Here is a 57,671-nt window from a genome sequence, read left to right as displayed (position 1 = left end):
GCTCTCTTCAAAGGACGTGCCCCATAAGCCCGGTCGTACCCGGCCTTGAAGATCGCCTTCCTCGCGCCATCGGTCAGCTCGAGCGTAATCTTTCGATCCGCCAGCAGCTTCTCCAGATCCTTCAGCCGCAGGTCGACGATGTGAGTCAGTTGCTCATCGGCCAGTGGATGGAAGATCACAATGTCATCCACGCGATTCAGGAACTCCGGCTTGAAGTGCTTGCGCAGCTCATCCATCACGCGGACCTTCGCCTCTTCAAATCCCTCTTCGCCCTGCGCCCACGCGGTCGACAACTGCCCCGCGCCGACGTTCGAAGTCATGATCAGCACAGTGTTCTTGAAGTCCACCGTCCTGCCCTTCGAGTCCGTCAGCCGTCCATCATCGAGCACTTGGAGCAGCACATTGAACACATCCGGATGCGCCTTCTCAATCTCATCAAACAGAATCACCGAATACGGCCTGCGTCGCACCGCCTCGGTCAACTGTCCGCCCTCGTCGTACCCAACATACCCCGGAGGCGCTCCAATCAACCGCGCCACCGCGTGCCTCTCCATGTACTCGCTCATGTCGATCCGCACCATCGCGGCCTCGTCATCGAACAGGAACTCTGCCAGCGCCTTCGCCGTCTCCGTCTTCCCCACGCCCGTAGGCCCAAGAAAGATGAACGAACCAATTGGCCGCTTCGGATCGCTCAGTCCCGCACGCGAACGCCGAATCGCATTGGCCACGGCACTCAGCGCCTCATCCTGCCCAACCACACGCTCGCGCAGACGCTCCTCCATCTGCACCAGCTTCTGCGTCTCGCCCTCAAGCATCTTCGAGACCGGAATCCCGGTCCACTTCGACACCACCGCGGCGATATCCTCCTCGTCGACCTCTTCCTTCAACATCCGCGAAGGCCGCTTCGTCACGCCGGCAACAGCGCCCGACTTCGCCTCCTCCTCATCCTCGCGAACCGCGGCATCCTGCTCCGCCGTCAACTCGCGCAGCTCCGCCTCGAGCTTCGGAATCTCGCCATACTGCAGCTCCGCGGCCCTCTGCAGATTGCCCTTCCGTGTCTCTTCGCCCATCTGGAACCGCAGCGACTCCAACTGCTCCTTCAGCTCCGCCATCTTCCCGATCGCGCCGCGCTCCTTCTGCCAGCGCGCCCGCAGACCAGCCGACGCCTCCTTCACCTCGGCCAGCTCACGCTCCACAATCTCCAGCCGCTCCTGCGAGCCTGCGTCCTTCTCCCGCTTCAACGCCGCACGTTCAATCTCAAGCGAAGTAGCCCTCCGCTCCAGGTCATCAATCTCCACCGGCACCGAGCCGATCTGAATCGCCAACGCCGCCGCAGCTTCATCAACAAGGTCAATCGCCTTATCCGGCAGAAACCGATCCGAGATATACCGATGGCTCAACACCGCCGCCGCCACAATCGCCGAGTCCTTAATCCGAACCTTGTGGTGAGCCTCATACTTCTCTTTCAGCCCACGCAAAATCGCAACCGTATCCTCAACGTTCGGTTCGCCGACATACACGATCTGGAACCGCCGCTCCAGCGCAGCATCCTTCTCGATGTACTTCTTGTACTCACTCAGCGTCGTCGCGCCAATCGCCCGCAGGCCGCCGCGAGCCAGCGCAGGCTTCAGCATGTTGCTCGCATCCAGCGAACCCTCGCTCGCACCAGCACCTACCAGAGTATGTAACTCATCGATGAACAAAATGATCTCGCCGTTCGACTCTTCGATCTCCTTCAGCACTGCCTTCAGCCGATCTTCGAACTCCCCGCGAAACTTCGCCCCGGCGATCATCGCGCCAAGGTCCAGCGAGCACACGCGCTTGTTCTTCAGAATCTCCGGCACATCGCCCAGAAAGATCCTTCGCGCCAACCCTTCAACAATCGCAGTCTTGCCCACGCCCGGCTCACCGATCAGCACAGGATTATTCTTCGTCCTGCGACTCAGCACCTGCACCACACGGCGAATCTCCTCGTCCCGCCCAATCACCGGATCGAGCTTCCCACGCCGCGCCAGATCCGTCAGGTCCTTCGCGTATTTCTCCAGCGCCTGAAACTTCCCTTCAGGATTCTGATCCGTCACCCGCTGACTCCCCCGCACCGCACTCAGCGCCTTCAGGATCGCCTCATGCGTCCCCCCCAGTGCCGCCAACGCCAGCTGCACCGGATCATTCTTCGCCTTCGACAAGGCCAGCAGCAGATGCTCCGTCGACACATACTCGTCCTTGAAGTTCTCCGCCTCTTTGAACCCCTGCTCCAACACCTTCTGCAATGCGTTTGACAGCCCGGGCTGCCCTCCACCCTGCACCTTCGGCAGCTTCTCAATCGCCGAGTTCACCCCCGCCAACAGCTGCTCCACCGGCACCCCAATCTTCTCCAGCACCGGGATCACCACTCCCTCGCGGTCCTCCAGCAGCGCCGCCATCAGATGCAGCGGCATCACCTCCGGATTGCCATTCTCCGCGGCATGTCCACTAGCAGCCTGCACCGCCTCCTGCGACTTCAACGTCAATCGATCCCACTTGATCGCCATAACCCCTATCTCCTCAACAAATTTTAGCTTTTCGCTTAAATTAGACGCATCAGCGCACCTATAGGATGCGAAAATCTGATAACAAGTCACTCATATTCCACGCGCCACATCCGACCACCTTTATGCTCTCCGAGCATGGCTTCGGCCAGGAAACAACGGCAGATAAGACCGAAATCGCTCTACGCTTTGGCAACCGGCCCTCTCGCTTACAGAACCATCCTCCTCGTCATCCTCCGCTCTCTTCAAGCCCTCGCGAAACCAATCCCCTGATAGAGGGGAGCCTCGAGCCAAAAATGACATCAACAGGGTTAGCTGCTAACTCAAAATCCGTCTGTGCCTTGCGAAGTATTTGCTGCACACGGCGGTATAAAATCTGAGCAGTTTAAAGTCGCACCCGGACAAGATTTTCTGCACTAATCCTTGGGTCTCGTCTCTGTAGTTCACATCTCATAGCGTCCCGCCGATCAGGCAAGGCTGCCGGGGAACTGGATGACCCTCTCAGTTGTAATGCCTCTCTATAACGCTGAGGCCTTTCTCCACGATGCCATCGCCAGTGTGCTCCGTCAGACCTGGACCGACTTCGAACTTATCGTAGTGGACGATGGCTCAACCGACGGGTCGCTCGCCCTGGCAGAATCTCTTGCGCAGACCGATGGTCGAGTTAAAGTCTTCAGCCAGCGAAACGTGGGCACAGCCTCCACCCTCAATCGTGCGATTGAACTCGCGTCGTCGGAGTGGGTCTTCCTCATGCACTCCGACGACATCATGCATGCAAATCGTCTCGAGCGCCAGCTCGCCTTTCTCCACGATCACCCCGAACTGGCTGTCGCCAGTAGTCTCGTCCGCCATATCGACAAAAGCGGAAGAGTCATCGGCCACGACAACTCCTTTCTCTTTACCCATAAGGAGATCGAGACAAGGATCCGCCACAACAAGCTCATCGGCTTCAACCATCCCGCCGTCGCCCTTCGCAAAAGCATAGTGCAGAGCGCCGGAGGCTATCGCCAGGAGTTTTGGCCGGCAGAAGACATCGACCTCTGGAATCGCCTCGCCGAGCAGGGTCACAAGATTCTCGTCCAGCCCGAGATCCTCCTCGACTACCGCATCCACGACGGCTCAGCCTCAATCTCTCGCGCGCGCCTCACGCGAATCAAGATGCGCTGGCTCAAAGACTCCATGCTGCGCCGCCGAAGAGACGAACCTGAGCTCACCTGGGAGCAGTTTCTCGCCTTCAACCGCAAGTCTCCATTTCTGAAAAGGATCAATGAGGATCGAGTCGACTTCGCACAAATCTTCTACAAAGCAGCGGTGGGACACTTCGCCGGCAGAAGGTATCTCCTAACCGCCGGAAGTGCAACGCTGGCCATCCTCCTGCGCCCGACGTGCGTTCTCACAGAGATAATCACCAAGTCGAAGTGGCGAATAAATCGTAACGGGAACAGGTCACCCCTCTAACCCTCCACTCCTCAGCAGCAGCGCGCGGCACGAGTCTACTTCCCGTCTTCAGTCCCCCGGATGAACCCTGCCACATCCGCATGGAACTGCTTCAGCACGTCCTCGTTCACATACACCATGTGCCCGCTCTGGTAGTAGTGGTAGCTGATATTCGCCTGCAGCTTCTGCGGAATCTGCAGATGGTGCATCTCGAACTTGCCCTCAAAGTAAGGCGTCGCCAGGTCGAAGTACCCACCCGCCAGCATCACCTTCATCTTCGGGTTGGACTTCATCGTGTACGCCAGGTCCGGCATCACGTTCGTCCCACCCTCCTGCTGATTCGCCGGCGGTCCCCCCGGAGGCTGGTGCCGCAGATCCCACGAAAAGTCAGGATCCACATAAGCCCCCGGCTTGTACGTCTGGTTCTCGCCATACTTCAACTCCGTCCGCATGTACTGGTTCAGCGCCGCCGTATACGCCGACGAGATCGCATTGCTCTGCGGGTCATACTCCGCATCCGCGCTCAGCGGATCGATATCCGGCCCCTTGTACCGCGTATCCAGCCGCCCCGTCGTCGTCTCATCATCCAACTGCAACTGCTTGCTGAACGCAGCTCCGGACACCCGAAGATTCGCGCGCATCAAATAAGTCACCGGCAGCCCCGTATATTGATGCAGCTTCTCCGCCACCGCCTGCTTCCTGGTCTCCGGCAGCTCCGACCCCAGCAGCAACGCGCTCATATAGTCGCCCAGCGCATACTGCTCCACCTCAGTCAGAAACGGGTCCAGCGCCGCAGGCTGTGTCGGCAGCTTGTGATGATAGAACGCGCTCGCCGCAAACGTTGGCAGCCCCAGCGCATAAGCCTGATCCACACCAGGGTTCCACTTCGGCCCATCGATGCTGTTGTCGAAGCTCAAAATCTGCGACAGCAAAACAATCCCATTGAGATCCACATTCTGCAAAGCAGCCGAAAGCACCGCACTACGCGGCGTCCCATAGCTCTCGCCAAACAAATACTTCGGCGAGTTCCACCGGTTGTACTTGGTCAAAAATCTGCGAATGAACCGGTCGAACGCATGCGCATCCTGGTCCACGCCCCAGAACGCCTTCTCTTTGTCCTTGCCCATAATCCGGCTGAACCCGGTTCCTGGCGCGTCAATAAACACCACATCGCTCACGTCCAGCAGGCTGTACTCATTGTTGACGATCTTGTAAGGCGCGCCCTCATCATGCTGCGCATCGGTGGTCACAACGCGCTTCGGCCCAAACGAGCCCATATGCAGCCACATCGTCGCCGACCCCGGTCCGCCGTTGTACAGAAACGTCACCGGCCGTCCCACAGGCGCATCCTTCTTGAAGTACGCGACATAAAACATCCGCGCCGTCGCAGGAGCCTCCTCCGGCTTGTCCGGATCGGGCGTCTTCTCTCCCGTATCCGGCAGCAGCTTCCCGTCCAGCCCCAGCATCGCGTCCTGCGCGTCACTCGACCCCACCGTCAGCGTCCCCGCCACCGCACGGTAAGCGATCGCCTGCCCACCCACCGTCACCGAACCATCCGTAGTCGAGTCCGAGGGCGGCTCCGCAGGCTCGACCACCGGCGTCCCCGTCACCACCAGCTTCTTATCGCTCTTCTTCTCGCTGTCCTTCTTCTCCTGCGGCCCAGCCCCCATCGCCATCGCAGAGGCAAGCAACACACCACAAGACACACTGGTCCGAACCAGATTCCTCGACATCCTCGCACTCTCCCAAAGGCATATTTCCAGTGTCAGCAGTATATCCACAACGATTTCGCAAACACTAATGCAATCTCAATTGCGTTTCGATCGTGTGCCCCATCCGTTGCAAAACAACCCCCGGATCACTCCGCCCGCAAAGCCTCCATCGGATTGATCGAAGCCGCCCTTCGCGCCGGAATATAACTGGCCAGCAGAGCCGCGGCAGCAAGCAGCAGCGCCACTCCACCCAACGTTCCCACATCCCAGGTCTGCACGCCAAACAGCACACTGCGCAGCAGCAGAGTAGTCGCCAGCGAGCACACCAGCCCCAACGCGATCCCCACCACCGCCAGCCGTCCACCCTCCTTCAACACCATCCGCTGCACCATCTCCCTCTGTGCCCCCAGCGCCATCCGCACCCCAATCTCCCGCGTCCTCTGGCTCACCGAGTAAGCAATCACCCCATACAGCCCAATCATCCCCAACAGCAGAGCCATCCCCGCAAACCCACCCACCAGCCACGCCGACGAGCGGTGCAGATAAGCCGTCTCCGACTCATTGATGTAACGCAACATTGTCGATTCCTCCGAAGTGCCGATCCCTCTGTCAAACTGGTGAATCGTCGACACAAGCGTAGGCAGTAGCGTCCTCTCATCCTGAGTCGTACGAACAATCAGATTGAAGTCCGTATCAGGACTCTGATCCGCGGGATAGTAGACCGCAGGAAGAGTCTCCTCATCGAGCTTTGACTCGCGCAGATCATCCACCACCCCAACAATCTCCTTGATCGACTTAGGCGACAACGTGGTATCGCCAATCCTCGCGCCCACAGGGTCCTGACCGGGAAAATACCGCTTCACAAGAGCCTGGTTGACGATCACAACACGAGGCTTTGTACCATCCTCGTCCGGATTAAAGAAACGTCCACGAATCAGCTTCGTCTTCAAAGTCGAAAAGAAGGTCGCGGTCACGTCGCGCTCATTCACTTCATTATGTTCCCCGTTGTAATCACGCCCAACAAATCGTATCCAATCCGTGTTGCCGTTGTAGGTGACCGGAAGCACGCTCGTCGTCGCCACTGAAGTCACGCCCGGTAGAGCCGCGATGCCATTCAGAAGTTGCCTGCGCGCTGCCACTATCTGCTCATCCTTCGTATATGTTTTCTCCGGCAAAGCGACCGAAAGCGTCGCCAGGTGGTCGGGCTGAAAGTTCAACTCGACATGCAGCAGATGGTAGAAGCTTTTGCCCAGCAGCCCAGCGCCCACCAGCAGCACTGTCGCAATCGCAAGCTCCAGCACAGTTAAATTCGCGCCGATCTTCCGCCAAAGCACTCCCGCCGACCCCCGCGAACACTCCGTCAAACCCTCCCGCATCTCGCTGAATGAGAGTCGCACAATCGGCGTCAGCGAAAAGATCACCGTGGCCAGCGCCGCAATCGCTAGGGCAAAGCACACAGCGTGAAAGTTCAGTCCCAGCCCGCGAAGATATGGCATTTGCAGCAGCATGTCCTTCGGGATAAGTCGCAGCAAAGCCTGTGAGGCAAGGACCGCAAAGACCAGCCCCAGCAGCGTACTCCCGAAGACAAGCAGAACACCTTCGGTTACAAATTGCCGAGCCAGCCGAAGCGGCGAAGCCCCCAGCGCTCCCCGCACCGCAATCTCCCGCCTGCGGCTCTCCGACCGCACCAGCAGCAGACTCGCCACATTCACGCACGCGATCAGTAGAAGCAGCCCCGCACCCGCCAAGAGAAGAAGCAGAATCGGACGAATATCCCCAACGAACGCCTCAGTTAGCGTCTGCACCGTCGCCCCCTGCCCACGGTTTGAATCGGGATACTGTCGTTCCAGTTGCTGCGCAATGGCCTTCGTATCTGCAAGGGCCGCCGCAACTGAAACTCCATCGTTCAGCCGCGCAACGCCCACCAGCCCATGGCAACTGCGCCTTAGATCGCAACTGTTTGAACCACCCGCATGCATAGTTGTCCAGAACTCCGCATTATTACGAGGCGCAAACTCGAAGCTGTCGGGCATCACGCCCACAATCGTGTATGACGTGCCACTCAAAGAAACAACCTGCCCCACAATATCTTTCCGCCCGTCAAACCGCCTCTGCCACGCCGAGTAACTCAAGATCACCGTTCGCGGGGCGCTCAGCAAATCTTCCCCGGCATAAAAGTCGCGTCCAAGCAAAGGAGCGACGCCCAGCGTATGAAAGAAACCATCCGTCACGCGCAGGCCGGGAACAGGCTCAACCCCCGACGGCGTGGTCAGCAGATAGCCCGCCCCCTGGTAGGCATCCAGCGAACGAAAGCTGTGATTCATCTTCTTCCAGTCGAGATAGTCGGGATAAGAGAGATTTGCATGGGGAAACACCGCAATGCTCTCCGTCACATCGACCAGAGTTCGTGGATCCTGGTAAGGCAGCGGCTTCAACAACGCAGCATCCACAAACGCGAAGATCGCGACACTCGCAGCAATCCCGAGCGAAAGCATCAGCACCGCCGTAGTCGTGAACCCCGGATTCTTCCCCAACTGCCGCAGCGCAAAGCGAAGATCCTGCCACAGCGTCTCGAAGAAAGGAGCCGTGCCCCGCTCCCGATAAGCCTGCCGCGTCTGCTCCAAACCGCCAAGCTTCAGCAGCGCATCCCGCCGCGCCTCCTCCGCCGTCATCCCCGCGCGCACGTTGTCGTCGATATGCATCTGCAGATGCCCTTCGATCTCGCTGGCAAACTCCCGCTCCCGCCGCCCGGCAGAGAACATCCCCACCAATCGTCGCAACGCCGCACGCAACCTCTTCATGCCGGATCCTCCGTCCCTCCCAGAAACCGCGCCAGGATCGCCGTCGTCTGCTCCCAGTTGCTGGTCTCTCGCTCAAGCTGCTTCCGCCCCACCCGCGTCAGCTTGTAAAACTTCGCCTTGCGATTGTTCTCCGACACCCCCCACTCCGACACAATCGCCCCCTCCTGCTCCAGCTTCAGCAACGCCGGATACAGCGTCCCATAGTTCAGCGAAAGCACATCGCCGCTGGTCTGCTCAATCCGTCGCGCGATCCCGTACCCATGCAGCGCGCCCATGCTCTCCAGCGTCTTCAAAACCATCAACGCCAGCGTCCCCTGCCACACATCTGCCTTCTCACCCATTCCAAGCGCTCCTATTGCCTTCAAATAGGAGTATGCACTCGCCTCTATTGGAAAGCAATACAAGAGAAGCAAAGCATCCCCGAACCAAAGCTCCTCAACCAGCACCGCTGCTTCGATCCACCCCAGACCCCGCCCGAACCACTGTTCACTTGCGAACGAAGTAGTCCGTTTCCGGACAAATTCACCTCCACCACCACCGCAGCCCACCCGCATCCGCAGAAAATAAATAACTTACAGCGCGACCTGTTTGGTAGAAAACGTGCCACCATCTTTGCGTAAGCCCCTGTCCGTCCGGAGGATTCTTTTTATGCAGACCCTGCTCCAGAACCTGCGCTTCGCCATCCGCCAGCTACGCAAGTCGCCAGGCTTCGCCCTGACCGTCGTGCTCACCCTGGCCCTGGGCATCGGCGCCAACGCAGCCGTCTTCACCCTCTTCGACCAGGCCTTGCTCCGGATGCTGCCCGTCCAGCACCCTAAAGAGCTCGTCCGCTTCGAGTGGCATGGCGGCTTCTCCGGTTCGGCCAGCAGTTTCGGTGGCGATCTCAACAACTACTTCTCCTACCCCATGTACAAAGACCTCCGCGATCAGAATCAAGTCTTCTCCGGAATGATTGCGGCGATCAGAGCCAGCAGCGGCATCTCCTGGCACAATCAGGCCGAGGACGAAGATGTCGAACTCGTCAGCGGAAACTACTTTGACATGCTCGGTCTCAAGCCCGCCCTCGGACGGCTGATGAACGCTCAGGACGACACCGCGAAGAACGCCAATCCTGTCGTGGTTCTCAGCTACGACTACTGGAAGACTCGCTTCGCCGCATCCCCCGACGTCATCGGCCAGACCGTTCTCATCGAAGGCCATCCCTACACCATCCTGGGTGTCGCCCCAGCCAACTTCCAGTCCGCCATCGGAGGCTACAAGCCCGGCGCCTTCATGCCGATCAGCATGGTCGAGATCGTCCTGCCCGGAACCGCTCCCCGCGACAACCTGAACAATCACCAGTCCCTCTGGCTCACACTCGTCGCTCGCCTCAAGCCGGGAGTCTCTCCCACTCAAGCCCAGGCATCGCTCGCACCTCTATGGCACAATCTGCGAGCGTACGAGCTCACGCTCTACAAGAACAGAACAGAGCACTTCAAAAAACGTTACCTCGATGACTCTAATCTCAAGGTTCTCGACGACTCAACCGGCTTCGCCCCCGACCGCATGGATCTCAAGACACCCCTGATCATCCTGATGAGCATGGCCGGGCTGTTAGTGGCGATGTGCGCCATCAACGTCGCAACCCTCCTGCTCCTCAAAGCCTCCAGCCGGGCCCGCGAGATGTCCATGCGCTACGCCCTCGGCGCAAAGCAGAGCCGGATCGTCGCGCAGCTTCTGCTCGAAGGCGGACTCCTCGGACTAGTCGGCGCAGCAGCCGGCCTGCTCATGGCTCCGCTCGTTACCAACACCCTGGTACGTCTTCTCACCAGCGCCAATCCCGGCGAAGAGCCATACTCCAGCGCCATCGATGCCCGCGTGCTCCTGTTCACGCTGTCCGTAGCTCTGGTCGCAAGCCTGCTCTTCAGCATGGCGCCCGTGCTGCACTTCCTCCGTCCCGACCTCGCCAACGCGCTGCGCCAAAGCACCGGAACCGCCTCCAAAAGCTCGCAGAGATTCCGCAAGGTCGCAGTCGGCGTACAGATCGCGCTCAGCGTACTGTTGCTCGGCGGCGCAGGTCTCTTCGTCCGAACGCTCAACAATCTTCACCACCAGCAGGTAGGCTTCGACACCAGCCATCTGGCCACCTTCAGCTTCGATCCCTCAGACTCCGGCTATGGAGCGGACCGCATGATCCCCACCGTGACCAACGCCCTCGATGCCGTGCAGCGCATTCCCGGCGTCCTCTCCGTCGCGGCCACCAACGATGCAGAGCTTACCGGAGACTCCCACTTCAGCGGCTTTTCAGTAGAAGGCCATAAAACCACAGAGGACGAGAAGAAAGACTTCGAAGCTCCCTGGATCACAGCCGGTTACTTCGCCACGCTGAAGCAGCCGTTACTCGTCGGAAGAGAGTTCACCGTCGCGGACTCGCACGATGCTCCAAAGGTAGCCGTCGTTAACCTGACCTTCGCGAAGCGATTCTTCGGATCCGCGCAGAACGCCCTCGGCCGCATGATCTCCGAAGGTGGAGACACTCCAACTCCTCCCGACACAACCATCATCGGCGTCGTAGGCGATATCAAACATCAGAATCTGCGCACCGACATGGGCATGGCCGTCTATCGCCCCTATCCGCAGATGCCGCATCCCCTCGGAGTCAAGATCTACGCACGCACCACCCAGTCTCCCGAGATGGTCGAATCAGCGATCCGCCAGGCCATCCACGGAATGGATCCCACCCTCGTCGTCGACGGCATGCGAACCATGGACGAACAGGTCGATCGCGTCACCGCCGATGAACGCGCGCTGGCTCTCCTCGCAGTCGGCTTCTCCGCACTCGCAATCCTGCTCGCAGCTGTCGGACTCTACGGCGTACTCGCCTACTCCACCGAACAGCGCACCCGCGAGATCGGCGTCCGACTCGCCCTGGGATCGCAGCGAAGCGGAGTCGTCATGCTCGTACTCCGCGAGATGTCGATCATCGCCGCAATCGCCATCGTGGTCGCGTTACCCTCCATCGTCCTCGTCGCCCGACTCTTCCGCAGCCAACTCTACGGCGTCACCACCGCCGACCCCATCACTCTGGCCGGAGCAGTCCTTCTAGCCGCAGTCATGGTCACACTAGCCGCAGTCCTCCCCGCCCGCAGAGCCGCCTCCATCGAACCCATGCAAGCCCTCCGCACCGAGTAGCCCCGTAATCAGAGGGGTGAGTGTACCGGGACACGCGTTAGGTCGGGACCTGAGACATTCGTTACATGCCCCTTGCGGTGTTAGGAGTTACAACCAATCTTCTGTTCTGCAACTGGTTTGAAATATCGATCCCGCGTCACGTCCGGCCCAAGCGAGGAGTAACTGCCGCTAAGCGCGTTTCTCGTTACTTATCCAGTTGTGAATTCGTAAACCGAGATCGATGAGTGTATTGCCCAGTTATCGCCAGCTGAAATCAGCTCGGAGGATTGGCGAAAGTACGACTTTTAAGTTGCGACAAGCGAGAAAGCCCAGAGATGATGCGAAATCTTTCTTGCTATTGCAACTTCGCGTATTCCGCTTTGGCTTGTTGCAGGACAGGAATATCCGGGTCCGCGTCCTGCCAAAGCGTAAGGAAATCCAGATAGGCCGCTTTAGCCTTGGGGATGTCGCTCTGCAACACGTAAGCGCGACCCAGACCGAGATGGGCGAGCGCACCGATGGGTTGGTTCAGGACGAGGCCGCGATGATCGAGAATCTTCTGGAACTCGGCGGCAGCCTGGCTACCCTGACGCGCAGCCAGGTAGGCTTCGCCACGCACAAAGACTGGAAACATCGCGGTCCAATCCAAATCAGTGGTTCTCGTCGCCCCAAGCTCATAAGGTGCTGCGGCCCCAAGACTCTGAATCGCGCCAGAGACATCTCCTTTGTTGAGCGCAAGCTTTCCACGGACGGTCGGCAGATAGTTGAACTGCACAATTGTGTCTTCCGGAAACCTCTTGTCCAGATCATCGGCCAGCGCTTTCGCTCGCGCATCATCTCTGGCATAGGCAAACGTGAGCGCAACAAAATACTGCAGATCGCGGCCGCTCGAGAGCTTCAATGCCAAACTGCCGCGTCGCCGTGCTTCGCCGGTGTTGCCGAACCAGGCTTCCCTCAGTCCGGAGGTGCCAGAGTAGACGGCCGGCGCGTCCTTCTCTCCTGCGCGTTGGGCGTTATCCATCGCGCGGCGGCTAAGCTCGCGGGCGTCTATAAGGTGCCCGGAATAGGCGGCAGTATCGCCTTCCATATTTATTATTTGGTGTCCCAACCTCGGCAGCGCCTTCAGTTTTGCAGCGTGTTGGGCCATCCCCGCCGTATCGTTCTGCGCGAAGGCAAGGTCATACATCGCGACATCGATGAAAGGGTTAGACAGTCTGCGTTCAAGAGCCTTTGCGTAGAGGGCCTTCGCCTCATCGAAACGATTGAGAGCGGCATGCGCACGAATGTTGAAAGCGTAGGCGAGGGGAAAGTCAGGACGCAGACGAACTGCCTCGGAGGACTCTTCGACTGCTCTTTCATACTGTCCAACGACCGGCAAAACCGCCGCCCCCAGGTAAATGCGCGGCATCTCGGAGCGTGGATAAGCCTGGATCCAGAGATCGCAGGCCTCAATGGCCTTTGGGATGTTGCCGCTGACGCCTTTATGGTAGGTGGCTGTAATCCAATACTTCTCCGCCTCACTGACCCGGCCGCGCAGTTCATACGCCTTTGTGCGGTAGTCCACAGAGAGGCTGGGTTCAAGACTAGTGGTAGCCATGACGCCCAGGTAGGCGTATGCCACCGCAAAGTTGGGGTCGAGTTCGACGGCTCGTTTGAAAAACGGCGTCGCCGCGTCCGGACCTTTTGTCCTGACAGTCTGCATGGCGGAACTGTAAGCTTTCAGAGCCTCCAGCGAAGGTGTCGTCGCCTCCTCCAAAGGGGTATCAAACTTCCGTATCGTGCTGAGAGACTCGCCCAGCTTATTCCGTATCTGGACGGACACCTTTCCAAGCGCATTAAGCACATGGTTCTCGTCACTCGCCTGTGCCTCTGAGCTCGCCAGCGTCTCTCCGCTTTTGCAGTTGACCGCCTTGAGCGTCAGAAGATACTGGGTGCCAATCTTCGCAATCGAACCGTCGAGCACCACGGCGCTGGCCGTCCGCTGGCAGACCTCCCGCGCAACTGCCGGTACCAGCTTCACATCCACGGGCTGGCCCATCAGGCCGAGGGTCTGCTGGATCTTCTCGTCAGGGATAATACTGAGAAAGGGTGACTGTTCCAATTGCACGGAGAGCCCCTGTCGCAGCGTGCCGTCAAAGACCGGGTCGCCGGTGGCGTTGGCGAAGTCCGCAAGGACGATCGTGTCTTTGTCCGTTAACGCGTGTACCTTGTGCGGAAAAAACATCCGGCTGCCGACAGTCAGTCCGATTCCGATCATCAGTATCGCGGCACCAGCGACCAGCCACCATCGAGTGGCTTTCGCGCCCGTTTTCAAAGGCTCCAGATCGTCGCGCCGTGCATGGTCGCCAAATGTAGCGGCTTCCGGTTCCGCAGCTTCAGGAGCGGACTCAATCCGGCGAACTTCAGGAACGAGGAATCGATACCCTCGCTTTGGAATCGTCTCGATGTATCGGGGATCTTCGGCGTCATCGTCCAACGCCTCTCGAAGTTTACGAACCGCCACCCGAAGGCTACCGTCAAAATCAACGAAGGTATCGTCCAGCCAGAGACGGCTTCGAAGTTCCTCCCGACTGATAACTTTACCCGGGTTTTCCAAAAGGGCGACGAGGAGGCGGTAGGGTTGCTCCTGCAGCTTAATGCGTCTGCCGTTCTTCAGGAGCTCTCCCGAGGCGACGTTTACCTCAAACGGACCGAATTGATAGACAATTTCGGGATGTGTCTGCACACTTAGGCACCCCAAGCCGTAGAGGATCGATGAGGAGTCGAGTCTACCACCGCGCTATCACGGTTAACAGGTCATCGTTACCCACTTGAGAAACATGAACTTAGCAGTTAACGAAGTCTTCACGGCCAGTTCCTTTGACCTTGTGGGCCGTTTGAGTTTTGATGTGCGTGCTGAACCCGGTTGATCGCCCTTCATTACCGGTTATCTCGCATTATCGGAGTTCATTATGAATGTTCCTTCTGCTTTCAAGCTGAGCGCACTCGGCGCTACAGGCTTCCTGGTTCTACTCACCTTCTCTAACAGCGTCATTCCCAAAGTGCAGGCACATGAGATTGAAGGCTGCTCAGTAGCTTCCCTGAGCGGAGCTTATGGGCTGGTGCTCAAAGGAGAGGTCCTGGGTCTGGGACCTATCGTAGCTGTTGGGGCCGCAACGTTCGACGGAAGAGGTCACTTTGTCGCGGATCAGACGGCTAATGTCAACGGCAATGTTTTTCAAGAGCAACTCACCGGAAGCTATACGGTGAATCGCAACTGCACTGGCATCGCTGACGTTGTCGGGGCTGGTCCTCACTCGTTCGTAATTGTTGCCGGCGGCAAGGAAGTGGACCTGATGGCTAACAATTCCGCCGAGGTGCTCACGATTCACTTCACGAAGGTAGAGGCAGGAAAGAACGATCACCACGAAGACTGAGTGTCGCGGCCATCTTTGTCGAACTACAACAAGTAGACAAAGATGGCCCGAACTCTTGTACAGAATCGACGTGAAGGCCGGGTCGTCTGAGGCAAGGTTAGTCCTGCGAAGTCGGCTTCTGGCAAGTAATGCTTGCTGCCTTATCCCACTTCCTCGAAGTGAAGACTTCGCAGGCGTTGTTAAGTGATGCCAAGCGGACTCGCATCTATTGTCGGTCAGTTCTGTCAAGCCCCAAAACCACGAATCACCCCGTCAATCCAGCACATTCGCGTGGCGTATCAGTTACCCTCAAACCGCTATACTGGAAGCAGAGAGATATAAGGCCCCCTGACAAAGCGAGGGCCTCTCCCAATGATCCCGCAACTCATTCATTTAAAGTATTTTGCGCGCAACTAACTTAGAATCAATACCCTGCAGACACCACTCCTCGCCAAACAACTGAAACAAAACAACTTCCCTCCAAAATACCCTCAGGGGGGAGGGGGGAGGGGTCCCGTCGGCATAAACGCTATGCGACCATGGAAAGATGCTGAGAAAAGTAGAAGACCGGTCCCCGCGAGTGGTCGCGGCCCAGCCCCACGGCCCAGCCGCAGCCATCACCCGCCGCGCCGCAGACCGCCTCCGAGCCGGACACCTCTGGGTCTACCGCTCAGACATCGAGTCCCTCGTCCCCGCAATCGGGACCACCGAGATCCAGCCCGGAGCCCTCCTCACGGTCATGGACAGCCGGGGTATACCCCTCGGCACCGGCCTCTACAGCGCCGCCTCGCAGATCGCAGTCCGAATCGTCTCGAACGAAGCCGCACTTCCCCGGGCCGCCTACCTCGAGCAGCTCCGCGAACGCGTCCTCTCCGCCCTCGCCCTGCGCGACCAAGTAGCGCCAGAGTCGATGGAAGACGACGCCTGCCGCCTCCTCTTCTCCGAGGCCGACAACCTCCCCGGCATCGTCGCCGACCGCTACAACGACCTGGTCATCCTCCAACTCCTCACCCAGGGCACCGCCCAGGACGACGTCCGCAACCTCCTGACCGAAGTCCTCACCGACCGTCTGCGCCCCGACACCGGGGGCATCACCCTCTGGGAGCGCCCCGACCCCAAGATCCGCGAACTCGAGCAACTCGCCCATCCAGCACCAGGCCCACTCCACCCAAGCACCACCGAAACACCACAACTCACCACCATCTTCACCATCAACGGCCTTCGTTTTCACTTCGACGCAGGCTCCGGCCAGAAGACAGGAGCATTCCTCGACCAGCGCCTCAACTACGCCGCTGCCGCCCGATACGCAACCGGCTCCGCGCTCGACATCTGCACCTATCAAGGCGGCTTCGCCCTCCACATGGCCCAGAACTGCCGCCAGGTCACCGGAGTAGACGCCAGCCGCAGCGCCCTCGAGGTAGCCGACCGCAACCGCGAGCTCAACCCCGGCATTCCCGCCCAGGTCGAGTGGATCGAGGCCGACGCCTTCGAGCTCCTCCGCGAGTACGAATCCACCGGCCAGCAGTACGACACCATCGTCCTCGACCCGCCCGCCTTCGCCAAGTCCAAGCGCGCCGCCGAAGGCGCCATGCGCGGCTACAAGGAGCTCAACCTCCGCGCCATCAAGATGCTCCGCCCCGGCGGAACCCTCATCACCTGCTCCTGCTCCCACCACGTCCCCCTGCAGGAGTTCACCGAGGTCGTCTCCGCCGCCGCCGCCGACGCAGGCCGCCGCGTCCAGCTCCTCGAGACCCGAGGCGCCGCCCCCGACCACCCCGCCGTCCTCACCCTCCCCGAGACCAGCTACCTCAAGTGCCTCATCTGCCGGGTGGGGTAAGAAAAAATATCCCCAAACCCGTGACCAAACCCCCGAAGAAGCTCAACATCGGCCCGGACGGAGACGAATCTAAATCACACGAAGCCACAGAATCTCCGAAGCATCAGAATCTCCGATAGAGAATGACAACAAAACCGCACGTGCAGCAGGTTGATGTCGTAGTACTCGGCGCTGGCGCGGCGGGAATGATGTGCGCCATCGAAGCCGGCAAGCGCGGACGCCGGGTGGTCCTGCTCGATCACGCCGAGCGCGTCGGAAAAAAAATCCTGATCTCAGGCGGCGGCCGCTGCAACTTCACTAATATCCACTGCCGCCCAGAGAACTTTCTCTCGGAAAATCCACACTTCGCAAAGTCCGCCCTGGCCCGCTTCACCCCGACAGACATCATCGCCATGGTCGAAAGACACGGCATTCGCTACCACGAGAAGACGCTGGGACAACTCTTCTGCGACCGCTCCGCCCACGACATCGTCACGATGCTCGAGCGTGAATGCGCAGAGGCCGGCGTCCGCATCATCCTCGGCGCCAAAGCCATCTCCGTCGAGCGCAACGACCATCTCGAAGTTCATACATCGGAGGCAGTCTTTCAATCCGAGTCCGTAGTCGTCGCCACCGGAGGCCTCTCCATCCCGAAGATGGGCGCAACCGCACTCGGCTACACACTGGCCGAGCAGTTTGGCCTACGCATCGTACCGTGCAGGCCGGGCCTCGTCCCCCTAGTCTTCAGCGCCGAGGATCGCGAACAGTGGTGCGACCTGGCAGGTGTCTCAGCCGAGGTCGTGGCTCAAGCAGGAACCAACCCCCGCCAAGGAAGCTTCCGCGAAAAGATGTTGATCACGCATCGCGGACTGAGCGGCCCTGCGATCCTGCAGATGTCGTCATACTGGCAGCCAGGCGAGAGCGTGACTGTAGACCTCGCGCCTGATCTAAATGTCCTTGCCCCACTGCTGGCAAGAAACGCGCGAAGAGATGCCTCCGCAGCAGCGAACGCAATACGCGCTGTCTTGCCGGCCCGCATGGCAGAGCGATGGGTTGTGCTCCACGAGCTAGTCGACTGGACAAACGCATCCTTAGCGAAGATGGAACAGCATATCCATGAGTGGCACCTGACTCCCGCCGGCACCGAAGGCTATGCCAAGGCCGAGGTCACCGTGGGTGGCGTGGATACCGCAGAACTGGACGCAAAGACCATGCAGAGTCGCAAGGTGCCGGGCCTTTATTTTATTGGCGAGGTCGTCGATGTGACCGGATGGCTGGGAGGCTACAACTTCCAATGGGCATGGGCCTCTGGAGTAAGCGCTGGACAGTCAGCCTGAATATTCGCGGCATCGAAACCCCTACGATTCACTGAACGATCAGCGTCAGGTTGACACTTCGCGTCAAGCCAGCGCTCGTCGCCGTCGCAACGACAGTGTAAGTCCCCGCCGTCGTCACCGGGCCTGACGGCCCGCCTGGATTCGATCCACTCGTCAAAGGAATCTCCCGTCCCACACCACAGCCACTCGCAGCTAGAAGTAAACAAAGCAGAGCAAAACCAGTCACACTTGAGCGGCGCGCTGGACGCAGCACCAGCAAACCAAGCGGGAACAAAGTCGCAAATAAAATAACGCCCGAGCGACTGATGCAAGGACGGCTGGACAAAGCAGAGGCTACGCCCGTCAACACGGTTACAGAAATGGTAGTCGTACTACCTAGCGGAATGCTGGAAGGCGTGACAGTACAGGTCGAGTTAGCGGGCATTCCCGCACAGGTGAAAGTTACCGTGCCGGAGACATTGGACGCCGAACTGAGCAGCAATGGAAACACAGCATTCTGACCACTCGTGATACTGACGCTGGTAGTCCCATTGGTAGTGAGCGTAAAGTCCACACCCGGTCCCGTAAGCGAGAGTGTCTGAGGCGAGTTGCCCGCGCTATCTGTCACCGTAAGCGATCCAGTACGCGGCCCACCAACTGTCGGCGCAAAGGCGATCTGCAACACGCAAGCAGCATCAGGCGCAACGTTCGCGCCGCAGGTGCTGCTATTCGGCAAAATCACAAAGTCTCCCGTAAGCGAGATGCCTTGTATCGAGAGCGGAGTGCCAACGTTGTTGGTCAACGTAATGGCTTGCGAAGCAGACTGAAGGCCAACGCCTGTAGGAGGGAACACAACCGTTGAGAAGGGTGCCAGTGACACACCGGGCGGTGCGATGCCGATGCCGTTTAGCGCGACCGTCTGGGTTCGATACTGGTCCGACACCGAGAGCGAGCCGGTGAGAGGGCCAACGTTCTTCGGAGCGAAGGCGATGTTCACGGAGCAAGTGGAGTGCGGGTTCAGCGAGTTACCGCAGGCATTCACAACCGTGAAGTCTCCGCTTGTGATCTGTGCCGCGATGAGAGTCAACGGCAGATCGCCGGTATTGGACAGAGTAATCTGCTGTGGGACGCTAGCAGTATCTACCTGCTGTGCCCCAAACGTGAGTGTCAGCGGCGAGAGTGCGTCCGTTGCGGGAGATGTTCCGATTCCGCTCAGCGAAGCCGTCTGGGTCCCCACATCATCGGTCACGGTTAATGTTCCAGTTCGAGTTCCAGACGCGCTAGGCGTGAATGCAATCCCAACCGTGCATCCAACCCCTGGCCCGAGGCTCGGACCACAGGTATTGACCGTGATTCTGAAATCTCCCCCGTTTACGATCTCTCCTTGCAAGCCCACAGCGCTATTACTCGTATTGGAAATAGTAATGTTTTGAACCGGGCTGGTTGCGTTGAGAGTTGTAGAAGGAAAAGTAAGCACAATGGGATCGAGAACAATCGCGGCAGCAGCCAGTCCAGTACCCGTCAGTGTCGCGGTCGCCTGCCCGCCAGCAACATTACCGTAGATAGTAAGGATCCCGCTACGCCCCCCCGTCGCGGTAGGTAGAAAGCTGACCTGAATCGTGCACGTCACGTTGATAGCGATAGGTGCTGCCGTACAGTTATCAGTCTCGTTGAAATCCCCTGTAACTGCCACCAGGCTTACCGTGAGCGGAGCAAGTCCTGTATTTGTAACTGTAATAGTCTGCGTCGCACTCGCGGTACCGATCGACTGGCCGTTGAAGATAACCGAGGTGGGATTCAAGCTGATAATCGGTTGTGCTGCAATAGCCGCCGTCACCAGAGGAATCTGCCATAACCCGCGACCGTAGGTTCCAGCGCGCAACTCACCAGTGCGTCCGTCACCGGTAGGCATGGCTGGTGCGGCCGCAAGTTCCACGACAGGAGCATTCGGCAAGCCGGTGCCATAGATACTCCAGCAATTAGCAGTGGTGCACGTCGTAACCTCGGTCGTAACGTACACCCCCGTATCCATCGCAACGTAAAGCGTATTGGCATCGTTCGGATCAACGACGACACTGTTGGCCGGAGCGTCAGGCAGGTTGCTGCTGATGTTGCTCCAATGAGCACCAGCATCAATGGAGCGATAGAGATGCGCTGCGTTGATTCCGTTTCCCGCAAAGCCCATCACAGTAGCATAGACAGTCTTCCCGGTCGCATCATGAGGATCGGCTGCGACCGCCGAGAGGTCGAAGCCCCCGGAGTTGAAGCTGGTTCCTTGGCCATTTGTAACGGGAGACGTTGCAAGATCCGTCCAGGTCGTTGTGCTACTTGCGGTGCCAGCCGTAGTGATGGAGTAGAGATGTCCTCCAACGCTGCCGCCTCCATCAAGTTTCCCCGCCATACCGGCATAGAGAACCGGAGAACCAGAGTCTCGCACAGTCGATGCATTGTTTATAAGTCCGCCTGCAGCCAGAGATCGCAGAGCCGGATTTGTACTAACGCAGGATGTGCCTTGAGGTCCGGCCAGAAGGCTGCTGATTGCGTTCGAGGAAGGCCACGATGACCCACCGCTCGCTGGGCCGCGCCACACCCTGCAAGTCCCGATGAGAATATTGGACGGGAGAGCGGGATCGAGCAGCCACGGAGCATCGATGACCGAGTCATCTTCATCCACCTGCGCAGGCCCTATCGTCGGCGTGCCCACAAAGTCCGCAGAAGAGCAGGCCGCACCCTTGGAACATTGACGGATACTCACACCGGCAGCAGTGGACACGTACCACAAGGAAGGATTCGTCTGGTCGATTCCAACGGTACCGCCTTCGCCCGTTGAAAGCTGAGGCCACGAGCTTGCACCGAGAGACGCCGTCGCTGCGGTGCCATTCGCACCAAGCCCGACAAGCACGGTACCGGCATCGGAGGGATGCTGCGCAAAGCTGATGACCTCTGCCAGCGAGCCAAGACCGCCGTTGAGATTTTGAAAGTGAGTCGCATCATCGGTGGAACATGGAGTCGACTGCTCGTTCACACCGTCGGTCGACCGCCAGAGGCCGCCATCGTTGCCAAGGTAAATCAGCGGTTGCGAGGCCGTAGCCAGCGTGGCAATCGCATGTTGAGCAGGTGCCACCTGTGCGGGCGCAGCACATCCATTCAACGCATTGGTAGTGTTGCGAAGCACGCATCCCGCGGAAACAGAACAGCGGAAAAGATCGGTCGTCCCGACATACAGAATCGTGTCCTGGGTCGAGCCGCTCGGTCCCGACAGCGCAGCCGCAAGCGCCAGGTTGTAGTCTGCCTGTGGCACAACAGTGCTGCCATTGCCAATCTCGAACGCAGCCGATGGCAACTGCTTACCGAAGGTGATGGTTCCGTTGCCACAGTTCCCCCCGGAAAGACCGCATACATCCTGCCACAGCCCTTGATCGAGATTGTTTTGATCAACCGTCAGCGCAAATGTATCGCCGGTATTGGGCTGCACGGCCAACGCCCCGCGAAAGATCGGGCACGATGTGCTTCCTAACGACGTTGAATCCGGTGGACAGTTCATCGCAGTCAACCCCTGCCCAGGCTGGTTTGCCAGCCGCGTCCAGGTCACGCCATCAGCCGACTCGTAGTACCCGTGATAACGTATCGCACCATAGAAACGTTGGCGAACGGGATTCCAGACAACTGCCGTCGCCGCTCTGCCGCCGAGAAGTTGGCTCGGAGATTGTGGGCTCTGTACCGGCTGACTGCCGTCCATGATCGTGGACATCTGCCAGGTCACCCCGGCGTCGGTCGAGTAGTAAAGCCCCATCACGCTGTTCGTAGCATCTGGCGCATTAACGAGAACACCCTCCGCAGCCTGCGAGACTGCTGCAACAACAGTACCCGGCGTAGCCGTACTCCACGCAAAACCTGCGAAGCCTAGTCCACTGAAGAGGTGGTTGCCCGCAACGCCATCCTGCGAGTCTTGAATGAGCGTCCACGTCACCCCGTTATCTGCCGAGCGCAACAGTCCGCTTCCGTAAAAAGAATCTGAGGCGTCGTTAGGATCCCCTGTCCCGGCAAGAATCACGCCAGATTGAACGCTGATTGCGCCGATACTGAGCGACGGAATAGCCGCGGTGCCCGCATTCGCGCTGAAGACCGGCAGCGTATCAGTAAGCGGGACGAAGGTGACGCTGGCCGATGGTCCAGCCGCATTGATCGACTTCCAAACTCCGCCGCCAGTTGTCCCAAGATAGACCGTATTGCCAGTTGGATCAGCGGGATCGATCGCAATCGCTGTGACCCGACCGGTCACATTGCCATAGGCGATGCTGGCAACCTGATTCGGCCCTACTGCCTGCCACGGCGCGCTCAAACTCGACGGTTGCGCCGAAGCAGATTGATCTACCAACATCGCCGCGTGCTTCTGACGAGCGGCGTCCATGGCTTCTGCAGCGGGTATATCTCCAGCAAGAGTACGGCCATCGACAAAGCGACGCGACCTGATCGTGTGCGACGGGAGGGAATTAGCCGAAAGCACGCCGCCTTCATGCTGCGTAGCTGTCGGTACGGAGGACAACTGACCGAAGACAAGAACGGGCACCGTCAACGCGAGAAAGAAAATGACTGCAGAAAAGAAGCGACTCGCCCAGTAGGGGAGATGATCTGCGAGACGCTCGTGTTGTGAGGATACAACCAGGCCCATAGCGTGTGATCCGCAACGTAAAAAGAACAGCTAACACTGATGCTGCAAGCTGACATCGGATGAGTCAACGCTAGAGCAGGAGAAGGTACAACAGACAGTGCCAGAACGGGATGAGAAATCTCTCATAAACGTTCGGTGTTTGGACGTTACCGGGGCTCTGTGGCCGCCTCTTCAAAGCTTTCCAAATCGCACGAAGTAGCGGAGGACAAGCAAATCCGCTATTTCTCGAATCTACCATTAGCTGCGACAACGCCACAATCTCATCATAGTTGTAGGTTTTTTACCCGAGGGAAGCAGTCGCAAAATGGAGCGAGGACAAAGCCGTCTGCCGATAAAGACTTTCTGGAACGCCTAAAACGCCAGCGAACCCTGCTGGGGCAGGATCTTCATCTGCCGAATGTACTCTTTAGAATCGAACTTCTTGCCCGTTGACGCGCCGGACATATAGCGAATCTTGCCGAAGATCGGCCGCGTTCCCCAGGCACGATCGAACTTCCCCAGTATTGCCCATGCGATACCCGCGTATCCGTTCGGGTCGCGACCATCCAGAAAATACTTGTCGTTGAGATAGATTGAGTACTTCATCGCGGTAGTAACGTCCGGGCTCCACTCCTTGATCTTCTTCGCCCAGTACATCCTCAGGTAGTTATGCATCCAGCCATATCGAACCATTTGAATCTGGGCTGCGTTCCAAAGATCGTCATGAGTATGCGCGTTCTCTAGTTGCTGAAGCGTATACAAATGTTCCCTTTCATCGCGTGCGTGTTCGGCAATAGTCGCCTTTGCCCAGTGCTCGGCACAGTCAGGCGAATCGTAGTTTGGCGTGTAGCGCACGAAGTTGACAGCGAGTTCGCGCCAGGCGATTAGTTCATTGAAGTAGCTGTCGCGCGCAGGCTTCAACTTCGGGTTCGCCTTCGCAGCCGCATCTACGGCAAGCGCAACCGTGATTGGGCCAACATGTCCATAGTGTAGATAGGGCGACATGCAGGAAGTGCCATCGGTCTCAGGATGATTACGCTGCGTGTCGTAGTCTTCCAAAAGCCTTCGCGTAAAAAACTCAAGACGTCGGAACGCAGCATGAGTTCCCCCTTTCCACGCTGCAACCGGCAGAACGCTACGATCGAGGTCGTTCCAATCGCGTGTCATGTCCTCATGAACAGAGTCGGCATAGAATCCCCGCGGCCGTTTCCATGCGCGTTCCACATGAACATTCTCGTAGGGATGTAGATACTCAGGGAGAAGGCGATAGAGGCGTGGCCGAATCGTGTACGCCCCATACTGGGCCTTTTCCATCAGCTTCGAAGGAACCACGACATCCGTATCGACAGTCCAGAACGGAATCTTGATCTTCGATGCCAACTCCCTGCGCCACTGTTCTGGCACGCGCATGGGATTCTCATCTCCAATCAAGAACGCCGCACGAACGTCAGCAAAGAACTGCTCGTGCGATTCACGCGGCGCGCGACGCATCACAAACGAGATATTTCGAGCCGCAAGATCGATCTCGATATCCGGCAACCCTTGATTGAGAAAAGCGTAGTGGCGCAGATTCGCGTGGGGAAAGTTAGAGATCCCCGCAAAGTAAACGACTAGCGGAAGGCCAAGCAGGTTCGCTGCGTTAGCGGCGAGATCGACCGCGTGATTATCAATACCTCGCTGCGCCCTTTGCATCCAGTAGACGACGCATCTTCCATCCGGATCCGGAGGTGCGTCTCGTCGCACCGTCACACGGGGATCTTCCGACCCGGCACGCAACTTTTCCAACGAAGCAGATCGGACTTGGGACATACCTCGAGTGTACGAGGCGCTGCTGTAGTGATCTGACCGCAACAAAAAATACGACCCGAAGGCCGCATCCCTGTAAAAACCACCTGCACTACCAGAGTCCCCACGCCCGGCTGATGTAGTCGCTCATCGTCATTGTGATCAATACCAAGAACGTGAAAAATCCAGACGCGACTGTCAGCTTGATCAGCTTGGATTGATATTTGACGTGCATAAAAAACAGAATAACGACAACTGCCTTGAAGCTTGCAATCGCCAGCGCTACAACTGGATTGAAAATCCCCAGATCGACATAGGCCGCGCCTACCGTAATCCCGGTAAAGACCAGCAGTGTGACAAAAACAATTCCATAGGTCACCGGCGTGATGATGTGATGATCGGCGTGTTCTGGATTGATTACATTTGACGGATCGTGATACTCGGACATGGTCTTCTCCTTCCAGCCAAAACGGCGTTGCAGTCGCGGCTAGTAGCCGGGGTGTCGGTTGATCAGATAAAGCAAGGGAAACAGGAAGAGCCAGACGATATCCACGAAGTGCCAATACAATCCGAAGTTTTCGATAGGCGCGACATACCCTGACGAGAACTCCCCTCGATTAGCGCGCCATGTGAGCCAGAACAAAAGCCCAATTCCCAAAATCATGTGAAAGGCATGCATGCCGGTCATCGCAAAATAGAGGAAGAAGAAGACCTGTGTCTTCTGCGCCATGTCAGGAGCGAGCGGCTTCTCTTTCAACCCATACGCCTGCGGATTGATGAATTGAGAGACATCAAAGTGCGCCCCTGGGATGTGATGCTTCTCCCACTTCTCGTGGTACTCAACCGCTTTGATACCGAGAAAGGCGACCCCGAAGAAGGTCGTGAGTACCAGAAAGAGAACAAGAAGCCCCTTCTTCTGCACCTCCGCAGCCCACACCCCGAGCGCCATAAAAAATCCCGAGGTAATCAGAATGGCAGTGTTAGCCGCACCCAGAGGAATGCTTAGCTGATTGGAGGACACGACGAACGCATCATGGTACCAGTTGCGGTACAGCAGATAGGCGAAGAACAACCCGCCAAAGAACATGATCTCAGTCAGCAGGAACAGCCACATGCCAAACGTGGCAGCCTCGCGCTGCTGCTCCTTCGTCTCGAAGTGATGGCGGTGCTGTGGCAGAACGACGTGCTCATGTTCCGCCGCAACCGCAGTCTCGTGCGTGTGCGGATGCGTAGCTACGATCGCATTATCCAACGGTCGTCACCTCTTGTGCAGTCTTGTGGGCGAGCCATTCGTAGTCATAAGCTTCATGATCAACGACTGGCGTCTCGATAAAGTTTTCGGTCAACGGTGGAGACTGAATCTGCCACTCAAGCCCGGTGGCCTGCCATGGGTTGTTGCCTGCAATCGCACCATACTTCAGCGACCAACCCAGGTACAGCAGCGGCAACATATAACCAACGCCGAGTACCGTAGCTCCCGCCGTTGACAGTACGTTCAGCACCTGGAACTCAGGCGGATAAGCATGGTAGCGCCGCGGCATTCCCAGGTAGCCAAGAATGAATTGCGGCAGGAAGGTCAGGTTGAATCCGATGAAGGTCGTAACCGCTGCAAGCTTAGAGAGCGACTCGGGATACATACGCCCGGTCATCTTCGGCCACCAGAAGTGGATGCCCGCCAGAAACGCCATCAACATCCCACCCACCATCACAAAGTGAAAGTGAGCGACGATGAAGTAGGTCTCGGTCAGATGAATGTCCATGCCCAACGCGCCCAGGAAGACTCCCGTCATTCCACCAATCGTAAAGAGTCCAAGAAACCCGAAGGCGTAGAGCATCGGAGTCTCAAACGTAATCGACCCCTTCTGCAACGTAAACGCCCAGTTGAAGATCTTGATCGCCGAAGGAACCGCCACAAGCATCGTCAGCAGCGAGAACACGAGCGCCGAGTAGTTGGACACACCCATGATGAACATATGATGAGCCCAGACAAAGAACCCGAACAGAGCAATCGCCACAGACGAGAATGCGACCGCCGTATAACCGAACACCCGCTTGCGACTGAAGGTACTAATCACCTCAGAGATCACACCCATGCCCGGAAGAATCATGATGTAAACCGCAGGGTGAGAGTAGAACCAGAAAAGATGCTGGAACAGCAGCGGATCGCCGCCCTTAGTCGGATCGAAGACGCCAATCCCAACCAGCCTCTCGAGAGCAACGAGGACCAGCGTGATCGCCAGAACCGGCGTTCCAAGCACCATCAAAATCGACGCAGCGTAATTTGACCAGCAGAACAGCGGCATACGGAACCACGTCATTCCAGGCGCCCGCATCCGGTGAATCGTAACGATGAAGTTCAATCCCGTAAAGATCGACGAAAATCCAATGATGAAAACCCCCGTAGCGGCGGTGACCACATGGGTATTCAAATAATGTGTCGACAGAGGAGTCGTGAAGGTCCAACCCGTATCGACGCCACCCAGAACCAGCGCGGCCATGGTAAACAGACCGCCGATCCAGTACAGATACCAGCTCAGCAGATTCACCTTGGGAAAGGCCAGGTCCTTCGCGCCAACCATGATCGGGATCAGGAAATTCCCCAGAGTCGCCGGCACCGATGGCACAAGAAACAGAAAGATCATCACAATGCCGTGCATCGAGAAGAACTTGTTATACGTGTCCGAAGCCACCAGATCGGGCTGTGGCGTCAGCAGTTCCAACCGGATGAGGCCCGCAAACGCACCCCCGATGAAAAAGAAGAACGTGATCGAGATCAGATACAGGATCGCAATGCGCTTGTGGTCGCCAGTAAACAACCAGCTGAGCAGCCCATCCTCATTGTTCAGATAGTTACGCTTCGGAATCGTAGCCGTTCTCTGATCTGGCAGGTTGACGATTGTGTGGGTTGCACTCATGGCTTCACCGTCCCTGGCGTTGTCGGCGCCGTTTGGTTCGACTGTGACGTGGTCAGCGTCTGCTGCACACGGTAGTTGGTCTGCATAGCTTTGATGTACTCGACTAGATCGATCAGGCCGTCTTCGCTGATCTGTCCTTGATAGGTCGGCATTATCGGCGCATATCCAGCCGTAATATGTTGCGAAGGATTCAGGATCGCGTCACGCAGATATGCGTCGTTGACCAGAACCTGCGACCCGCTGGCCAGTTGCAGCTTCGAGCCGTAGACACCCGCAAGATTTGGCCCACGCGCCGCCGCACTTCCCGAATGGCACGCGTTGCATCCCATGCTGGCAAAGAGCCTCTCGCCATTCTGAGCCAGCGACATCCCGCTGGTGGACTCCTGTGTCCACTTATCGTAGTCATCCGGGCTGAGTACAGTGACTTCGCCGATCATAGCCGAGTGATTCGTCCCGCAATATTGTGTGCAGAAGATATGGTAGGTCCCCGGAGTCGTGGCCTGAAACCAGACCGTCGAGTAGCGCCCTGGAATCACCTCGCGCTTGACGCGAAAATCAGGAATAGAAAAGCTGTGAAACACATCCTGCGAGATCATCGTCAGCTGCACAGGACGGCCAGTCGGTACATGCAGCGCGTTTATCTCATGCTGCCCGCCCGGATGCTCCGCCTTCCACATCCACTGCTTACCGACAACATAGATATTCATCGCATTGGTCGGGGGATTGTAGATGCGGAAGTACAACAACGCGCCCCAGACAAACACAATCAGAAAGAGAGCGAGAGGAATGATGGTCCAGGTCGCCTCAAGCAAAGTCGAGCCTTCCACCTGGACCGCGACCGGGTGCTTCTCCTTGCGATACCGGATCGAGAAACCGAAGATCAGCATGCCCACCAGCGTCAGACCAACCACCGTGATCAACAGCAGGAAGAAGTAGAGCGCGTCAGCGTAGGGCGCGATGGTCGACGCCTCGCGCGGAAAGAGCGCCGAAGCGTTGAGCCACTTCACCAAAAATTGCCACAGGACTGGACTGATATGCATCGTTACCCTTTATCCGTTCTCTTTCTTAGTCAGGTCGTGTTCGCGCGCGGAGTTGACATCTCGTCGAAACATCAAAAACATGAAGCCGCCTAATCCTGCCACTGTCACCATGCCGCCAAACTGCACCACACGCGCGATGATCAGGGAGTGCTTATTCGTCTGCGGATCATAGTGATAGCAGTAGGTCAAAATGTTCGCAACCGGAGAACCAATCTTGTTGCCCGAAGCGTCGATCAACCCCAGCAGCATGTCCTTCGGCGAGTACTCCACTCCAAGGTAGTACTGCGCTAGCTTGCCGTCTGTGGTAACAATCTCAATCGAGCTGGCATGAGCGAACTGAGTAAGCTTGCCATCGGGTCCCGGAACCTTGACGTATCCAAAGCCGACCGCATTTGTCACCGCATCGATCGCCGGCCGCTGTCCAGTAAGGAAGTGCCAACCGGAAGCCGTCTCCGGACGCCCGTAGCGCTTTACATAAAAAGCCTTCTTCGCAGCTGCAGTCTCTGGCGTCTCGCTCGGGTCGATGCTGATAATGACCACATCGAAATCCTTCCCAGGCGTCAGCTTCACCATCTCCAGGGCTCCGGTCAATCCGTCCAGTTCCTCAGAGCACAGCATGGGGCAGTTGTAGTAAACCAGCGAAAGAATCGCGGGATGCTTCCCAAAGTAGTCCCCCAGCTTCACAGTCTTCCCTGTGTCGTCCACAAACGAAGCGTCCAGTGGAAGCTGTTGGTTCAGATGCTGCGAAACTCCAACCTTCTGCAGCACCTGCGGCAACTGATCGCCGGAGTTATCGCCACTCTGCTTATCCCCATAGCTTGAGACCTGGGCAAACAGGGGACCGCCCAGCAGCGCGCAGCAGAGAATCGCCGCCTGCCACCCACCCCGAATTGTCGGCCCGTATCTCATCTCTCTCTCTCTCTATGCTAAATCTGTCCGAGCAAATCCTTTACTTCGCAGGAGCAAGCTCTGCCTGACTAGCTGCTTCTGCTTTGCCATAGCTCATCTTTTGTTCCCGCGCTTCGATAACCTCAAGCTCATAACCAGTACGGGCAAATCCAGAGGTCAACGGAGCCAAAACCACCGGCTTCTCGTCTCCAGCCATCTCCGTGGTAGCCGCTGCCGCCTGACTGTTGACCGGCAGACCACGCTGCGCGATCAACTCCATCGCACGAGAGATCGGAATCCGGATCGAACCATTCTCCGCAGGAGTCACGCTGTAGTTGTCGAGCAGAAGATCCTCTCGCGCGTGCATATCCGCCGTCGCCTGATTGCCGTCATCAATATCCAATCGTGGCTCCGGAAAGGTCGACGTCATCTGCTGAAACTCTCTCTGCTGCATCTCCGGGTTGCTGGCCAGGTCCTGACGCTTGCCGTTGGTCGTCTCCGCGCCAGCAAAGTCCGAAAGTTTGTTCCACTTGGTCGTCGGCCCATCCGATTTTTCAATCGCTGAGTTGATGACCTTACCCATCACAAAACAGAAGACAAAGAAGACCAGCACGAACCCGAACAGGCCAGCCAGAAACACAGCCACACCGCCGGCATTGACATCGGTCGTCTCATATCCGGGCGAGTCCGCATCACGGACATGCTGGTCGTGCGGGCCTGGCGTTTGATGCATCTCGTGATCGTTAGTGGGCATGTTCAGGCTCCAACATCTCTTCAACGTGAGGATCGTTCACATTGAGCAAAGGACGTGCTTGCAGTTCTCTCATATAAATCCAGCTCCACAGCGAGATCACCGCCACGGGGACCGTGATGTAGGCAAGAATTCCAACGTTATTCGTGAGGTGGAGGTTACCCGCGGCATCCGCGAAGTTCGGCTCGATCAGCCAGAACATATCCAGGCAACGGGCGAAGATCATGAAACACGTCAGCCAGATCATCTTCTGCTTGTTCCGCTTCAAGTCGCGCGACAGCAGCAGACAGAAGGGAATCAGCCAGTGACAGATGAAGTCCGCCGAGCAGACATACCACCATCCACCATGAATCCGATTCAAGTACCAGGGAATCTCATCCGGCACGTTGCCCGACCAGATGATCAAAAACTCGGCGAAGCAAAGGTAGATATTGAGCATCACAAACGCGAATGCCAGCTTGCCCAAATCGTGCTGCTCCGTCGCCCGCAGCATCGTCTTCATCGGCTCAAACCGTGACAGCAGGATCACCGTTAGAATGCTAAGTGCGAGTACCGCATACCCCTGTCCAACCAGGAACTGCAGCCCCCAGATCGACGAGTACCAGGTGATGTCCAGCGACTTGATCCAGACGATCGCACCATCCGTGAGCAGGATCACGTAGATCAAAATTCCAATGCCGCTCAGGTTCTCAAACTTCACCCGCCAGCGGTCAAAGCTTGGCTCGGTCCCACGCTCCGGATCGGCGTCACGCTGAAGCGACCACTTATTGAGGAGAAACACGAACGTACCGAGGATCGCAAAGATCACGACCGTCTGAAAGATCGCAGCAGCCGGATTCAACATGGCCCGTTTGGCATTGAGCGTCATCGCCTGTTCAAGCGACACGGCGTGATTCGACAAAGCCTGAGCCACCGCTCCAGCAGTCGGGAACGCCGCCCATTGATAAAGATGCTTCCACAGGAAGATGATAGGCACGAACATCAGGCCCACCAGCCAGATCGTGCGTGTCATCGCTTCGAGCGGGCGTCGCAGCAACAGCCCCCACTTACCGCCGCTAACGTACTGCAGCATCAGCATGGCCAGTCCACCGCCGGCGAAGGTGAAGCAGATCATGTAGCCCAACAGGTACGCGCGAAGGATATGGTTGCGTCCCTCATGACTCCACGAGAAAGCAACCAAGGAGACAACCGTGGCGACCGCAAAGACAATCAGCGCGCGCATCCGCCACGCCGAGAGAATCTCCGGCGCAGCAAGCGACGCAGGCAGTACTCGCGGCCCGTGGTGGGAGTGATCGTGTTGCCCGCCGTTATGTTCGTGTCCAGATGACATGCGTTTCAAGCCTTCGTTCGGAAGCTTCCGAGGTTACTGCTTCGGTGCGGTTTGTCCGGCAGACGCCGCCGGCGCAGCTGCGTTGTTTCGTGATGGTGCAGCCGCCGTCGTTCCAGCAGCACCAGCTCCCGTAACAGGGAGCACATAAAGTCCGTTGTCAGGCGTACCCGTCACAGCAGTCGGAGGCAGCACCCACTCATCGGCGAAGGAGGCCGGCAAGCCCTCCCGTTCGGCTATGCTGGCAAGCGGCTCAACATGAGCGCCCGATGCCACATCGGCCTGCGTTGCCTTCTGGCTCAGCTGCAGTGCCTTGATATAAGCGACAATCGCCCAGCGGTCTGCCGGCACAATCTGCGACGAATAGTCAGGCATGGAACCATACCCATTCGAGATCACATGAAAGAAGTGTCCCAGCGGCGCAGTCTCGAGCCGAGCCGAATGAAAGCTACCAGCCTTCGAATACCCGCGCTGCACAATCATGCCGATCCCATTGCCTACCCGCGAGTGGCACGGCGTGCAGTAGACGTTGTAACGCTCCTGCCCGCGCTCTAACACCTGCATCGTCGCCGGGAAGGGCATACCATCGCCCTCTTTCCCATTCACCAGCCCGGTATAGAAGTAGCCGTCTTCATGCAGCTGATTTCGCGCAACCGTATTCTCAACCTGCGGGCGAACAGAGCGACCGTCCGCATAAAAGTCAGTGCCACGCTGAGGAAAGAACTTCGGCTGATTCTGCATATCCTGACGGCAGCCCGTCACAACCAGCAGGGACAACGCTGCGGTGGCGAGGCCAAGACGCCGGGATGTCAATCTCACTTGCGTATTAATGATCCACCTCCACCACGGAGACCGCAGGGAACTGCTCAAGGAAAGCCCGCGTCTCGCTCAGCGAGAACTTCGGATCGACTGCCTCGAGACACAGAAAAAACTTATCGGTCGTCGCGCCATTCCTGAAGTTCGGTGCGTTGAACACAGGATGATAAAGCTGCGGCAGACCATTCAGCGCGATCATTCCGAGAGCCGCCGAGAACCCTGAAAACAAAATCGTCCACTCGTAGGCCGGAATGATAAACGCAGGCCAGGAAAACAACGGGCGGCCGGCAATGTTCAACGGATACGCCCACACATTGATCCAGGTCTCCATAAGGAACGCCGTCGTTACCCCCATCAAGCCACCGATCAGGCATACCAACGGGACGCGCGTCTTATGGAAGTGCAGCGCCTCAGCCGCCTCTTCCACCGGATAGGGCGTATAGCACTCCATGCGTCGATAGCCCGCACGATGCGCCTCCTCAGTGGCATGAACTAACTCACTGGGCGTATTGAACTCGGCCAGTAATCCGTAAACTCCTTCGCGCGGCGGCATCAGGCGGTCTCCTCAGTGGCTGTCTCGGCATCGACGCCGCGTGTGACCTTGGTCTGCGGCAGCATCATTCGAATCTCGGACATCGGAATCATCGGCAGGAAGCGAACAAACAGGAAGAACAGGAACGTAAACAGGCCCATCGTTCCCACGTAGATCATGTAGTCCCACTTCGTCGCGCGGTAGGTCCCCCAGCTTGAAGGCAGATACTCGCGGTAAAGACTGGTAACAACGATGACGAAGCGCTCAAACCACATGCCCGTATTGACGATGAGCGACAGGATAAACAGGAACGTCACGTTTACCCGCAGCTTGCGCGACCAGAGCGTCGTCAGCGGAATCGCGATGTTGGTCAGGATCAGGATCCAGTACGCCCATCCCATAGGCCCGAACATACGATTCCACATCATGAAGAACTCCCAGTGGCTGGCCGAAAACCATGCCATGAAGACCTCCATGCCGTACCCATAAGCCACAATCGAGCCCGTCGCCAGCATCACCTTGGCCATGTTGTCCAGGTGCCGCAGCGTAACCAGATCCTCCATGTGGTAGAACTTGCGGATCGGAATCGCCAGTGTCAGCACCATGGCAAAACCCGAGTACACCGCGCCCGCAACGAAGTAAGGAGGGAAGATCGTCGTATGCCACCCAGCCAGTGCCGCCACCGCGAAGTCGAAGCTGATGACCGTGTGCACTGAGAGCACCAGCGGCGTTGAAAGACCCGCCAGCAGCAGGGAAGCCGATTCATAGCGAATCCAGTGCCGGGTCGATCCGCGCCATCCCAGCGACAGCATCCCGTAGAAGTACTTCGCAGCCGGCATCGTCGCACGGTCGCGCAGCGTCCCGAAGTCGGGAATCATTCCGATATACCAGAAGATGATCGAGATCGAGGCATACGTCGACACCGCGAAGACGTCCCAGGCCAGCGGGCTGCGGAACTGCGGCCACACGTTCATCGTGTTCGGGTAAGGGAAGAGCCAGTACGCAAGCCAGGGCCGGCCAACGTGAATCAGAGGAAACGTTCCCGCGCAGACCACCGCAAAGATCGTCATGGCCTCCGCAAACCGGTTGATCGAGTTGCGCCAGGTCTGTTTGAACAGCAGCAGAATCGCCGAGATCAGCGTACCTGCGTGGCCGATACCGATCCACCACACAAAGTTGATGATCGCGAATCCCCACGCGCCAGGAATCGTAACACCCCAGATTCCAACGCCCTTCAGGAACAGCCAGGTACAGCCGACCACCAGCCCCATAGTGACACCGGCGGCCACGATCAGGCCGAAGAACCAGCCCAGCGGAGTGTTCGACGTCAGCACGATGCCAGCAATCTTCTGCGTCACCGACTTGAAGTTATGGCCCGGCGCAATCACTGCGTACTCGCCAGTACGCGGGTCGATCATGGGATCAATCACGGGATCGACGCTCGGGTCCTGCATGGGTCCTTTAGTCGCCATTATGCCAGCTCCGGATGCGGGTTGATGACTCCGGCCGTATAGGTCGTGCGCGGACGGAAGTTGAGATCGGCGAGTACCTGGTAGTCGCGCTCCTCAGCCTTGATCTTTGCCACCTTGCTTGCCTTGTCGTTGATATTGCCGAAGGTGATTGCGCTGGTCGGGCAGGCCTGCTGGCACGCCGTCACAATCTCGCCGTCACGAATCTCGCGATTTTCCTTATCCGCCGTAATCTTTGCCGCTTCAATCCGCTGCACGCAGTAGCTGCACTTCTCCATCACGCCGCGCGAACGAACCGACACGTCGGGATTCCGCATGAACTTCAAGCTCTCCGTGTCATAGTCCGAGTACAGCAGGAAGTTGAACCGGCGAACCTTATACGGGCAGTTGTTCGAGCAATAACGAGTTCCCACGCAACGGTTGTAAACCATCGTATTCAGGCCCTCGGGCGTATGCACCGTCGCACCCACTGGGCAGACCTGTTCGCAGCCCGCGTTCTCGCAGTGCTGGCAGGCCATTGGCTGAAAGTGCGCCTTCGGTGCATGCAGATCGCCTTCAAAGTAAGTATCGATGCGCAGCCACTGCATGTTGCGCCCAACCTTCACCTGCTCACGGCCGACGACGGGGATATTGTTCTCCGCATAGCAGCTGACGATGCAGGCATTGCAGCCAATGCAGCTGTTCAGGTCGATCGCCATTCCCCAGGCATTCTGAATCTTCAGCGTCGACGGGTCCTGCTTCTCGTAGTTCCAGTTATCCGGGAAGAACGAGTTGTCGTGCGGCACCTTCTCACCCTGCGGCGAGTAACCCACTTTGTCTATCAGCGTGCCGCTCGCCCCGCCTTCATGAGCGAAGTTCGGATTCTTCTTGACCTCATCGACCGTGGCGTAGCGAATGATCGAACGCTCCTCCGCCTCATGCCCAGCCAAAGAGTACACACCGTCTTTATCCGAGAGCGGCTTCTCCAGATCGTGCTGTGCAAAGCTGCCGCGATGCTCGATGTTGTGGACCTTCGTGATGCAAAGATCGTACGTTCCCGGAACCTTCTTCGCAGTCGCACCTGAGACCGACAACAGCCCGTCGGTGGTGCGAATCTGGTAAGCATCGAATCCGACACCCTGGCCCACACGGCCAGCCTCAACGCCACGCCCAAAGCCAAGATGAACCGTGATCACGCCATCCGGATGCCCCGGAATCATCATCGCCGGCGCAATCACCTCGCGGCCGTTCAACGAAATCTTCACCGGATCCGACTCATCCAGCTTCAACTCCGCCAGCGTGTTAATGCTCATGATGGCCGCGTTATCCCAGCTCAGGCTCGTCACCTGTTTGGGCAACTCCTGCAGCCAGCCCACGTTCGCGAAACGACCATCGTAGATCGAAGGATCAGGTCGAAACGAAACCTCAAGTCCGCTCGGAGCGGCAGCTGCCGGGAAAGAAGCCACAGCGCTCTTACCCGCCCCACCAGCCTTAGCCGTGAACGCGGTTCCTTCTACCCAGCCATCATGCAGCGCCTTACGCCACAAGGTAGCAAAATCGCCCTTGAAGTAGGTCTTCGCATTCGCAACAACCACGTCGTAAGCCGACTGCTGCGGATCCGCCAGCAGCGCCTGCAGCACATCGTGCGCCGACTTGCCACCATACATCGGATCGATCATCGGTTGAATAATCGAGATCGTTCCGTCGTACGCACGCGCATCCGACCAACTCTCGAGGTAATGCGCTTTATTGATATGCCAGTTCGAGATCGCGCCCGTCTCATCCACATGCGAGGCAAGCTGTGCCGTCACCGGAACATTCGCGAAGGCGTCTCTGAACCCAAGATCCCACGGTGCCGAATAGATTGGGTTGACGCCGAGCATCACCAGCCACTGAACCTTACCAGCCTTCATATCGACAACGAGTGACTTCAGATCAGCGACCTGCTCGCTCGGCATCGGGTTCACCGTCTCGGTGTAGATCACCGTCTTGCCGACAGCGCCCAGCGAAGAGTTCAGCGCATAAGCCGCCGCATGAACCGCCGGCGAAGCCTGCTCGCCAGGAATCACGACGCATTTTCCGCCACTGTTCTTCAAGTCGGCAAGAACCGTCAGGAAGAACTTGGCATACTGCGGATTAAACGTATCAATCACTTGATGATACTGTTCCTGCGCAATCGACCCATGGGCCGCAAGCGCCGTTGCAAACGTTGCAATCTCACTAGGCTTCAGCGCCAGCCGATGCTCCGCCTTGAACCCTGTCACCGTCGGCATGGTCTCGACGACGTACAGCCGATTCATCGTCTTGCCCTCTTCATACCGATGCCGTTCCGCATAGCCCGAAGCCAGCGGCAGGAAGCCCGGATGAGCGATGCCACCCAGGAAATCCGCATCGAGCGAGAGAATAACGTCAGCCTCTTCGATCTTGTACTGCGCATCCGTGTAGCTGCCGAACGCCGCCTTCGAGGCCGCGCGCGAGGAGTCCTGATTCACCGGCTCCCACTGCACCATCTTCGCCTGCGGATACGCCGCCTGCACCTGCTTCCACTGCGCCGCCAGCGTCGGCGAGGTAATCGTCTCGCTCAGGAAATAGATGCCTTGTCCACCAGAGGTCTTCTTCGCAGCGGTAGCAAACGCCTGCTGAAACTCACCCCACGACGAAACCTCGCCGCGATGCAACACATGCTGCGAACGATCCGGATCATACAGATCAAGCAGCGTCGCCTGTGTAAACGCGTCCGACTTGCCCTTCGACATCGGGTGCTCAGGGTTGCCATCCACCTTGATCGGCCGGAACGAATCCGACTTCACCAGCACCGGAATAGCGCCAGTCGGAAACGGATACGCCGTAGCAAAGTACATCGGCTTGCCGAGAACCAGGTCCTCAGGCTGCTTGATGTACGGAAAGATCGGCTCATCCGGCTGCTTCGTACAACCCGCCAACCCAGCCAGCGCCAGCGACGCGCCCATCACCTTCAGGAAGCCGCGCCGACTCACCGCATCGACCCACTCGCCCGCCCCAGCCTGCCGCGGAAACTCTTCCCTCATCAACTCGTGGAAGGCCGGCGTATCCGCCAACTCGTCCAGATTCTTCCAGAAGCGTCGCCCCGTCTTGCCATCCAGCTTCGCATGGACCTCAGCAAGCGTCAACTTCACCGGTGCAATCTGAGCAGCGGCAATCTGAGTCACCACTACGGGTTGTCCTGCTGCTGGTGCTTTCATCTCAGCCATCGTCTCGTCTGTTCCAGTCTTGTTCCCAATCTGATTCCCAGTCGTCTTCATCGGTGGCACGTCTCACAGCTCGACAGCTGCTCCGGATTGCGGATGTGGTACTGAGCCGTCAGATACTTGCCCAGATCCATCTGGTTCGTAAACTTCTGATAGCTCGCCGGCATCGTGATCCCCAGCGGAGGCACATCGCTCGACGTCGGCCCATTCGCCTCGGTGTTCATCTGCAACATCGCCACCTCCGGCCCTTTGCCCGAAGGATTGGTCGTCGTGCAGCTAACATTCTGCGCCGTAGCACCGCCGGTCACCGTGCTCGTACACCACACCGGCCTCTCGCTCGAAGGTCCAGCCCACGCCATGTTGTAGATCTCGCTGGTCGGCCGCAGGTTCACCGCCGGATTACGATGGCAGTTCAAACACCACTCCATCTGCAGCGTGTTCTGCTGATACATCAGCGGCATCTCGTCCACGCGTCCATGACAACTCGCGCAGCCGATGCCCTTATTCACGTGAATCTCGTGATTGAAGTAAACGTAGTCCGGCAGGTCATGCACCCGGATCCACTGAATCGAAGCGCCCGTCGCCCAGCTCTGCCGCACCGGCTCCAGCAGCTCGGCGTTGGTCCAGATCTGCGCATGGCAATTGATACAGGTCTTCGTCGGAGGAATCCCAGCATACGCAGCCTTCTCCACCTGCGTGTGACAGTACTGGCACTGCAGGCCAAGTCCCTCAACGTGGTGCTTGTGGCTGAACGGTATCGGCTGATCCGGCCGCTGGCCCTGCCGCGTCACCCACGGTGATCGCTGTAGCTGGTCGAGCGTTACGCCGAGCGCGATGACGATTACGCCCGTCAAGACAAGGCTGAATCGAGCCAGCGCGTTCGAACTACGGTCAAAAACTTGCGCCATGAGTGCGTTCCTGCTTCCTCTGCATTACCTTCGGCTAGGGGTTGAGAAGTTGCTGTCAAAAAATTAAATACTGCGCTGTCACTTTGCCGCGCAATCCATACGCGGCGACCGGAGCGTCCGCAATCGCAGCCGCCCCGAAAAATATCTGTCTTCGAAACTCAGAGTATAGCAGTGGAAAACCCCACCTCAACTCATCCACAACAACTCGCAACTGTTTTTCCTGCTGCAACATCCGATTATCGAACCCGCTTCAAATCCCATCCACTACATCTCGTGCATGCCCGTTCACCGGCTGAAACTGACCACTACATCTACCCTGCCCGAAACGTATCGGACTTGTAAATGCAAACCAACTTAGTCCGAATTCTGCTAATCGCGCACAAGACTTTCGCGCCTCTCCTGCGATACCGTCAGTCTCATGCCGCGTCCACACCACACTCCACGCTCTCCCCGTTATGATGCCGCCCAGGCCTTACTGGATCTATCCGCCGCCGACCCCAGACTAGGCAAGCTCATCGAACGAGCCGGCCCCTTCACCCTCCGCGTCTCCAGCACCCAATCGCCCTTCGAGGCCTTAGTCGAGAGCATCATCTACCAGCAACTCCACGGCAAAGCAGCCGCCACCATCCACCGCCGCCTGCTCGAAAGCTTCTACCCCGTCACCGCCAACGAGCACTTCGCCGCCCAGCACCTCCTCGACTGCCCCAACGAGCAGCTCCGCGCCGCCGGCCTCTCCCACAACAAGTCCCTCGCCCTCCGCGACCTCGCAGCCAAAACCATCGACGGCACCGTCCCCACCCTCATCCGCATCCGCCGCATGTCCGACGAGGCCATCATCGAGCACCTCACCCAGGTCCGCGGCGTCGGCCGCTGGACCGTCGAGATGCTTCTCATCTTTCGTCTCGGCCGACCCAACGTCCTGCCCGTCGATGATTATGGCGTCCGCAAAGGCTTTGCCCTCACCTTCGGCAAACTCAAACCCACTGACAAGGTCACCCCCGCCGATCTCCCCAAGCCCGACGTCATGCATCGCCGCGCAAAAAAATGGCAGCCCTGGTCCTCGGTCGCGAGCTGGTATCTCTGGCGAGCCTGCGACCTAGCAGCCGGAAAACTCACTCTTCCTCTCGACTCCAAGACCTGAACTCCAGGCCCTGAACCGCATCCAACACCTTGTCCTGCCGGACGGGCCTCCTGCGCGGAGGGCGGTCACTTCGTGACGGGTATACCCTGTCCCGGTAGACTGAGCTGCATAGATCCTCCCGTTGGTCGGAGCAAAGCATCCTCACGCCGACCATCGGGAGGCCCCATGCAGCTAGAAGCGCCAAGAAAAGGTACACAAGTCACGAAGTGACCGCCCTCCGCGCAGGAGGCCCGTCCGGCAGGACAAAAGGATCAATGGCAAAGTCGAAGACATCCGCAAAGAGCAAACCCTCCGCCGCCGAAGCCCCCCGCTTCGTCTGCATCCACGGCCACTTCTACCAGCCGCCCCGCGAGAACCCCTGGCTCGAAACCGTCGAAGTCCAGGACTCCGCCGCCCCCTATCACGACTGGAACGACCGCATCACCGCCGAGTGCTACGCCCCCAACGGGGCCTCCCGCATCACCAACAAGCAAAACGAAATCATCCGCATCATGAACAACTACGCCCGGATGAGCTTCAACTTCGGCCCCACCCTCCTCAGCTGGCTCGCAGACAAAGCCCCCCGCACCTATCGCATGATCGTCGATGCCGACAAGGTCAGCGCCCAGCGCTACAGCGGCCACGGTTCCGCCGTCGCCCAGGTCTACAACCACATCATCATGCCCCTCGCCAACCGCCGCGACGCCCTCACCCAGATCCGCTGGGGAATCGCCGACTTCGAATCCCGCTTCGGCCGAAAACCCGAAGGCATGTGGCTCGCCGAGACCGCAGTCAACCGCAGCGTACTCGACCTCATGGCGCAGGAGGGCATCAAGTTCACCATCCTCGCTCCCGTCCAGTGCGCCCGCGTCCGCCGACTCGATCCACCCGCAGGCACCACCTCCAAACCAAACCTCGACCCCGTCGCCGCAGCAGCCGCCCCAGCCGAAGAACCCTGGGCCCAGACCCCCAGCGCCAACGTCGATACCACCCATCCCTACCTCGTCAAACTCGACGAAGGCCGCAGCATCGCCGTCTTCTTCTACGACGGCCCCGGCTCCCGCGCCATCGCCTTCGAAGGCCTCCTCAACAGCGGAGAAAACTTCGGCAGCCGACTCCTCGGAGGCTTTCACCCCGCATCCCCCGGCGACCCCGAGATCGCCCAGCTCTCCCACGTCGCCACCGACGGCGAAAGCTACGGCCACCACCACAAACACGGAGAGATGGCCCTCTCCTACGCCATGCACTGGATCGAAGAAGGCGGACGAGCCAAGCTCACCAACTACGGCGAGTTCCTCGAAAAGTTCCCGCCCAAGTGGGAGGCTGAAGTCGCCGAAGACACCTCCTGGTCCTGCGCCCACGGCGTCGAACGCTGGCGCTCCAACTGCGGCTGCAACGGCGGCAAGGCCGGCTGGAATCAAGAGTGGCGCGCCCCCCTGCGCGACGCCCTCGACTACCTCCGCGATGCCACCGCGCCCTTAGCCGAACAACTCTCCCAATCCCTCTTCAAAGATCTCTGGCTCGCCCGCGACGCCTACATTCAGGTCGTCCTCGACCGCTCTCCCGCCTCCATCATCCGTTTCTTCGCCGACCACACCATCCGCCACCTCGCCGAAGACGAACGTGTCACCGCACTCGAACTCATGGAGCTCGAACGCCACACCCAGCTCATGTACACTAGCTGCGGCTGGTTCTTCGACGAGATCTCCGGCATCGAAACCATCCAGATCATCGCCTACGCCGGCCGCGTCCTCCAGCTCGCCGCCAAACTCTTTGGCCCTCCCGGCGCAGCCCTCGAAGCCGAGTTCCTCACCCGCCTCGCCCGCGCAAAGAGCAACGTCCCCGAGATGGGCGACGGTTCCGAAGTCTACCGCCGCTACGTCACCAATATGAAGATCGGCCTCGAGCAAGTCGGCGCCCACTACGCCATCAGCTCCATCTTCCGCGCCTATCCCGAGCACGGCGAGCTCTTCTGCTTCGACGTCCATCGCGAAGGCCAGGAGGTCTTCAACTCCGGCCGCGGCCGCGTCGCCCTCGGCCGCGCACTCCTCTACTCCCGCATCACCGAAGAGAGCGAGGAGCTCTGCTTCGCCGTCCTCCACCTCGGCGACCAGAACCTATCCGCCGCCGTCAAAGCCTACAACTCCACCAACCCCGCCGAGGTCGAAGCCTTCGCCACCTTCTCCACCGACATCAGCACCGCCATCCGCCGCGCCAACCTCCCCGAGGTCATCCGCCTCATCGACCGCTTCTTCGGCCAGGGCGAAGCCCCCGGTCAATCCCCGACCGCCTACTCCCTCACCTCTTTGTTCGCCGACGAGCAGCACCGCATCCTCAGCACCATCCTCAACCAGACCGTCTCCGAGATGGAGCACTCCCTCCGCAAGATCTACGAAGACCACGCCTCCCTCATGCACTTCCTCACCGAGTCCGGCATGACCGCCCCCCCCGCCCTCGCCACCGCCGCCCGCTTCGCCATCAACGCCAGCCTCCGCCAGGCCATCGAGGCCGACCCCTTCGACTTCACCGACATCGAAGCGCTCCTCGCCCGCGCCGAAGCCGACCAGATCCCCCTCGACACAACCCTCCTCAGCTACACCACCGGCCAGCGCATGAAGCGCGCCATGGTTCGCCTTGAAGCTGCAGCCGCCGGCGATCCCCAGGCCGCCGATGCTCTCGCCGCTGCCCTCGAAGTCGCCGAGACCATTCACAAGATGCCCTTCGAGGTAAACATCTGGCAGGCCCAGAACATCTGGAACGATCTCCTCCGCCGCAGCGACACCAACTACTGGACCGATGAATGGAAGGAAGGCTTCAAGAAACTAGGCGAGACCATGAACATCAAGGTCGACCAGCTAGTCATAGAAGAGGGCGTCAGCGCCTTCTAGCCACCAGGTTCCAGACAATTCGAGTTTTTACGTCCACATTCTTGCTTCCAAATTGCCGACCACTCGGGAGCAATCGCGGTCCTTTTTGAGCCAGCGCCCAGACCCGAGGCCGCGACTCCGCAAATCCCCTAATCCTCCTTTGCGAGGATTGATTGGATTCACGAATCACGTACAACCATCACCCTCACGCATTCACAGTCAAAGCCGCATACATCAGCGGAATCCCTCCCGCCACAATCTTCACAAAATGATGCGTGCCCGGAGAAACAATTCCATGCGTCGTGATATTAAAAATCCCCACAGTCTGCCCCGGCGGAATCGTAATCGAAGCAGGCACGCTCGCAATCGATGACTTCGAGCCCGGCAGCGGCAGCGGACCCCCCGGCCCCACAGTAGGGTCCATCGCCTCAAGCGCAATCACCGCCGGCATCGGCACCGCCTCCACCAGTGTCACGGTCCCCCGGCTGATCTCCCCAATCGTCACCGTCGTCGGAAAAACCGTCAACGAACTCATAATCGGCGCAATCACCCGCGAAGCAACCAGTAACACCGCAGAAGCCGACGAACTCCCATACATCGCGTAAATCGAACAAATCGCCGTCTTGAACGGAATCGGAATATTCGGCGTCGTGATCACAAAGCTCTGCGAAGCCACCCCCTGCGGAATCGTAACCGTAGCAGGCACATTTGCAAATGTCGACCCATTGAGCATAGTCACCACCACTGGCCCCGAAAGAGACGGCTGGCTCAGCGTAATCGTTCCAGTCGCATTGTCCCGCACGTCACCTTCGCCGGCGCAATCGTAAGCCCCGTAAGGTACGGTGGAACCACCTCACACGCTACCGTGATCGTCTTCCCCGCATAACTCGCATGCAGATTCACAATCTGAGGCGCGAATGGAATCGGAATCGCCGTCGTAGAGATCGTGACCGGAGCCGACGTGCCCCCCACCGGTATCGTCACCGTCGCTGGAACCTGAACCAGCCCCGGATTATCGCTCGTCAGCACAACATTGACCTGCGCCATCGCAGGCCGATCAATCGAGATCAGGGTCGTTTGACCATATCCGCACGTAATCGGATTCGGCGGAAAAAACGCGTTCAGATCCGACACCGGAAAGATGTTGTCGCCCTTCGGGGTATAAGGAGAAAATACAGGCGGATAATATCTGTTTACCAAATCAAGGAACGAACCCCACCCATCAGGCTGCCCAGTCAGATTCTGATAGACGCCCGCCAGGTTCGACGCGCCCGCATTGATGATTTGCTGAATACTGAAATTGAGCTGGTTGAAAAGATAGTAGATAAACAGCGTCGTGCAACCAGTCACTATATCCGGCCTGTTATCGTCTGGATCGTTGTTCACAAAGTCCGGCCGCGCTCCGTTCAGCCAAACCGGAACCACCCCGGCTCCCGGCGGCGGCACCCCGCCGATCCCATTCGCCAACTGGAACTGCACCCCAAGAAAACGCGATAGGCCTTCGCCCATGCTCCCCTCGTCTCCGCCCTGAAAAAGCGAAGTTGGCTCCGCCCACTGGTTGTTCTTCGAGACCATGAACATCTCCGTCACCTCCGAAACCAGCAGGTACCGAAGCAAATTCACTGACGTGCCAGAGCCCGGTTTGATTGTGATCGTCGGACTGGCACCAAAGATAAGTTGAAATCCACTCGGATCACTCCAGCTGGCTCCGCCAAACGCATTCACAATCTGCACCGGCAATGGAAAATTAAAAATCAAATTGACGCCGGCGAACCAGCCCGACATCAGCGCAAAGTCCGCCTCGCATATGTTAAAAAGATCCAGCGCGCGAGCCACTCCATCCACCGGCGACAGTGTCGAGTCATACGAAATCTGATAATGGGCGGTCTTCCCATTATTCGGTAGTCCTGAACTCGTAAATGCCATGGCCTGCTCTCCTTTTCAGGAAACGTAGGGGCCCGTGATTCCGAGGGTGCCTGTGAACTGTTTTGGAGCGGAGCCGAGTCTCTATCGGGGAGGGGCCGGAGGATGCTACAGGAAGCGGAATCGCAGGTCCGCGAACCAACCCGAGCTTATGACATTTTATGCTCTCGACAAGGCAAACGCCGCGAATCTCGCTCGGCGCCCGCCTTCTACCGCTCGCCGATCCACTAAGTTTATTTTTTTGTCCCAGGCCTCCGCACAACTATCGGCGCGATCAAACTTGGAGTCCAAGCCTAACCATAATTTTTAGAAGACTTTGCGCAACTTTGACGGTAGGGGTCACCCTCAAAGACCAACCCATCAACTCCGCCAGTGCAGCGTAACCGGCCCACTCAGCGGATGCTCCCCCGTCCCCTTCAACCGAGCCTGCTTCAACGCGAAGTACCACTTCGCCGGCTTATCCGCATCATCGATCAGCATCAGCCCCGGATGAAACCGCAACCCCTCCGCTTGCTCGATCATCGTCTCCTGATCCTGCCGCACAAACCGCGCCCCAAAGAAAGTAGCAATAGAAGTTACAAATGGAACCCAGTAAAAAACATTCCAGGCCGCAACCACATCAATCCTGCAAGTCGAAGCAGTCACCGGCGTAATCGTAGTCAGACTCGAGAACCACTTATCCCCCGCGCGAATCGTCTCATACCGCCGATTCGGCAGCACAAAATCAATCGTCGTCGTAATCGGCTCGCCATAAACTCCCAGCAACTTATAAGGCGCCGAGTTCGCGCTCGGAGCATGCGACGACATCCGAAACCCCGCGTTCCTCCCGTTATTCTCCCGGTCCCCCAACGGCTCAAAGTGCTTCGTCTTCTCATGAATACTAGCCGCCGACCGCCACCACCACGCCTGGTGCACAAACGGCCCATGCGCCGGATCCATCAACCCGATAATCCCGTGATCCACATTGCAGGGCAGCTCCGCCTCCAGATGCGCGCTCCGAAACCTCGCCGAAAACTTCGGCACCTCCGGCACCGGCGGCAGCGCCTCCAGCCCCTGCACTCGCCCCGCGCCAGCCTCCGGCAGATACACCCACGCAAACCCATCGCGCTCCTCACAAGGAAACGCCCCCGCAAAGATCTTCGTCGGGTCGAGCGTCTCATGGCTCGTCAGCGAAGGAATCTCCCTGCACTGCCCGCTGCAAGGCTCAAACTTCCATCCGTGATACTTGCACGTCACCGTCTCCCCATCGAACCAACCAGCCGACAGCGGAATCCCCCGATGCGGACAAAGATCCCGCATCGCAAACAGCTTCCCGCCAGTCTTCCGCCCCAGCAGCAGCGGAACCCCCAGCAGCAGCGCATTCGCCGTCTTGCCCTCCTGCAGCTCCCCGGCACGCAGCGCCGGATACCAATCCCCAAAGATCAGCTCCGTCGGCGGCCCCGCAACCTCCGCAACTCGTACCACATCACTCAACCTGAACGCCTCGCTCAAACAACACGCTTCTCATCATAGCCTTGCGACCACCACCAAAAACATTCGTCATCTCGACCCAAGTCGTGCGGTTTATCGCACGACGCAGCGGATTGCGGCCACAGCTCTCAGTTGTAGCGAACCGATTCATGCTGCGGTATCCGTCAAGACCACCGCATTTCGTCTTCGCGTCAAACTAAAACATCGACTTCTCGTTCTTTCCGATCAGCGGCGTGTTCAACAACCAGAACACCTCTGCCTCAACACCGCATTGATAAACTCACCTAACGCCCCGCACCTCCGCCACCATGCAGACGAAACGCCCATCCCCCATGTCGCAAACATCAAGATCGCCGACAGCCATGTCGCCCGCAGCAAAAAACCGTCTCATTCTCTTCGTCCTCTGGCTCCTCTTCTACGCCACCCTCACCCTCTTCGTCCCCCCGCTGCTCGACGACGCCGACTCCGTCCACGCCGAAGTCGCCCGCGAGATGCTCCTCCGCCACGACTGGGTCACCCTCTACGCCAACGGCATCCGCTACCTCGAAAAAGCCCCCATCCTCTACTGGAGCATGGCCCTCAGCTTCAAACTCTTCGGCGTCAACACCGCGGCCGCACGCCTGCCCATCGCCCTCACCGTCCTCTCGCTCGCCCTCCTCCTCGAAGGCTTCGCCCGCCGCGCCTTCTCTCCCCGAGCCGGCCTCTACGCCGGCCTCATGCTCCTCTCCAGCTTCGGCATCTTCATCTTCACCCGCATCCTCCTGCCAGACGCCGACGTCTGCCTCTGGCTCACCCTCGCCCTCTTCTTCTACTGGGCCACCGAGTCCGATCAATCTCAACTAAACGAACAAGACCCAGCTCTCCACGACCAAAGAACTCCGGGTAACCCATCCTTCGCGGCCTCATCGCGAAGGATGGGAACGACGCTCTCCACGCATCACGCAAGCCTCACCCTCTGCTGGCTCTTCGCCGCCTGCTGCGCCCTCAACGTCCTCACCAAGGGCCTCATCGGCATCGTCTTCCCCCTCCTCATCGTCCTGGCCCACCTCGTACTCACCCGCCGCAGCCTAAGCGCCGTTCTAACCCGCATCCGCCAGCTCCACCCCCTCTCCAGCACCATCGTCTTCCTCCTCATCGCCGCCCCCTGGCACATCCTCATCGCCCTCGCCAACCCTACCCAGGGCCATCCCGGAGCGCTCACCTTCTCGCACGGCCACTGGTCCGTCCCCCTGCCAACCGACGGCAACGTCCACGGCTGGCTCTGGTTCTACTTCGTCAACGAGCAGCTCCTCCGCTACCTCAACCTCCGCGTCCCCCGCGACTACGACACCGTCCCCGTCGCCCTCTTCTGGGCCCTCATCCTCCTCTGGATCATGCCCTGGAGCGGCTTCTTCTACCGCGCCCTCGCCACCGTCCCCTGGCGCAAAACCCTCCGCCCGCGAGTCTCCATCCGCACCCTGACCCTCGCTGAAAACACCCGCCTACTCCTCGGTCTCTGGGCCCTCATCCCCGTCCTCTTCTTCTCCCTCTCCACCCGACAGGAGTACTACGTCCTCCCCGCCCTTCCCGCCATGATCCTCCTCATCGCCGCATGGCTCGACCGCGAAGCCACCGAAGCCGAATCCTTCGCCGTCCCTAACCCCCTCGTCCGCTCCGGCCAGCGCATCTCCGTCGTCCTCCTCGTCCTAGGCTCCGTCGCCTCCCTCACCGCCGGCTTCTTCCTCCTCCACTCCGCCCCGCCAAACCCCGGCATAGACCTCGCCTCCCTCCTCAAACAAAATCCCGGCGACTACGCCCTCTCCTTCGGCCACTTCCTCGACCTCAACGCCCAGGCCATGGGAGCCTTCCGCGACCCGCTCCTCCTCACCGCCATCGCGCTCTTCACCGGCACCCTCGCCAACTGGCTCCTTCGCCGCGCCTACCAGCCCCACGCCGCGAACCTCTGCCTCGCCGCCGCCACCTTCGCCTTCGTCCTGGCCTCCCACATCGGCTTTCAAATCTTCTCCCCGGTCCTAAGCTCCCGCCAGCTAGCCACCGCCATCGAGCCCGAACTCAAGCCCAGCGACATCATCGTCATCCACGGCGAGTACGAGAGCGCCAGCACCCTAGGCTTCTACCTCGGACGCAACGACCTCCACATCCTCGACGGCCGCAGCTCCAATCTCTGGTACGGCTCCTTCTTCCCCGACGCTCCACCCATCTTCGAGGACGCCCTCTCCCTCAAAGTCCGTTGGCTTGAACCCCGCCGCATCTTCCTCTGGCAGAGTCTCTCCGACCCCGTACCTTCGCTCCCCGGCAAGACCTTCTTCATTACCCAGAGCGGAGGCAAAGAGATCCTGAGCAACCAGCCCAACCCTTACTAAAGACTGAGTCCTGCCGGACGGGCTCCCTACGCGGGAGGCGGGCGTTCGCACGCCTTTTTAGAGCTTCGCGTGGTCCTCCCGCTGGTCGGCACGAGATCCAATCGCGACCAACGGGAGCGCCAACCGAAGGGGTATACAAGTCACGAAGTGACCGCCGCCCGCGCAGGGCGCCCGTCCGGCAGGACATAATCATCTTTTTGAAGGGGTTTCTACAGACCAGCGTGACTAATCCGTCTTCCAAACAAACAAAAACTCCTCATTACTAGACGTAGCCAAGCCGATCTTCTGCTGCCGGGCAGCCCTGCTCAACGCCGACCGGACATTCTCCTTCGAATCCGGAAGCTGAGCCAGCGGGATCTTCAACGCACTCCCAGGCGCAAGCTGCGCAATATCGCCCAACAGCTGCGCAATGATCTCTTTGTGTTTCCCATCCCGACCCTTGGGGACATTGACCTGCAACACCGACTCGAACTTCATGACCTTCGACGCAAACTCGCCATCGTCACTCCCCATCGTCCCCTCCTTATCGTGATCTGGAATTAACGTGACGCTAACGTAGCACTAAACAGAAACAGATGCACTATCAAGTTGACAGGCTGCTTTTCTCGACACACTCTCAACACGCCCTAACCTCCCCCATAACTGACAGATCTAAAAGAGTTAACCCGTATCAACCAAACCGGTCTACGGTCAAAGTAGAGGCAAAACCCATGGCCGCCAAAACAGCAAAGCTGCAGATTGAAGTCGTCCCCGTCGCAGAAGTCCCCACCGAAGACCTAGTCGCCGTCCCCAAAAGAACCAGGCCAGTCGTCCTCATCGTCGACGACGAGCGAGTCATCGCCGACACCCTCTCGATGATCCTCTCTCGCAGCGGCTTCTCCACCCTCACCGCCTACGACGGCCTCGCAGGATTCGAAATCGCCCAACGTGCCACACCCGACCTCATCATCTCCGACGTAGTCATGCCCGGAATGACCGGCGTCGAACTCGCCATCGCCGTCACCCAGATGATTCCCACCTGCAAGATCCTCTTATTCTCCGGGCAGGCCGCCACCGTCGATCTCCTGAAAGAAGCACGCAACGCCGGCCACGACTTCACCACCCTCACCAAGCCGGTTCACCCCACCGACATGCTCAAGCGCGTCTCCGAGTGTCTGGCGACACCGAGAACCACCTTCACCCCCACACACAACCGAACCGGCGATTCCTCACGGCCAGCGACCTACCTCGTAAACTAACCCTGCACGATACTCGCCGCTACAGCCGGTTCGGAGACATAAGGCGGCTTCCCTGCCTGCTTCACAAAGTCCTCCAGCCTCTGCCCCTTCTTCTGCACAAACTCGCGCCCCAGCACATCGACCTCCTGCATCCGATCGATGCGAAACACCCTGAAGTCCTTCCGCAACTCGCACCAAGCCGCCAGCGTCCACGCTCCGCCCCAGAAGTACAGCGCCAGCGGCCTCACCGCGCGCTCACTGCTCTGCCCATCCTCCTTCGCATAGCAAAACGCCACCACCCGCCTGCCCACGCAAGCATCGTGCAGCAGATCCAGCCGTTCCTTCAAAGGCTGCACCATTCTGTGCCCCGGTGCATACATCAGAATCGAATCCAATCGCTCCCGCAGATCCGCCGGCAGCACCGCCTCTATCCGCTGCAACGCCTGATCCGCCGAAGCCACACTCGCCGCCCCGCCCCACGCCTGCACCATCCGCGCCCCCAGCACCAGCGCCGTCAACTCATCCCGCGTAAACATCAGCGGAGGCAGGTCCATATCCCGCCGCAGCGTATAGCCAACTCCAGCCTCTCCCTCAATCGGCATCCCCGAGATCTGAAGATCGCGCACATCGCGATAGATCGTCCGCTCCGACACTTCCAGCTTTTCCGCCAGCATCCGCGCCGTCTGCAACCTGCCCCCGCGCAGCACTCGTACGATCCGGAAGAGTCGGTCAGCCCGTCGCATGCACCTATCCTACCCACTTCGTGGGGTGTATACCGGCTTCGCCCAGGGCCTCCCGATGGTCGGCAGAAGATATCTCATTCGCGACCAACGGGAGCGCCAACCGCAGGGGTATACCCGTCACGAAGTGACCTCCCCGCGAGCAGCGGGCCCGTCCGGCAGGACACTCAAACCGAAGTATGCAGACCAATGTGATTCCCCTCCGTATCCTTCAGGCACGCAAACGCGCCATGCCCACCAGGAATCACCGTGCGAGGCATCAGCATCAACCCGCCAGCCTCACGAACCCGGGCAATCACAGCATCCAGCTCCCCATCGCAGTTCAGATACACCATCGTCCCACCCCGACCTGGTTTTCTGAACGGCCGCTTCACCAAAGCCCCACTCACGCCCCCGGGAGCCGCCGGAAAGAAGCGCATCCGATCGCCCGGATCGCCAAAGTCATCCTTCTTCATCCTGCGATCCAGAATCGTCTCGTAAAACCTCGCTGCCCGATCCAGATCGGCACACGGAATCTCGAACCAAACCGCCCCTGACTTAGGCTGTTCCTTCATATTGCCTCCTCTGACCTTACGAACACAGACGAAGCATACTGACACCCTACTGACACCGTACTGTCAGGAGCCTTCACCAAATCTAATCAAAAATCCACCCACCCGTATCCACTCAGGCACCTGTTTCCTAGGCAGATTCCCGCACGGTACAAGCCTTCAGGTAAGCGCACACCAGAAACACCAACTCCTGCCGCAAACCCTCAAAGTGCTTCTCCGGATCACCCGACTCCAGCAATCTCCGGCTCACCCCGGCCATTGCACTCATCAACATCGAAGCCACAATCTGCGGATCCTTCGTCACCCGATCGCGCGCCGTTATCAGCATCCCAACAAGCGCCTTATTCGTCTCTATGCCGTTTCTCAGCGCAATCTTCGCCCCATCTACATCCGAGCTCACCGAGTACAATGCCACACTCGTCTTCGCATCCCTCATCTTCGCCTCAAGAAATGCGTTGATCAGCGCCGTCGCCATCTCCTTCAGACTCTTTCCCCGCTCCTCCCTGCACACCCTGCTCATCGCCCCGGCCACCTCATCGAGATGCCGCGTCAACGCCGCCTGCAACAACGCACTCTTATTCGGAAAGTATTGATACAGCGTCCCCACCGACACCCCCGCCCGCGACGCCACCTTCGTCGTCGTCAGCCGCTCCTTGCCCACGCTCAACAAAACCTGAATGGTCGCCTCCAGAATCGCATCCACACTCGCAGCCGAACGCGCCTGCACCGGCGATTTACGCGGCTCCAGCAGCATCTGAGAACGTTGGGTCAAATGCGAACTCCTAACCTGAGGCTTTCTTCATCTAACCACAGGTAACCACGACAAGAGCAAGCACCGCACCGACAAAACCGCACCCGCCCACTGACAAAAAGGAGCAACAGCATGACGCAACAGACAAATCTAGCCGGAACCTTCACCTTCCCCGGCACCGCAATGACCGTCAATCGCATGGGCTACGGAGCCATGCAACTCGCCGGCCCCCACGTCTTCGGCCCACCGCGCGACCTAGACGCAGCCCTGGCCGTCCTCCGCGAAGCCATCGCCGCCGGCGTCAATCACATCGACACCAGCGACTTCTACGGCCCCCACGTCACCAACCAGATCATCAAACAGGCCCTCCACCCCTACCCCGACGGCCTCGTCATCGTCACCAAAGTAGGCGCCCGCCGCGGCGCAGACGCATCCTGGAACCCAGCCCTCTCCCGCCAGGACATCATCGACGCCGTCCACGACAACCTCCGCAACCTCGCCCTCGAAAAACTCGACATCGTCAACCTCCGCGTCGGAGGAGTCATGGGCCCAACCGACGGCTCCATCGAAGCCCCCCTCACCGTCCTCGCCGAACTCAAAGCCCAGGGCCTCATCCGCCACCTTGGCCTCAGCAACGTCACCCCCCAGCAGCTAGCCGAAGCGCAAAAAATCACCGACATCGTCTGCATCCAGAACCTCTACAACGTAGCCCACCGCACCGACGACGCCTTCCTCGACGACCTCACCCGGCAAGGCATAGCCTACGTCCCCTTCTTCCCCCTCGGAGGCTTCACGCCGCTACAGTCCGCAACGCTCGATGCAGCCGCAGCCTCCCTCCAATCCACCCCCATGCAGGTCGCCCAGGCCTGGCTCCTCCACCGCTCCCCCAACATGCTCCTCATCCCCGGCACCTCATCCCTCGACCACCTGCGCGAGAACCTAAAAGCCGCAACCCTCGAACTCCCACCCGAAACCATCACCAGCCTCAACGCAATCGCCACAGCGCCGAAGCCCTAGTGCGACAACCAAGCACGATAACCAAGCACGATAACCAAGCGCGTCTCTACTCGTCTATAAGCGTGAGCGCCACCGGCACCTCGCAGTGGCGTTCTGTGCTCTACTATCCGCACCGCAGCAGCGTGGCGATATGGGCCCAATATGCGCCAACCGGAAGCGGAAGATTCGTGTCCTGAGAATTCCTTTCTGGAGAATGCCATGACGAAGAACGTGATCAGTCTTCTCGCCCTCGTATGTTTTGTGGGAGTTGCTTTGCCCGGCGCAACCCGGCAGGTACAAGCGCAGGGGCCACCGGCTCCCTATCCCACCGCCGCTCCTCTCGATCAGTACCTCATCCCCGACAAGTCTTCCGAGATCGAGCTGGCCCGCAGTGCCGCTCCCGCATCTATCTCGGACCAGGCAGAGGTGCTGGTGTTCACGAAGGACGGATACGTCACAGCCGCGAAGGGCGGAAATGGCTTTGTTTGTCTGGTCGAGCGGTCATGGGCCAAGTCCACTGACGACCCGGAGTTCTGGAGCCCCAAAATCAGAGCCCCCCACTGCCTGAATGCGCCAGCCGCGAAGACCTATCTGCCCATTGTCCTGAGGAAGACCACCCTGGTGCTCGCGGGAAAGTCAAAGACAGAAATCGCGCAGACTCTCAAAGCGGCATGGGAGAGCAAAGAACTCCCGACGCTCGAGCCGAATGCGATTTGCTACATGATGTCGAAGCAGCAGTATCTAAGCGACAATGACGTGCACTGGCATCCGCACATGATGTGGTACGTTCCGGGCGACTCGACTAAGAGTTGGGAAGCCAATCAGCCGGGTGTGCCAGTGATTGCAGGCAATGTCCCCGAAGACCGGATGACCATCTTCATGGTAGTTGTTGACCACTGGTCCGACGGCACGCAGTTTACCCACTGAGAGACTAGGTCCTGCCGGACGGGCCTCCTGCGCGGAGAGCGGGCGTTCGCACGCCTTTTTAAAGCTTCGCGTGGTCCTCCCGTTGGTCGGAATCAATCTTCCTCGCGACCAACGGGAGCGCCAACCGAAGGGGTATACAAATCACGAAGTGATCGCCGCCCGCGCAGGGCGCCCGTCCGGCAGGACATTAGTACCCGCCCGAATCCCCAGCATGCGACAGATTCTCGAACCGCGTATAGTCCGACAGATACGCCAGCTGGATACTCCCCGTCGGCCCATTCCTCTGCTTCGCAATAATGATCTCCGCCTTGCCCTTCAGATCCTCATTCTCCCGGTCGTAGTACTCCTCGCGATGAATAAAGCACACCACGTCCGCATCCTGCTCGATCGAACCCGACTCGCGCAGATCGCTCAACAGCGGCTTCTTATCCCCACCCCTCTGCTCACTCGCACGCGAGAGCTGCGACAGCGCCACCACCGGCACCTTCATCTCCTTCGCCAGCGCCTTCAGCCCACGCGAGATCGCCGAGACCTCCTGCGTCCGATTCTCAAATCCCTTCTGCGACCCCGAGGACCCCGTCATCAGCTGCAAATAATCAATCACGATCAGATCAAGTTGCCCATGCTGCTGCTTCAGCCGACGCGCCTTCGCCCGCATCTCCGCCAGCGTAATCCCCGGCGTATCGTCGATAAACATCTTCGACTCCATCAGCCGCTCGAGGCCTGCGATCAGCTTCGCCCGGTCCTCGCGCATCAACATTCCCGTCTGAATCGCCTTCGAGTTCACCAGCGCCTGCGAGGCCAGCATTCTGCGCAGCAGACTCGCCTTGCTCATCTCAAGCGAGAACACCGCCACCACCTTGCCCCCGCGCACCGCCGCATTCTCCGCAATGTTGATCGCCCACGCCGTCTTGCCCATCGAAGGCCGCGCCGCAATAATCGTCAGCTCCGACTCCTGCAACCCGCTCGTCATCCGGTCGAACTCAATGTAGTGCGTCGCCAGCCCCGTAACCTCGCGCCCCTGCTCATACAGCGCGTCAATCGACCCAAACGACTCCTTCACAATCGTCGCAATGTCCGAAAAGCCATACTGAATCGCGCTATCGGCCACCTCCGACAGCTTGGCTTCGACATTACTCAGAACATGAATCGCCTCCTCGGACTGGTCCGACGCAAGCGTCAGTCCGTCGCCAAAGATGGCCATCAACTGTCGCAGCAGGCTCTTGTCCTTCACAATCCGGACATAGCTCTCGATGTTGAAGTTGCGCGGAATCCCCTCCGTCAAAAAAGCCAGATACGCCGGCCCGCCAATCGAATCAATCTCACGCCTGCGCTCCAGCTCCACACGAACGGTCATGTAGTCGATACCGTGCCCCAGCGCCATCATGTCGACCATCGCCCGATAGATGCGCTGGTGCGAATCAAGCGAAAAATCTTCCGCCTTCAACCTTCCCGTCGCATCGTTGACCGCAAGCCCATCAAGAAGCATCGCCCCCAGAATGGCAACCTCGGTGTGTATCGATGCCGGCAGACCCTCCGACACATTCAGTTGAGCAAAAGATGCCATAATGGCTCTATTCTCCGCTGTTGCAGGGGCCGTTGCAACAAGCGCTTTCCTGCCGTTATCAACGGGTTTCCCACATACCAAAGGGTTTAATTCACAGATGAGCAGTAACCTGGACAAGTACATCCCTGAGTTTGACGAAGACGAAGCGCGAAGCAAGCTCTCCAATCTCACACGCGAACAACTTCTGGAGATGCTCCTCTACGCCTACAAAGAAAAACGCGTCTGGGCGAAGATGCTCGAAGTCGAGCAGAAGAAGCTCGATAAGATTCGAATACTCCTCGACGAACCATCAACCCTCGCCGGGATGCCTGGTATTCCAACCGCAGACGATCTTCGCCGAATGACCGAAGACGAGAGCTGACCGAAGACACAAAAAGAAGACACAAAGAAAAGAGAGACTTCATGGGAGCAGAAAAGACCTTAGCAATCCCCGAAGAAGCACAGCGCGACAAAGCCTCCTTCGAGGTACTCCGCGTCTGGATCGCCGAACAGGGTCAGCACGTCAGCATCCGCAGCGGAGCCTGGGAGGATCCCTTCGCCTGGGGCATCGTCCTCGCCGACCTCGCCCGCCACATCGCCCTCGCCCACCAGCTCCAAAACAAGGACACCAACCCCGAAGCCTTCCTCAATCGCCTCCTCGAAGGCTTCGAGGCCGAGATCGAAAACCCCACCGACGAACCCGAGGGCGAAGTCACTCAATAACCCGCACTCTAAGCACCACCATTTTTTGAAGTCGTCATCCTGAACGGAGTGAAGGATCCCTGTATTTAGTCCTTTGCCATTGTTCGTTCTTCTGTCCCCGCCCCAAACATCGTCCTCTCGACCGAAGCGACAGACAGTCTCACCGTCTGTCACGCAGTGGATTGCGGCCACATCTCTCAGTTGCAGCGAACCGATGCATTCTGCGGTATCCGTCCGCATCTCGCCCGTGCCCCCACCCAGCCCAACCCCAAGAAACCGTCATCTCGACCGAAGTCACGCAGTCTCATCGCGTAATGCAGTCGAGAGCCCCCCCGCATTTTCGCCTTTCCCAGCCACAGGCCAAAATAAATCCCGAAAACCTGGCGCATTTTCAGCGGCCAGAATGTGTGGTGCATCAACACCACGTTCACCACACATTCCACCACGTCCAGCCACCCAAAAAACCACGTCCAGACACCACGATTTCGCAAAAACCCCTGCAAAAACGGACCTTCACCCCAGCCCCACCAGCCCAAAATTATTTGTGCTTGTAATCCTGAAAAAGATCAGGAAACTGCTGCTTCAAAGCCGCCATCTTCGGCACATCGCAGACCTGAATGTACGGATTGTTAGGATTCTTCTCCGCATAGTCCTGGTGATAGTCCTCCCCGTCATAGAAGGCCTTCAGCGGCGTAACCTCAGTCACAATTGGCTTGGGAAACACATGCGCCGCATCCAGCTGAGAGATATAGGCCTTAGCCACCTTCTCCTGCTCCGGCGACGTGTAAAAAATCACCGAACGATAAGAAGTCCCCACATCCGGCCCCTGCCGGTTCAACTGCGTAGGATCATGCACCACCGAAAAGAAGATCCGCAGCAGCGTCCCATAGCTAACCTTCGCCGGATCAAACACAATCTTCACCGACTCCGCATGTCCCGTGCCTTCTGAAGAAACCTGATCATAAGTAGCCGTAGACGCAGATCCACCCGAGTACCCCGCAGTCGTAGCCGTAACCCCCTTCACCCGCTGAAACACCGTCTGCACGCCCCAGAAGCAGCCCCCTGCAAACACCGCAGTCTCATGCGTTGCCGCAACATGCGGCTCATCCATCGCAGGAGCCGGAATCGGCTCTTTCCTCTCCGCCCCCATCACCATGCTCTTTCCCCTTCCAAACAAGATCAAAGCGACCACCACCACACCCAGCACGATCAAACCTGTCTTCCAAGCAGAACTCATCACGCACCAACCCTTCCCACCTTGGACGCCCAAACCCCACCAACGGTTACATTTCAATGCAGCGACCAACGGGAGCTCCAACCGAAGGGGTATACCCGTCACGAGGTGACCGCCGCGAACCGGGGTCCCCGCAAACAGGTCTTCGTTTGCGGGGTGGCCACGCGTAGGGCGCCCGTCCGGCAGGACACCCGAGCACAAAAACCTAAGCCACCCGAGCCCTGCCCTGAATCTCGATAAAGACATGAATCAAACTAACCGCAGCAGGCGTAACCCCAGCAATTCGGCTAGCCTGACCAATCGTCTGCGGCCGCACCCTCGTCAGAATCTCCTTCATCTCGCTCGAAAGTCCGCTCACCGTCGAATAATCGAACCACCCCGGAATGCCCCGCTTCTCCGCCCTCCGCATCTTCTCCATCGAGCGTCGCTGCTGGTCCAGATACCCCGAGTACTTAATCTCCGTCTCCACCGTCTTCATCTCATTCCGAACCCACGCCGGCAGCTTCGCATCCCCCGCAGCATCCATCGCCGCCACCCAACCGCCCAGCACCTCCTCCGCATCCCGCAGCCTCTCCCGAAGCACCGGTGCAACCTCCTCGATCGGCACCTCCGGCCGCTTCAAAAGTTGCGCAAACGTCTGCCCGCTGATCCCAGCCGCGTCACCATCCAGCCTCTCCCGCAGCGCAATCGGCAACTCCTCCGCCCGCACCCGCGCCGAACCCAACAGCCTCTCAAACGCCGCCGCCCGAGCCTGCTTCGCCTCATACTCCGCCCACGCGGCATCATCGATCAGCCCCAGCCGCCGCCCATGCGGAGTCAGT

Annotated in this window: 42 protein-coding genes (2 of these 42 cut by a window edge); 13 read left to right on the top strand and 29 right to left on the bottom strand. The window is 58.7% G+C overall.

The window, feature by feature from the left end; genetic code table 11:
• On the bottom strand, positions 1–2,531 hold the 5' portion of the coding sequence (gene clpB / locus HDF09_RS15880; protein ID WP_183768101.1) for an ATP-dependent chaperone ClpB. Its footprint begins 139 nt before the window's first position; 2,531 of the gene's 2,670 nt are visible here — the first part of the coding sequence; the start codon lies at positions 2,529–2,531; the stop codon falls past the left edge of the window.
• Positions 2,532–3,020: 489 nt separating this feature from the next.
• Between clpB and HDF09_RS15875 the strand changes: the two genes are divergently transcribed.
• Positions 3,021–3,986, top strand: coding sequence for a glycosyltransferase family 2 protein (locus HDF09_RS15875; protein ID WP_183768099.1), 966 nt, complete (start codon positions 3,021–3,023; stop codon positions 3,984–3,986).
• Positions 3,987–4,021: 35 nt separating this feature from the next.
• Here HDF09_RS15875 and HDF09_RS15870 read toward each other — a convergent pair whose 3' ends face one another.
• The 3 genes from HDF09_RS15870 to HDF09_RS15860 all read right to left on the bottom strand — a co-directional run bounded on the left by HDF09_RS15870 (position 4,022) and on the right by HDF09_RS15860 (position 8,819).
• Positions 4,022–5,698, bottom strand: a complete 1,677-nt coding sequence (locus HDF09_RS15870; protein ID WP_260181371.1) for a S10 family peptidase — start codon at positions 5,696–5,698, stop codon at positions 4,022–4,024.
• 125 nt (positions 5,699–5,823) lie between these two features.
• Positions 5,824–8,478, bottom strand: a complete 2,655-nt coding sequence (locus tag HDF09_RS15865; protein ID WP_183768097.1) for an ABC transporter permease — start codon at positions 8,476–8,478, stop codon at positions 5,824–5,826.
• A complete protein-coding gene (locus HDF09_RS15860) occupies positions 8,475–8,819 on the bottom strand; it encodes a PadR family transcriptional regulator (protein ID WP_183768095.1) in 345 nt (114 codons plus the stop codon). The genes HDF09_RS15865 and HDF09_RS15860 overlap by 4 nt, the downstream gene beginning before the upstream one ends.
• Before the next feature lie 307 nt (positions 8,820–9,126).
• Here HDF09_RS15860 and HDF09_RS15855 point away from each other — a divergent pair, with 307 nt between their 5' ends.
• Positions 9,127–11,649: an ABC transporter permease gene (locus HDF09_RS15855; RefSeq protein ID WP_183768093.1), complete on the top strand. Its 2,523-nt coding sequence runs from the start codon at positions 9,127–9,129 to the stop codon at positions 11,647–11,649.
• A 334-nt stretch (positions 11,650–11,983) separates the two neighbouring features.
• On the opposite strand, the gene HDF09_RS15850 is transcribed toward HDF09_RS15855, so the two are convergent.
• Positions 11,984–14,353, bottom strand: a complete 2,370-nt coding sequence (locus tag HDF09_RS15850) for a winged helix-turn-helix domain-containing protein (RefSeq protein ID WP_183768091.1) — start codon at positions 14,351–14,353, stop codon at positions 11,984–11,986.
• A gap of 226 nt (positions 14,354–14,579) precedes the next feature.
• Here HDF09_RS15850 and HDF09_RS15845 point away from each other — a divergent pair, with 226 nt between their 5' ends.
• From HDF09_RS15845 to HDF09_RS15835, 3 genes are all read left to right on the top strand, one after another.
• On the top strand, positions 14,580–15,044 hold the full coding sequence (locus HDF09_RS15845) for a hypothetical protein (protein WP_183768089.1): 465 nt from the start codon (positions 14,580–14,582) through the stop codon (positions 15,042–15,044).
• A gap of 526 nt (positions 15,045–15,570) precedes the next feature.
• Positions 15,571–16,860: a class I SAM-dependent rRNA methyltransferase gene (locus tag HDF09_RS15840; protein WP_183768087.1), complete on the top strand. Its 1,290-nt coding sequence runs from the start codon at positions 15,571–15,573 to the stop codon at positions 16,858–16,860.
• Between the two features lie 122 nt (positions 16,861–16,982).
• Positions 16,983–18,176, top strand: coding sequence for a BaiN/RdsA family NAD(P)/FAD-dependent oxidoreductase (locus tag HDF09_RS15835; RefSeq protein WP_183768085.1), 1,194 nt, complete (start codon positions 16,983–16,985; stop codon positions 18,174–18,176).
• Between the two features lie 28 nt (positions 18,177–18,204).
• On the opposite strand, the gene HDF09_RS15830 is transcribed toward HDF09_RS15835, so the two are convergent.
• The 14 genes from HDF09_RS15830 to HDF09_RS15765 all read right to left on the bottom strand — a co-directional run bounded on the left by HDF09_RS15830 (position 18,205) and on the right by HDF09_RS15765 (position 38,443).
• A complete protein-coding gene (locus tag HDF09_RS15830) occupies positions 18,205–22,827 on the bottom strand; it encodes a choice-of-anchor D domain-containing protein (RefSeq protein WP_183768083.1) in 4,623 nt (1,540 codons plus the stop codon).
• 351 nt (positions 22,828–23,178) lie between these two features.
• On the bottom strand, positions 23,179–24,615 hold the full coding sequence (locus HDF09_RS15825) for a deoxyribodipyrimidine photo-lyase (protein WP_183768081.1): 1,437 nt from the start codon (positions 24,613–24,615) through the stop codon (positions 23,179–23,181).
• Positions 24,616–24,703: 88 nt separating this feature from the next.
• Positions 24,704–25,039 (bottom strand): cytochrome C oxidase subunit IV family protein, encoded by a 336-nt coding sequence (locus HDF09_RS15820; RefSeq protein WP_183768079.1) that lies wholly within the window; start codon positions 25,037–25,039, stop codon positions 24,704–24,706.
• Positions 25,040–25,078: 39 nt separating this feature from the next.
• Positions 25,079–25,843, bottom strand: coding sequence for a cytochrome c oxidase subunit 3 (locus HDF09_RS15815; RefSeq protein WP_183768077.1), 765 nt, complete (start codon positions 25,841–25,843; stop codon positions 25,079–25,081).
• Positions 25,836–27,506, bottom strand: a complete 1,671-nt coding sequence (locus HDF09_RS15810; RefSeq protein WP_183768075.1) for a cytochrome c oxidase subunit I — start codon at positions 27,504–27,506, stop codon at positions 25,836–25,838. Before HDF09_RS15810 ends, HDF09_RS15815 begins: the two co-directional genes overlap by 8 nt.
• Positions 27,503–28,546: a cytochrome c oxidase subunit II gene (gene coxB, locus HDF09_RS15805; protein ID WP_183768072.1), complete on the bottom strand. Its 1,044-nt coding sequence runs from the start codon at positions 28,544–28,546 to the stop codon at positions 27,503–27,505. The genes HDF09_RS15810 and coxB overlap by 4 nt, the downstream gene beginning before the upstream one ends.
• A 9-nt stretch (positions 28,547–28,555) precedes the next feature.
• Complete coding sequence (locus tag HDF09_RS15800; protein ID WP_183768070.1) at positions 28,556–29,455, bottom strand: SCO family protein; 900 nt, start codon at positions 29,453–29,455, stop codon at positions 28,556–28,558.
• A 40-nt stretch (positions 29,456–29,495) separates the two neighbouring features.
• Complete coding sequence (locus HDF09_RS15795; protein ID WP_183768068.1) at positions 29,496–30,188, bottom strand: hypothetical protein; 693 nt, start codon at positions 30,186–30,188, stop codon at positions 29,496–29,498.
• Entirely contained in the window at positions 30,178–31,515 is a 1,338-nt protein-coding gene (locus HDF09_RS15790) for a hypothetical protein (protein WP_183768066.1), read from the bottom strand. The genes HDF09_RS15795 and HDF09_RS15790 overlap by 11 nt, the downstream gene beginning before the upstream one ends.
• Before the next feature lie 33 nt (positions 31,516–31,548).
• The gene (locus HDF09_RS15785; RefSeq protein ID WP_311719707.1) at positions 31,549–32,331 is read right to left on the bottom strand and encodes a c-type cytochrome; all 783 of its coding nucleotides are present in this window, start codon (positions 32,329–32,331) and stop codon (positions 31,549–31,551) included.
• Between the two features lie 7 nt (positions 32,332–32,338).
• Positions 32,339–32,881: a DUF3341 domain-containing protein gene (locus tag HDF09_RS15780; RefSeq protein ID WP_183768064.1), complete on the bottom strand. Its 543-nt coding sequence runs from the start codon at positions 32,879–32,881 to the stop codon at positions 32,339–32,341.
• A complete protein-coding gene (gene nrfD, locus HDF09_RS15775; protein WP_183768047.1) occupies positions 32,881–34,332 on the bottom strand; it encodes an NrfD/PsrC family molybdoenzyme membrane anchor subunit in 1,452 nt (483 codons plus the stop codon). The genes HDF09_RS15780 and nrfD overlap by 1 nt, the downstream gene beginning before the upstream one ends.
• Positions 34,332–37,589 (bottom strand): TAT-variant-translocated molybdopterin oxidoreductase, encoded by a 3,258-nt coding sequence (locus HDF09_RS15770; RefSeq protein ID WP_183768045.1) that lies wholly within the window; start codon positions 37,587–37,589, stop codon positions 34,332–34,334. Before HDF09_RS15770 ends, nrfD begins: the two co-directional genes overlap by 1 nt.
• A complete protein-coding gene (locus HDF09_RS15765; protein ID WP_183768043.1) occupies positions 37,586–38,443 on the bottom strand; it encodes a cytochrome c3 family protein in 858 nt (285 codons plus the stop codon). The genes HDF09_RS15770 and HDF09_RS15765 overlap by 4 nt, the downstream gene beginning before the upstream one ends.
• A 418-nt stretch (positions 38,444–38,861) precedes the next feature.
• On the opposite strand from HDF09_RS15765, the gene HDF09_RS15760 reads away from it, so the two are divergent.
• Both HDF09_RS15760 and HDF09_RS15755 read left to right on the top strand, forming a co-directional pair.
• Positions 38,862–39,584 carry a DNA-3-methyladenine glycosylase family protein gene (locus HDF09_RS15760; protein ID WP_183768041.1) on the top strand — a complete coding sequence of 241 codons (723 nt, stop codon included), beginning with the start codon at positions 38,862–38,864 and terminating at the stop codon, positions 39,582–39,584.
• A gap of 254 nt (positions 39,585–39,838) precedes the next feature.
• Positions 39,839–42,451 (top strand): DUF3536 domain-containing protein, encoded by a 2,613-nt coding sequence (locus tag HDF09_RS15755; protein ID WP_183768039.1) that lies wholly within the window; start codon positions 39,839–39,841, stop codon positions 42,449–42,451.
• 184 nt (positions 42,452–42,635) lie between these two features.
• On the opposite strand, the gene HDF09_RS15750 is transcribed toward HDF09_RS15755, so the two are convergent.
• The 3 genes from HDF09_RS15750 to HDF09_RS15740 all read right to left on the bottom strand — a co-directional run bounded on the left by HDF09_RS15750 (position 42,636) and on the right by HDF09_RS15740 (position 45,844).
• Positions 42,636–43,232, bottom strand: a complete 597-nt coding sequence (locus tag HDF09_RS15750) for a hypothetical protein (RefSeq protein ID WP_183768037.1) — start codon at positions 43,230–43,232, stop codon at positions 42,636–42,638.
• Positions 43,199–44,356, bottom strand: a complete 1,158-nt coding sequence (locus HDF09_RS15745) for a hypothetical protein (protein WP_183768035.1) — start codon at positions 44,354–44,356, stop codon at positions 43,199–43,201. The genes HDF09_RS15750 and HDF09_RS15745 overlap by 34 nt, the downstream gene beginning before the upstream one ends.
• A 357-nt stretch (positions 44,357–44,713) precedes the next feature.
• Complete coding sequence (locus HDF09_RS15740; RefSeq protein ID WP_260181368.1) at positions 44,714–45,844, bottom strand: Rieske 2Fe-2S domain-containing protein; 1,131 nt, start codon at positions 45,842–45,844, stop codon at positions 44,714–44,716.
• A gap of 341 nt (positions 45,845–46,185) precedes the next feature.
• On the opposite strand from HDF09_RS15740, the gene HDF09_RS15735 reads away from it, so the two are divergent.
• Positions 46,186–48,186, top strand: a complete 2,001-nt coding sequence (locus tag HDF09_RS15735) for an ArnT family glycosyltransferase (RefSeq protein WP_183768033.1) — start codon at positions 46,186–46,188, stop codon at positions 48,184–48,186.
• A gap of 225 nt (positions 48,187–48,411) precedes the next feature.
• Here the strand turns inward: HDF09_RS15735 and HDF09_RS15730 are convergent, their stop codons facing one another.
• Complete coding sequence (locus HDF09_RS15730) at positions 48,412–48,699, bottom strand: hypothetical protein (protein ID WP_183768031.1); 288 nt, start codon at positions 48,697–48,699, stop codon at positions 48,412–48,414.
• 197 nt (positions 48,700–48,896) lie between these two features.
• On the opposite strand from HDF09_RS15730, the gene HDF09_RS15725 reads away from it, so the two are divergent.
• Positions 48,897–49,424 carry a response regulator gene (locus HDF09_RS15725; protein WP_183768029.1) on the top strand — a complete coding sequence of 176 codons (528 nt, stop codon included), beginning with the start codon at positions 48,897–48,899 and terminating at the stop codon, positions 49,422–49,424.
• On the opposite strand, the gene HDF09_RS15720 is transcribed toward HDF09_RS15725, so the two are convergent.
• The 3 genes from HDF09_RS15720 to HDF09_RS15710 form a co-directional block, all read right to left on the bottom strand.
• Positions 49,421–50,146, bottom strand: a complete 726-nt coding sequence (locus tag HDF09_RS15720; RefSeq protein WP_183768027.1) for a helix-turn-helix transcriptional regulator — start codon at positions 50,144–50,146, stop codon at positions 49,421–49,423. The two genes, HDF09_RS15725 and HDF09_RS15720, sit on opposite strands and share 4 nt — an antisense overlap.
• A 164-nt stretch (positions 50,147–50,310) precedes the next feature.
• Positions 50,311–50,697 carry a VOC family protein gene (locus tag HDF09_RS15715; protein WP_183768025.1) on the bottom strand — a complete coding sequence of 129 codons (387 nt, stop codon included), beginning with the start codon at positions 50,695–50,697 and terminating at the stop codon, positions 50,311–50,313.
• A 127-nt stretch (positions 50,698–50,824) separates the two neighbouring features.
• On the bottom strand, positions 50,825–51,466 hold the full coding sequence (locus HDF09_RS15710; RefSeq protein WP_260181366.1) for a TetR/AcrR family transcriptional regulator: 642 nt from the start codon (positions 51,464–51,466) through the stop codon (positions 50,825–50,827).
• A gap of 111 nt (positions 51,467–51,577) precedes the next feature.
• On the opposite strand from HDF09_RS15710, the gene HDF09_RS15705 reads away from it, so the two are divergent.
• Both HDF09_RS15705 and HDF09_RS15700 read left to right on the top strand, forming a co-directional pair.
• Positions 51,578–52,462 (top strand): aldo/keto reductase family oxidoreductase, encoded by an 885-nt coding sequence (locus HDF09_RS15705; RefSeq protein ID WP_183768024.1) that lies wholly within the window; start codon positions 51,578–51,580, stop codon positions 52,460–52,462.
• Positions 52,463–52,660: 198 nt separating this feature from the next.
• On the top strand, positions 52,661–53,368 hold the full coding sequence (locus HDF09_RS15700; protein ID WP_221270178.1) for a hypothetical protein: 708 nt from the start codon (positions 52,661–52,663) through the stop codon (positions 53,366–53,368).
• A 187-nt stretch (positions 53,369–53,555) separates the two neighbouring features.
• Here HDF09_RS15700 and dnaB read toward each other — a convergent pair whose 3' ends face one another.
• Positions 53,556–54,935 carry a replicative DNA helicase gene (gene dnaB, locus HDF09_RS15695; RefSeq protein WP_183768022.1) on the bottom strand — a complete coding sequence of 460 codons (1,380 nt, stop codon included), beginning with the start codon at positions 54,933–54,935 and terminating at the stop codon, positions 53,556–53,558.
• A 97-nt stretch (positions 54,936–55,032) separates the two neighbouring features.
• On the opposite strand from dnaB, the gene HDF09_RS15690 reads away from it, so the two are divergent.
• Positions 55,033–55,296, top strand: coding sequence for a hypothetical protein (locus HDF09_RS15690; RefSeq protein ID WP_183768020.1), 264 nt, complete (start codon positions 55,033–55,035; stop codon positions 55,294–55,296).
• A 41-nt stretch (positions 55,297–55,337) separates the two neighbouring features.
• Positions 55,338–55,637, top strand: a complete 300-nt coding sequence (locus HDF09_RS15685; protein ID WP_183768018.1) for a DUF5076 domain-containing protein — start codon at positions 55,338–55,340, stop codon at positions 55,635–55,637.
• 517 nt (positions 55,638–56,154) lie between these two features.
• On the opposite strand, the gene msrA is transcribed toward HDF09_RS15685, so the two are convergent.
• Together msrA and mnmG are read right to left on the bottom strand one after the other, a co-directional pair.
• The gene (gene msrA, locus HDF09_RS15680) at positions 56,155–56,772 is read right to left on the bottom strand and encodes a peptide-methionine (S)-S-oxide reductase MsrA (RefSeq protein ID WP_406704943.1); all 618 of its coding nucleotides are present in this window, start codon (positions 56,770–56,772) and stop codon (positions 56,155–56,157) included.
• Between the two features lie 283 nt (positions 56,773–57,055).
• A protein-coding gene (gene mnmG, locus HDF09_RS15675) for a tRNA uridine-5-carboxymethylaminomethyl(34) synthesis enzyme MnmG (protein ID WP_183768016.1) crosses the window boundary here: on the bottom strand, positions 57,056–57,671 show its 3' end. 1,433 nt of this gene lie beyond the right edge of the window; the window shows 616 of its 2,049 coding nt (coding positions 1,434–2,049); its start codon lies off the right edge, out of view; its stop codon occupies positions 57,056–57,058.

Origin of the sequence: Edaphobacter lichenicola (assembly GCF_014201315.1) — a bacterium.
Lineage (GTDB): Bacteria > Acidobacteriota > Terriglobia > Terriglobales > Acidobacteriaceae > Edaphobacter > Edaphobacter lichenicola_B.
Note: the sequence above shows the minus strand (reverse complement) of the source record. Positions and strands in the feature narration are given on the sequence as shown.

What these genes read in the sequence shown, in the direction of transcription:
- HDF09_RS15875 (WP_183768099.1), top strand. Translation starts at nt 3,021, where the DNA reads ATGACCCTCTCAGTTGTAATGCCTCTCTATAACGCTGAGGCCTTTCTC.
- HDF09_RS15870 (WP_260181371.1), bottom strand. Translation starts at nt 5,698, where the DNA reads ATGTCGAGGAATCTGGTTCGGACCAGTGTGTCTTGTGGTGTGTTGCTT.
- HDF09_RS15865 (WP_183768097.1), bottom strand. Translation starts at nt 8,478, where the DNA reads ATGAAGAGGTTGCGTGCGGCGTTGCGACGATTGGTGGGGATGTTCTCT.
- HDF09_RS15860 (WP_183768095.1), bottom strand. Translation starts at nt 8,819, where the DNA reads ATGGGTGAGAAGGCAGATGTGTGGCAGGGGACGCTGGCGTTGATGGTT.
- HDF09_RS15855 (WP_183768093.1), top strand. Translation starts at nt 9,127, where the DNA reads ATGCAGACCCTGCTCCAGAACCTGCGCTTCGCCATCCGCCAGCTACGC.
- HDF09_RS15845 (WP_183768089.1), top strand. Translation starts at nt 14,580, where the DNA reads ATGAATGTTCCTTCTGCTTTCAAGCTGAGCGCACTCGGCGCTACAGGC.
- HDF09_RS15840 (WP_183768087.1), top strand. Translation starts at nt 15,571, where the DNA reads ATGCTGAGAAAAGTAGAAGACCGGTCCCCGCGAGTGGTCGCGGCCCAG.
- HDF09_RS15835 (WP_183768085.1), top strand. Translation starts at nt 16,983, where the DNA reads ATGACAACAAAACCGCACGTGCAGCAGGTTGATGTCGTAGTACTCGGC.
- HDF09_RS15830 (WP_183768083.1), bottom strand. Translation starts at nt 22,827, where the DNA reads ATGGGCCTGGTTGTATCCTCACAACACGAGCGTCTCGCAGATCATCTC.
- HDF09_RS15825 (WP_183768081.1), bottom strand. Translation starts at nt 24,615, where the DNA reads ATGTCCCAAGTCCGATCTGCTTCGTTGGAAAAGTTGCGTGCCGGGTCG.
- HDF09_RS15820 (WP_183768079.1), bottom strand. Translation starts at nt 25,039, where the DNA reads ATGTCCGAGTATCACGATCCGTCAAATGTAATCAATCCAGAACACGCC.
- HDF09_RS15810 (WP_183768075.1), bottom strand. Translation starts at nt 27,506, where the DNA reads ATGAGTGCAACCCACACAATCGTCAACCTGCCAGATCAGAGAACGGCT.
- coxB (WP_183768072.1), bottom strand. Translation starts at nt 28,546, where the DNA reads ATGCATATCAGTCCAGTCCTGTGGCAATTTTTGGTGAAGTGGCTCAAC.
- HDF09_RS15800 (WP_183768070.1), bottom strand. Translation starts at nt 29,455, where the DNA reads ATGAGATACGGGCCGACAATTCGGGGTGGGTGGCAGGCGGCGATTCTC.
- HDF09_RS15795 (WP_183768068.1), bottom strand. Translation starts at nt 30,188, where the DNA reads ATGCCCACTAACGATCACGAGATGCATCAAACGCCAGGCCCGCACGAC.
- HDF09_RS15790 (WP_183768066.1), bottom strand. Translation starts at nt 31,515, where the DNA reads ATGTCATCTGGACACGAACATAACGGCGGGCAACACGATCACTCCCAC.
- HDF09_RS15780 (WP_183768064.1), bottom strand. Translation starts at nt 32,881, where the DNA reads ATGCCGCCGCGCGAAGGAGTTTACGGATTACTGGCCGAGTTCAATACG.
- nrfD (WP_183768047.1), bottom strand. Translation starts at nt 34,332, where the DNA reads ATGGCGACTAAAGGACCCATGCAGGACCCGAGCGTCGATCCCGTGATT.
- HDF09_RS15770 (WP_183768045.1), bottom strand. Translation starts at nt 37,589, where the DNA reads ATGAAGACGACTGGGAATCAGATTGGGAACAAGACTGGAACAGACGAG.
- HDF09_RS15765 (WP_183768043.1), bottom strand. Translation starts at nt 38,443, where the DNA reads ATGGCGCAAGTTTTTGACCGTAGTTCGAACGCGCTGGCTCGATTCAGC.
- HDF09_RS15760 (WP_183768041.1), top strand. Translation starts at nt 38,862, where the DNA reads ATGCCGCGTCCACACCACACTCCACGCTCTCCCCGTTATGATGCCGCC.
- HDF09_RS15755 (WP_183768039.1), top strand. Translation starts at nt 39,839, where the DNA reads ATGGCAAAGTCGAAGACATCCGCAAAGAGCAAACCCTCCGCCGCCGAA.
- HDF09_RS15745 (WP_183768035.1), bottom strand. Translation starts at nt 44,356, where the DNA reads ATGGCATTTACGAGTTCAGGACTACCGAATAATGGGAAGACCGCCCAT.
- HDF09_RS15735 (WP_183768033.1), top strand. Translation starts at nt 46,186, where the DNA reads ATGTCGCCCGCAGCAAAAAACCGTCTCATTCTCTTCGTCCTCTGGCTC.
- HDF09_RS15730 (WP_183768031.1), bottom strand. Translation starts at nt 48,699, where the DNA reads ATGGGGAGTGACGATGGCGAGTTTGCGTCGAAGGTCATGAAGTTCGAG.
- HDF09_RS15725 (WP_183768029.1), top strand. Translation starts at nt 48,897, where the DNA reads ATGGCCGCCAAAACAGCAAAGCTGCAGATTGAAGTCGTCCCCGTCGCA.
- HDF09_RS15720 (WP_183768027.1), bottom strand. Translation starts at nt 50,146, where the DNA reads ATGCGACGGGCTGACCGACTCTTCCGGATCGTACGAGTGCTGCGCGGG.
- HDF09_RS15715 (WP_183768025.1), bottom strand. Translation starts at nt 50,697, where the DNA reads ATGAAGGAACAGCCTAAGTCAGGGGCGGTTTGGTTCGAGATTCCGTGT.
- HDF09_RS15705 (WP_183768024.1), top strand. Translation starts at nt 51,578, where the DNA reads ATGACGCAACAGACAAATCTAGCCGGAACCTTCACCTTCCCCGGCACC.
- HDF09_RS15700 (WP_221270178.1), top strand. Translation starts at nt 52,661, where the DNA reads ATGACGAAGAACGTGATCAGTCTTCTCGCCCTCGTATGTTTTGTGGGA.
- dnaB (WP_183768022.1), bottom strand. Translation starts at nt 54,935, where the DNA reads ATGGCATCTTTTGCTCAACTGAATGTGTCGGAGGGTCTGCCGGCATCG.
- HDF09_RS15690 (WP_183768020.1), top strand. Translation starts at nt 55,033, where the DNA reads ATGAGCAGTAACCTGGACAAGTACATCCCTGAGTTTGACGAAGACGAA.
- HDF09_RS15685 (WP_183768018.1), top strand. Translation starts at nt 55,338, where the DNA reads ATGGGAGCAGAAAAGACCTTAGCAATCCCCGAAGAAGCACAGCGCGAC.
- msrA (WP_406704943.1), bottom strand. Translation starts at nt 56,772, where the DNA reads ATGGTGATGGGGGCGGAGAGGAAAGAGCCGATTCCGGCTCCTGCGATG.